This is a genomic window from Pseudonocardia sp. EC080619-01 (genome assembly GCF_001420995.1).
GTDB lineage: Bacteria > Actinomycetota > Actinomycetes > Mycobacteriales > Pseudonocardiaceae > Pseudonocardia.
Genome location: NZ_CP012185.1, coordinates 519,045 through 576,440, shown reverse-complemented (window position 1 = coordinate 576,440; position 57,396 = coordinate 519,045). Strand labels below are relative to the sequence as shown.

Below are 57,396 nucleotides of genomic sequence, written 5' to 3'. Positions count from 1 at the left end.
CCGCCTCGACCAGTGAATCAGCAGGTCACAGGTTGGATCACCAGCGTTTCGGGTGGTCGGTATTTTCCCAGCGGCAGTACATCTCCTACTGCAGCGCCCTCACCGGGCACGCAGAGCTCCGGAATGGTCGGCCGTGCCATCCCATCGATCTCCCGGTGGCTACTGCGTGGTCGCCGGCGGGCAGCAGTTCCGCTTCATCGGCCGCTGGTATGCGTCGAGGGGGTAGCCGATCCCCCGGCGTGGGGTTATAGCCGGGAGCGGAGCCGCGCAACAGACGAGCCCCCACCGCCCAAGACGGGTAGTGGGGGCTCGACTTGTATGCGCCCGTAGGTGCGTGACGACGTCGCGCAGGGTGCGCAGCCTGCCTGCGCCCGGGCCGCAGTGGGTCAGAGCCCGACCGAGTCCGCGCCGTGCTTGGCCTGCGCAGCCGTGAAGCCTTCGAACTCCAGTTGGTCGATGAGGCTTCCGCGGGAGAACGAGCTGTAGTCCATGTAGCTCTTCGCGGACTTCGCGGCTTGCTCGTTCCAGTCGACGGTCACGTGGTCAACGGCGTACGTTGCGTCGGCAGTGGAGAATTCCTCGTACTCGAGCTGGTCGATCAAGCCCTTGCGGGAGAACGCGCTGTAGTCGAGGTAGCTCTCGGCCGACTCGACCGCGTTCTGGCGGCTCACCGACAGGGCCGGTGTGGTCGGCTCCGGCGGGGCCGCAGAGAACGTTTCCGGGGCGGATGCCGTGTTGGGCACTGGCGCCGGGGGCGGTGCGGCGACTGAGGTGGGCGGGACGACGGCTGGCGCAAAGGTCGGAGTCGCTGCGGTCGGAGACTCTGTGCGTCCATCGTTGGTGCCCGCTGCTGCGGCGGCGACGATCAGCACGACTGCGCCGCCGACGATGAAGGGCCACTTCCGCCGTCGTTTCGGAGCCGGGGCTGCGGCGTCTGCTGCGCCCAGCTTGCGGGCGCAGAGGGGGCGGGGCGTCCGCGTGCTGGCGCGTGCCATACACCAACGAAACAAGAATTCCGTTGGTGTGTAGATCGCCCTGAACGTACAAGGAACCTAGTTTCGAGTTATGAAAACTGAACAGATAGCCTGTCGAGTGTGACCGACACCGCTGTACGCTGCGGATACAGCCGATGCCGCGCTGAGCTCCCGTCTCCCGGCCCCCAGGGCGGACGTCCCCGGTCGTTCTGCCGTGACACCCGCTGGGAGGGCAGGCGCTCGTGTGCGCAGATGGCCCGCGCCGAACGCGACGCGTTGGGCACCCTCGGGCTCGAGACCGGGTCGGGCGCGTTTGCGCTCGACGCCGACCGGCTGCGCGAGCACGTTGCCGCCGTCGCCGGCCCGGTCGCCGAGTTGGCCGGCGCGCTGGCCGGGGTGGGGGAGCGGCTCGACGAGGTCGAACGTGACGCCCTGGCCGCCACCGAGCAGGCCCGCACGAAGGCGGCCGAGGCCGACGCTGCCCGCCAGGACGCCGAGCGGGCCCGCGGCGCCGCGCTGGTCCGGGCCCGTGACGCCGACGCCTCCGCCGCCGAGGCCCGTCGCGAACGGACCGAGGCGGTCACCCGCGCCGAGGAGGCCGCGGCCGCGGCTCTCGAGGCCACCGAGGCACTCGGTGCCGCCCGTCAGCAGGCCGGCGACGCCACCGCCGCCCGCGACCGCGCCGTGGACGACGCCCGAGAGGCGGGGGAGCGGGCCGCGGCCGCCGACCGCGACCGGGAGGCAGCCGTCCTGGCCGCGCGCACCGCCGAACATGACCGCGACGCGGCACGGCGACAGATCGCCGGCGCCGAACGCGCTCGTGACCAGGCCACCGAAGGGCTCGCGGCACTGCGCACCGACCACGACGGGCTTCGGGCCGAGCGGGACCGGCTCGCCGACACCGCGGCCGAGCAGCGGACCCGGCTCGTCGCGCAGCAGGAGGTGCTCCACGAGGCCCGCACCACCGCCGAGCAGCTACGCGACCAGTACACCGCGACCGCGGCCGCCGCCGACCGCGCCCGCGACGAGACCCGCAGCCTGGCCGACCAGCTGGAGCAGGCCCGCCGGGAACGCGACGACGGGCTCGCCGAACTCCGGCACCTGCACGCCACAGCCGACAGCGGGCCGCGCCGGCGCCTGCATCCCGACGATCTCGCGGCGCTCACCGCAGCGCTGCGCACTGACCAGTGAAAGGTTCTCTCGGGCCCGATACATCCGAGCGCAGCTGGATCGGTTTCGGGCACGGGGTTCTCGCCACCCAGTCCGCACGCCGCGGCGGCATCAGTGGACACCAACGCCTCGGCGGGCTTGGATCATCGCTCGGAGCCGGTCCGGACCCGCCTTGGCGAGCTGGTCGCCGAAGCAGGCCCACCACCACATCGTTCACACTGTCCGATGCGGCCATCACGTCTCCTGCGCCGAGGGCCAGAGCACCCGACCGATCAGGTCGTGGCCGTGTCACATCCCGCCGATGCCACGGCGCTGAGCAGCTGCGTCACGTCTCCAGATGCCGCCCGGAATCCGCGGTGGCCGACCAGCTGAGTGTCGTCAAGTCTTCTGGCCCCGGTTGTCGTCTTCTGCGGTGGCCCCGGGCGGGTGTTCTGCGCGGATGATGTGGGGGCTGGCGAGGGCGATCCCGCCGCCGAGCGCGGCGAGTGCCGCGGTGAGTGCAAGCGCGGTGGCAGTGCTTGCGCTGGTTGGCTGCGCCCCGAGAACGAGGACGAGGCAGCCCAGAGCGACGGCGCTGGAGACGTACTGGGTGGTGGTCAGCAGGGCGCCGGCGCTGCTTCGGTGGTCGGCTGGGGTGTCGCGGGTGCCGATCACGAACATGGTGGTGAACACGGCGCCGTTGCCGAGCCCGGTCAGGACCAGCGCCGGCGTCATCACCGCGAGCGAGCTGGTCGTGGTGATGGCGAGCCCGACCAGGCCGACAGCTCCGAGAGCGAAACCTGCAGCCAGTACGGCGGTGTCTGATCTGAGCTTCATCGCTTGTTGAGCGAGTGGACCGCCGAACGCGACGCTGATGGTGAGCGGGAGGAACGCGAGCCCGGTGGCGATGGGGTCTCGGGCCGCGACCAACTGGAACAGCACGGTGAGCAGGTAGTAGGTCGAGCCCATGCTGGCCATGTAGAGCGCGGTGGCGAGAGCGCCGAGTCGCAGGCTCGGCGCCCGCCGTAGGCCCCGGTCGATGAGAACGTGCGCGGCGCGGCGCTCGTGAGTGAGGACCCCGAGGGCCAGCACCACCGCGAGCGCGAGCCCGAGGAGGGTCTCGGGGCTCGACCAGCCCCTGTCGGCGGCCGCGGTCAAGCCGATGGTCAGCGCAAGGACGGTGCCGGTTGCCAGACTCGCGGCGCGCAGCGGGATCGGTCTTTCAGGCTTCGGGTGCTCGGCGTGGCGGAGCCAGACGATCGCGCCGATCGCGCAGGCGACGACGAGCGGGATGTTGATGGCGAATGTCAGCCGCCAGGACAGCACTGTCAACAGCCCACCGATCAGGGCGCCCAGTGCCAGTCCGAGGGCTCCTGCAGCGCTCCAGATCCCGAACGCCCTTCTCCGGTCGACGGGAGCGATGAACCGTGCCTGCAGCAGACCCAGTGCTGCTGGTTGGAGCAGCGCCGCGGCGAGTCCTTGTCCTGCGCGTGCGGCGAGCAGGACCTCAGCGGTGGGAGCCGCGGCGGCGACGGCGCTGGTCAGACCGAACAGCGCCATCGCGTGGACGAACAACCGGGCCGCGCCGAATCGGTCTGCGAGCCGGCCGGCGACAATCAGCCAGCTCGCGAGCATCACCGCGTAGGCGCTGGCGACCCACTGCGCGAGGACCGTGCCCATCTGCAGGTCCCGGTCGATGCTCGGCAACGCGACGAAGACGATCGAGAACTCAAGGGCGGCGGTGAACTGAGCAACCGATAGCACGACCAGCGCCGCGCTGCTCCGACTCGGTGGCGGGGACTGGGTGGAAGCACCCTCCCCGCCGGACATCAGCTCGGACGGCCCGCAGAACTCACAGGACAAACCTATCAACGCTCTCGACCCGAGACCACCTCTCGGCCGGGCGATGACAACCTTCACGCGGATTGTCGACTCGCCCGGGCGTGGGCAAGCCGGTAGGACTGACTGCCGGTCTCGATGATGTTGCCGGCGAACGTCAAGGACGTGCCTGGTCACCCGCGGTCGGGGCCATCCCGTCGCTTCTCGATCTCGGCCAGCGCCCGCAGATCCTCAGCCTCCTCGAGCTCCGCGCGCCGCGCCTCGTCAGCCCGACGGCGGGAGTCAAAACGTGCGTAGCGATCGTCGGCCACCGCCTTCGCCTCGGCCGCCGACACCGATCCAGCATCGCGCAACAGTGGACGCTCGTCGAAGTCGATGAACCGGTCGGTCTGGCTCACCCACTCCGACATCAGAATCGACTGGCGCCGACGCGCCCGGTCCTCGGCGAAGTCCAGGAACCGGGTGGTCAGCAAGTTGAGATCAGATACCTCCTGCTCGCTGAGATAGTTCTTGGCCACCGTCACATCAGCCTTGCCGACCCGGCCCCCCGAGAACGAGGTCAGCCCCAGGTTCGGGGCGTCGGCATCGCAGCGCATCGTCACCAACTCTGCGGCGGTATGCTGAGTAATCGCATAGATGAGCTTGTTCTGGATGGTGGCGAAGAACGCTCGCGCAGTACCGGACTCCCTGTCGTAGTCGGCACTGCTGATCGCGAACAGCTCGCGGACCTTTTGATAGAAGCGTTGCTCCGAGGCTCGGATGTCCCGGATGCGCTCGAGCAGCTCATCGAAGTAGTCTAAGCCCGGCTGCCGCAGCCGGCGATCGTCGAGCGCGAAGCCCTTGATCAGGTACTCGCGCAGCGTGGTCGTGGCCCACTGGCGGAACTGCACCGCGCGCGGCGACGACACCCGATAGCCCACCGCGAGCACCATGTCGAGGTTGTAGACCTTGACGTCGCGTCGGACACGACGGACGCCCTCGGCACGAACTATTGACTGCGAGTCAATAGTTGCCTCCGTCACCTCGCCGTCATCGAGGATCCGCCGCATGATGTGGGCGATGTTCGACACTGAGGTGTCGTAGAGATCAGCGATCTCCGCCTGCGACATCCAGACCGTCCCCGCGACCGCCCGCAGCTGGACCTGTGAGGAGCCATCGGCACTGCGGTAGACGACGATCTCCTCGCCCGTCTCCTCAGCGCTCATGACCCCGCCCCTCTCGTAGACTCGGACCAGGCCGCGACAAGCACCGCGACCGCAACCGGTCCCCGTCCGACCCAGCGGACTCGTCTAGGGACGCCCCCACGACCGTCGCCCCGACTACACGGGTGCGGCGCCCGATCTGCAGGGCGCTACCTCCGACAGACCCTCGCCACTGCTCGGAGGCGCCCGTCGCCACGGAACCCGTCATAACATGAATTGTCCCGCAACCCGGATCGACGACACCGACGCCTCGCCGACCACACACGGATCTCCCTGCGATGAGTTCTGCGCCGAGCTGATCGCGGCACGACGGCGAACCGTCCCGGATAACGGCAGGCGCATCGTCGGTGAGACAGAAGGTGCTGCTGCGGGTGCGTCCCGGCGTCGAGGCCCGCACCCACCCGGGCCTGACGACCGCCACCGCGGACTCCTGGTTCGGCATCCCCATCGGGAGGTCCTCGCCGCGGTCGGCCGGATCCTCGCGCGTCCGCAGCTGCGCCTGATCGGCCTGCAGTGCCATCTCGGCTCCCAGGCCCGCTCCGTCAGCCGCCACGAGGCCGCCGCGACCCGGATGGTCGAGCTCCTCGCCGCCGTCCGGGCCGAGCACCGCCTCGCGCTGCCTCAGCTCGACCGCGGCGGCGGCCACGCCGCCGGCCACGCCGAGGGAGAGCGGTCATCGATCCGGTCTCGTTCGGCCGCGCCGTCCGACCCGCTGTGTCCGGTGCGTGCACCGCCCACGGATCGCCGAGCCACAGCTGCTCGTCGAACCCGGCCGGGCGACTGTCGCGCGCGCCGGCGTCGCGCTCTGCCGGGCCGCAGCGACGGCCGCAGCATCGTGCTGGTCGACGGCGGCATGAGCGACGACCCCCGACCGGCCTTTTACGGCGCCCGCCACCCGCTGCGGCTCGTGGGGCGCGCTACCCGGGCCGACCTCGAACCGATGCAGGTGGCGGGGTGGCACGGCGAGTCCGCCGACGTTCTCGCCGACGCTGTGCGGCTCCCCGCGGACCTCACCCGCGGTGACGTGCTGGCGATACCGGTCTCCGGGGCCTACCAGGCGTGAAGGCCTCGACCTGCAACCAGGTCCCCCGTGTCCGGTGGTCGCCGTCAGTGGCGGGGCGACGCTGCCGTTGCTGTGCCGCGACATCCCCGAGGACCTCCTGCGCCGCGACGTCGGATGACGTTTACGCTCCCGGGCGTCCGTCCTGGTTCCCGGGAGCCCGGATCTGCCCGGCAAGGGTGACCGCGACCAGCAGCTGTTCCGGGCCGGGCCGGCCGACGCGGGAGCTCGCGGTGAGCAGGACCGCCCGTCCTCCGCGATAGGGCGCCGCGACAGCGCGCGAACCACCCCGGTGGCGGGCAGTAGCTGCTGAGAAGCCCCCACCGCTCCGAGTCGCCCTGTGCCGCCGGGCCAGCGGCCGCGGGCTCAGAGCCCGTCTATCACGGCATAGGAGATCAGGCGCACCCCGCGATCAGCGAGCGCAGCCACGCCGGGCTCGGGCACGGGCATCCGGTCAGCCGAGAGCACGGGGCCAAGATCGAGACCAGTCAGCTCGGCGATACGCGCGACCGGCACCTGAAACATGCGGAACGGACCGAGCGGCGGCGGCCCCTCCCCGCTCTGTAGCTGGCCCAACTGCGGGCTCTGATCGAGTAGATAACCGGTCGTGCCCAGCCTGCCACCGGTGACGAACCCCCCGATCTTCCAGAAAGATCGAAGAATCTGCGTGCCCCGATAGTCGGGATCGTCGTCGGCGAGCACCGGCCCGGTGAACACGATCAACTTCCGGTCATAATCGCCGGCGTTTTCGAGCAGATAGTCCTCTAAGCCGAGCCACAACTTGCGATCCTGATTGAACGATGCCGCCTGCGGCGCGGCGTTCGTGTAGTGAAAGGTGTCGGAGTTCGCCTGCTCGGCCTCATCCACCTCGCCCCACACCGGGTCGGCCCGCCGGACCATATGCCCGCGGTCCAGGTCGTTGTCGGCGTAGATCTCCTCGCCGGCCTGCTGTGCGGCTGGAAGCCGGTCGTCGAGCCGCCAGTCGTCGGAGCGCTCCAGATCCCGCAGGCGTGCACCGTCGATCGCGACGGCGGTCGCCGCAGCAAGACGGCGATCCGGCCGGTGCAACGTCGTGAAATGGGTGTAGTCCAACTGCACCGTCTCAATGCCCGACAGCGACGGCATCGGCGCTGCCACGCCGAGGAAGTCCGGATCGTACCCGGCCCGCGCTGGAAAAGAAGTCACGAAACCGACCTTAGGGGACGGGTCCCCGCGCCGCCTTGCCGATGCGAGCTGTTCGGGAACCGGACAACTCGCTGACCGCCGAAGAACATGGATCTGCCCCGACCACCTCGGTCCGGAGCAATCACCGTGCGAGATTGCCGTGTCCGACGACGACGTCCTCAACCCCGACGAGCCCTGTTTGACTCCAGAGGGCCGCCCGGCCACCTCCGCGGCGCTCACCGTGATGCGGTGCGCTCATCTGACACGGGAGCGACCCTCCGGCCACGCCCGTGCCAGGGCGGTGAAGAACCCCGGACCAGCTGTGTCAGCCCCTCGTCGTGGCACCCGGTGCGTGGGTCGAGGTTGCCTCTCTGCCGTCGTGAAGAGGAACCCTCTCGGTGAGACGTCCCCCTCGCCGCCCCTGTGCCGGCCACTGCCGTTACCGTCACCACGCTTCGATCCACCGGATCGATCACCACGGGTCAGGAAGGAGGCCGCACGGTGGGAGAGCATCAGACCGAGCCGACGCCGCGGTCACTGGCCGACAAGCTCAACCATCTCGTCGACACGGTGCACCCCGGTGACCGGGGCCCCTACACACTCGAGGAGATGGTCGCCGGAATCCGAGCACTCGGCGGCTCGGTCTCGCGCGCCAACCTCAACGCACTGCGCCTCGGCCGGGGCACCAACCCGTCCAAAGCCACGATGGAAGACATCGCACGCTTCTTCGGCGTCTCCGTCGCCTACCTCCACGACGACCCCCACAGCGAGATCACCCCCGACGAGCACGAGCTGCTCCTCATCATCCGTCGAGCCGAGATCCACGAACTGATCCGCACGATCGGCCAACTACGTCCCGAAACCCGCCACGCCCTCAACCGCGTAGTCGCGGACCTCCACACGATGCACGTCTCTGAGCGGCACTGACCCACGTTCACGTTGTTTCGAGCCCGCCCGCCGGGCATCGGCATCCAGGAACGCGACCGCCCACACCGCCCGGGACCGGCGAGCCGAGGCGCGGTGTCGAGACGACGCACACGATGTCAGCGCCCGCCACCAGGGGGCTCTGCGCGGCGACGCTCCACATCGCAATCGCGCGCCCGAACCAGCCACGGACTCCAGTCCTCGGTGCGCAGCGGCTCGGATCGCTCGACCCGCTCCGAATGATGCCCAGCGGTGTCGCAGTACCCACCCGGCGCCGCGCCCCGGGCATCGATCGCCGAGTAGGCCTGGGCGACCCAACGCGTGTGCCACTCCGCAGCCTGCGCCGCCGACCCGTGTGCGCCGTAGGCCTGCACGTGCGTCTGATGCAACCACGACAACGTCTCCCGGCCCCAGACGTGCATCGGCCAACACGGCGGGATCTGGCGCGCCGTCGGGGCCAACGTGGGCACAGCAACCGTCTCGACCCAGCCGGAAAGTGCATTCCATGCTGTCCAGGCATCCTCGGCCGAGAGCAGCGCCCACACCACCGGCGCCGACTCCACCGCCTTCGAACCCAGACCATCGCCGGGGACCTCCACCGCTGCGGCAAGCTGATCAACGCGGGGGAGGAGTTCAGCCAACACCCCCGCTTGCTCGCTGCTGTATCCGTCCAACCGCCCGGCAGCCTGCTCCAGGCTCTCCAGACGCGACGCGTGACCGCGCACGGCGGCATCGAGCGCCGCGAGCGTCCGTCCCAGCGACTCCAACCGCAGCTCGATCGGCCCCGACGGCCCTTCGCTCATGAAACTCGGACCGTAGACATGGCCACAGGCTGCCAGACCTGCCCTCCCCGAGCACCAGCCAGGACCGGACCCGTAGACGAACCGACAACACAGCAGCTGGGTCCCGTGCCCCTGAGCTGATGGCGGGCCTGCCTGTGGCCGGCCGGCACCGATGCACCACGACCGGAACCGACAGGTGCCCACGCCCTCGCCAGACCATGACCGCATCGACGAGGACGCGACACGAGTGCATCGCGACGCCGGCGGCGCGCCTTTGAGCCCCGCGCTCTCCCGCGTACCGTGAAATCGGCCAGCATGCAGAGTTTGCGAGGCCAGCCATGACAGCCCGAGCAACCGCAAGATCAACAACTGCCGACGGGCCGGACGAGAACCAAGAGCCGCCGATCCCGACACCACGGGAACTGCCCGAACTACCCGGCGACGAGATCCCGGAACTGGACGAACAGAAACCGCTGCCCCTTCCTCGCGACGACCTCACGGAGCTACCGCAGCGGACCGTCTCCCCGCACGACCCAGACATCCCATGATCCTCCGCGCCGGCCAAGGCGACCGCATGATGAGATGTCGCCCGTTATCGCCGCGCACCGGACAGCGCCGAACCATCGGACACGGCGCGACTGGACCTACATCGATCGCTCGCGCTGCGCGGCCGACATCCGCCGAGATCGCCGAGGGGATCAACCGCTGAACTGCACCGAACGCGGCGTACCGGCCTGCGCCCCCGAAGCATCATTCCTCGAGGCCGACTTCCGCGGCCTCGAACGGGCAGCCGCCTTTGACTCCGGCTCGGCCGCGCGCGCCTCGTAGGCCGCCATGATCTCGGCCGAGAGCCGGCCGCGCGCGGAGACCTTAAAACCGCTGTCCCGCGCCCACGCACGCACCGCGCGGTTGTGCTCTCGGATCTGCACCCCGCCGGCGGAAGCGCGTGCACGCGAGCCGCCCGACTGCGCACGACGACCCGACCGCCGGCCGTCGGCCCTACGGGCCGCGACGACGAACGGTGCGAGAGCCTCGCGCAGTGCACTCGCGTTACCAGAACTGAGATCGATCTCGAGCACCGCGCCATCGAGACCGAAGACGACAGTTTCGTCGGCTTCATGTCGTCGACGAGCCGCACCGTCCGGATTTGTGCCACAGGAGCCCTCTCATTCACTATTGTGGGAGACAGGCCGTGACTCTACCGGAAACTGCTGGCGCGCAACTATCCCACTCGACAATCGCTGAATCTGGGTAAGACGGGAGCCGCAGGCCGATGAAGCGACCGGCCACACAACCCGGGCGGGCGCCCGGCCGACCCGTCGACAGTCTCATCGGGCGCGCTTCCCGGCGCACACGCGCCATCACGTGGTCGGCACCTCTTCGGCCGGCGCCGTCCTCGCGTCCGCGCACGCCACGAGACGATGCACCGGGGGCTGCGACGACACGACCCGCCCTCACCATGTCGAGAACCGGACCCACCGGCCGGGGCCGAGCTCACGCGCGCCCTCGACACCAAGCACACCCCGCCAAATAGTCGACGACAGCAACACTGCTCCCCAGCCGGAACTCCGACCGAACGGTCACCCGGGTCAAGGAGCCCGTGCTCGCCCCGCGGCGAATGCAGGACCGTCGTCGAATCGACGACCCATAACGCGACAGAACGGTGCAGCAGCGGCGTCTCGGCGATGACGAGCCGGACGTCCCCGGCGGGCGACGCCCTTCCGGGCGTCCGGGACCACGTGCGGTAAAATCGCGGTGGTGATCGTGCGCGCGACCGCGAAAATTCTGTCCCTCGCGGGCCTCGAGCCAAGGTCGCTGGCACATGTGCAACCATCGCCGAGCGACTGGTACGTCAACCAGATCTGGCTCGCCCGACGCAAGTGTCTACTCATCACCCATGCGGGCACGTTGTATTCGGTGTTCGTACCCGCCGTCCGAGCATCGCAGATACGTCCTCTCGGCCTGCTTCTCGTCTCCACCATCCGAGCATCGCTACGTGCCGAAGCGCTCGCGACCGATACACTCGGCGAGCTCGACCCCGACGCCGTCACGGTCACCACGACAGCGGACCGACGCGTACTCGGCGCAATGAACGACCACGCGCTACTGGTCCGACACGTGCTCGCCGACCGAGGCATCCGTGCCGAGACCATGGACAGCGACGACGTCGACGTCGTCCATCACGCCCTGCACCGCACCATCAACAGCGTCACCGAGTACACGCCACCGATCGAGATGCTCACCAATCCCCGAAGCTGACTGAGCGCCCCGAAGACCGACGGGCCAAGCCAGTAGGGGAGCGCGACCACCGACCCGAGTCCGAAAGATGGTGAGCCGCACGATCGGTGGCGTGGACCCCGCCGGCCGGACCTCCCAGCGGCGGCAACGACATCGAGCCCGGACGACGACCACCCGCTCCACCTACCGGAACCTGCGTTTCTACCGCTCACGAGGCCCTGCTGGCAGGCAGCGGAGCGAGAGCGCCCGCTCTGGACGACCCCGCTCCACACTCCTACGCTGACGCCCGCCCGTTCTGTGAGCGGCAGCCGCCGCTCCCAGAAGGGGTCCAACGAACAGCTGCCCAGCGAGCGGCTGCGACGGCCACCGTCAGCGAGCCTGCTCCACATCCTCCGCCCTGCCGTCGGCCTCAACGGCCGCCGCGAAATGCGGGCTCCCAGATGGCGCGACCTCGGATCCATACAGCGGACTCCGACCCTGTGCCCGAGACGACCCAGCCACGACCATCCCGCCACCGCCGGGGAGCCGGCGCCACCGGAGAGCGGGACTCCGGGCCCAGGCATCGCCCCGGACCCGCTGCCTCGGTCCCGCGCTGCGGAGGAACCGGCACCACCTCGCTGCGGCCACCGACACGACACCACGCACCGTCGCCGACACGGTCGTCAACCGCACGCTACGACTGGAGACAGTCTCGTCGAAGGCAGCCGCGGGCTGACGTGCCTGAGCACCTTCGGTTCGGGTGGCCAGGCGCGGTCCCGCGACAACACCCAGCCCAGATCGGCACCGCACTACCTCGACGACCTTCGCATCGTCCGTTCACACCAGGTAAGCAAGATCGCCGCGCGCTCACGCTCCGCGCGCTCAACGCCCTGTCTAGCTCAACATCAATAGATCATGATGCGCCGCTAGCGACGAAGGGATCGGTCTCGCGGCGAGCGGCGAAGCGTCCACGCTGCGCCGTGACCGGCCTGGATGAGCGCGCGCTGACAGCCTCCCCACGGCGGTCCGCGTCGGTGTGCACCTGCCGCGGGACTCCACGATTACCGGCCGCAGACCCCGAGCCTGGGCCGACGAGTCGGCAGCAACAGGAGCGACCCGCGCGGCCGACTGCGCGTCCAGAGGGGGACCGCAGCGCTACTTGGGCCGCGACTGTCGACTCCCGGCCACGACACTCGACGTGGGCTCCGAGCTGTCGGCAGGCGGAGACCGCGCTGCCCTGCGGCGCCGTTACCACTGCTCGACGGGCCCTGCCGCGAGGTCTCACCGAGGAACAGTGACGGTCGCACGGTCGGACACGCCGTTTCGCGCCGGTGACATCAACACGTTGTGAGGGGCAGGCGACGTCACGTTTCACTCACAACGCACAAATCGCTCGCCCGTACCGCCGGTTACGCCTGACACTGCGAGCAGGGCTGCACGCCGCTGGGGAGCGGGCGGACAGCTGCCGTCGGGGTCGGGGCCGTCATCGGGACACGACCCCGACCCGACATTCCACGCCGCCCGGCCGTCCGCGCCGCCTCAGCCATCACCGACCGCAAGCCACGCGCACCCGGGCGGCCCGGGCACTGGGGAACGGGCCGCAAACATGCTTAGCCCTTGCCCCGCCCCTTGTCAGCCACCACTGCCCAACCCGTGCGACGAACGTGCCCGGACAGACGGTGAACCCCAGGCCCCGCACCGGCGACCACGCACGGTGTCGACGAGCGCGCACCAGGTCGCGGCCAGCGGCAGACCAACGGCGCCCTGCTCCCGGCTCGCTGCCAGATACCGAGTCGCAGCCGGCGTCTGCACCGACAACGATTGCGTTCCGCCGCCATGTCCATCACGCCCGTACCGGGCCTGCCGAGCCGGCCACGAACCGGACGACCCGGCCCAGGCCACCGAGGCCGGGCACAAGCATCGCCCGCGGGGGGCCGATGCCGTAGGAAGAACACCATGGCGCTTCCCCACTTGGCCGCGAACGAACGCGCCGCGGCGCTGGACAAGGCCCTCGCCGCCCGCCGGGAACGAGCCGCCGTCAAAGCCCGCCTCCGGCGCTCCGAGACCAGTGTCGAGGACGTGTTGAACCAGGCCCAGACCAACGACGCCCTTCAACAGATTAAGGTCGTCGAGCTGCTGTTGGCGCTGCCCAACTTCGGGAACCACCGGGCGACCGCGCTCATGCAACGGCTGCGTATCGCGCCGAACCGCCGCATCCGCGGCCTGGGACGTCGCCAGCGCGAAGCGCTGCGCATCGAGTACCCGCGCCCCTGATGCGTTGCCACAGCTCGGCTGCTCGGGCGACCGAGCAGCGCCATTACAGCGCTCGATCCGGTCACGCCCGAGATAGACCGACCAGAACGGGGGTCCGTTGGAGCGGGTCGGGGCTTGCGCCGTGGTGGCCAGCTGCCTCGCCGCCCTCGAAGCCATAGCGCGACCACGCCTCCACCCCGCCCGCGCACCCGCGCACCCGCAGCGGCAGCAGCGGCAGCAGCGGCCATGATCCTCAATCCGGTCCGGCTGGCCGGATCCGCGACTCGGGCGCGACCCTGACGCCGCGGCCGCTGCCTCGCACAGTCGCCTCTTTCAATAGTGAGTACCACTTCCGCTACCTCAAGCGTCGCGCCGCGGCGAACCGTCGAGTTCCTCCACCTCGCACAGTCCCGGGTTCCGGGTGTGGGATCGTGCGCTACGGCCTCAGGAGCTGTGTGGCCCGGGGCTGACTGCGACCGCGCGGTAGCGAGTCATCAAGGGAACCGGTTCCATCTCCAACGCGTCTCGGTCGGTGGCCAGCGCGAGCCCGGGACAGCGGCGCAGCAGGACCTCCAGAGCGATGCGGGTTTCCAGCCTGGCCAGACTGGCGCCCAGGCAGAAATGGATCCCGTGACCGAACCCGAGATGGTGATTTGGGTGACGGCCGAGATCGAGCTGGTCCGGGGCCTCGAACGCTCGGGGGGCGCGGTTGGCCGAGGCCAGCAGGGGAAACACGGTCGCTCCAGCCGGCAAAGTCTGGCCGTACCAGTTGACCTCGGTCGCAGTGGTAAGCGGTTTGGTGCCGCCGATCGAGCCGGTGTAGCGGATGAGCTCGTCGACCGCGCTGCGCCAGAACGCCTCGTCATCGCTAGCGGCGCGCAGTCGCGCAAGCTGGTCGGGATGGTCGAGGAGCGTGACCACGGAGTTGGTGATCAGGGTGTAGGTGGTCTCGAAGCCGGCGGCGATGAGGGTCAGCACCATAGCGACCAGTTCGTCGTCGGCCAGCCGGTCGCCCTGCTCCTCGGCTTCGATGAGCCCGGTGAGAATGTCCTCGCCCGGGGTGGCGCGCTTGCGGTCGATGATGGTGCGGACCAGCTCGATGAGCCCTCGTACTGCTTCGTCCCAGCCCTGCCGCACATCTGTAGTGCCCGAGATCAGGGACTGCACCGCGGTGCGGAACTGTGCTCGTTCGGTATCGGCTACCCCGACCATCTCGGAGATGACGGTGGCGGGGATCGGCAGGGCGAACTGTTTGCGCAGCTCGAACATGTCCTCTGTGACGAGCTCGTCGAGCAGCTTCTCGGCAAGCACCGCGACACGATCCCCGAGCCGAGCGATCGCACGCGGGGTGAACGGTTGCGTGACAAGGGTGCGCAGCCGACGGTGCTCAGGGTCATCCTTCATGATCATCGTTGCGGATGACAGCAGACGCAGATGCTCAGGCATGCCTGCGGCGATCGCCGGCCCTTGTCCGCCGGGGGAGCGGGCGAACCGCTCATCGGAGAGCACATCGCGGCATTCATCATACCGCGAGATCAGCCACGCCGGCTGTTCACCGATCGCGGCATGACCGAACACGCCGTGATGCACCGGATCGTTGTCCCGCAGCCAGGCATAGTGCACATGCGGATCAGCTAGAAACGCAGGGTCGGCAAGATTGACCGGCGTTGTGATGGCCTTCGCGGTGAAGTCAGGGGTGATGGACACGGTAATCCTCCTAGGACTTGTGATCGTCGCTGATCGGCTAGAATGATTTGATGCTCATTCCAAAGCCATGCTTTGCGGGCATATCGCACAATCGACCGGTGAGCGCTGCAGTGTGTAACGCGCTGCACGGTCGAGCTCGCCGCCTCGGGCAGCCGGGCTCCGAGCACCGGCCGCGCCGGCCAGGCGGCGCCACGGGGCCTGGGGCTTCTATCCGCTCTGCTCGTATCATCGCATGGTGGTCTCTCATCATTGCCCACTAGGTGCTGGGCGGGATAGTTCCGCGATTGCGGCGGGGGACTGCCCAGGCTTCGGTTGACTCCAGACCTGTGAGGACGTGCTCCTCGCTGGAAGGATCGACACCGTGCCCAAGCCGTTCCCGACCGAGTTCCGCCGCGACGTGATCGCCGTGGCCCGCCAGGGCGACCAGTCCATCGCCTCGGTGGCCCGGAACTTCGGGATCTCGGAGTCCTGCCTGTCACGCTGGTTGAAGATCGCCGACCGCGAGGACGGCATCAGCGCCGACGCACCCGACTCGCCGGTCAAACCCGGCGAGAGCGATCTCGAGGCGGAGAACCGCGAGCTCCGGAAGCGAGCGAAGCAGCTCGAGCAGGAGAACGAGATCCTGCGCCGCGCCACCGCCTACTTCGCCCGCGACGTGCTCCCAAAATGATGTACCCGCTGGTCCTCGATCTCGCCGCCGACAAGATCCCCGTCGCGGTGACCTGCCGGGTCCTCGGATTCTCGAAACAGGCCTTCTACCAGTGGAAAGCCAAGCCGGTCTCTGATCGCGACTACGACGACGCCCACTTGATCAACGCCGCGTTCGACGTTCACCGCGATGATCCCGAGTTCGGCTACCGCTTCATCGCCGACGAACTCGCCTCACAAGGCCACACCGCGTCCCGGACCCCGAGTCGGTCGGCTGTGCACGTTGCAGCAGCTCTGGTCGGTCCTCGCCCGAAAACGCGGACGCACCCGCCGGCCCGGGCCGCCGGTGCACGACGACCTCGTGCGCCGAGAGTTCACCGCCGCGCGCCCGAACGAGCTCTGGCTGACCGACATCACCGAGCACCCCACCGCCGAGGGCAAGCTCTACCTCTGCGCGGTCAAAGACGCCTGCTCGAAACGGATCGTGGGCTACTCCATCGACGCCCGCATGACCTCCGCACTCGCGGTCCACGCACTGCGCAACGCCGTGCTCCAGCGCGGCGCACTGGCCCCGACGGTGGTCCATTCCGACCGCGGCAGCCAGTTCCGATCACACGCCTACCAGCGAGAACTCCGCGGATTCCGACTACGCGGTTCAATGGGGCAGGTCGGGACCTGCGCCGACAACGCCGCAATGGAGTCGTTCTTCAGCCTGCTGCAGAAAAACGTCCTCAACCGCCGACGCTGGACCAGCCGGACGGAACTGCGACTGGCGATCGTGACCTGGATCGAGACCACCTACCACCGCCGCCGCCGGCAACAGGGCCTCGGTCGACTGACCCCGGTCGAGTTCGAGACACTGCTCGACACCGCCCACGCGGCCTGACCCAGCTACCGAGATCGGGTCAAGCGAACTCTGGGCAGTCCCCGGCGACCGCCCTGGGGGCGGTGTGGGTGAGCAGGTGGCCGGTGCCGTCCACACGAATGGTTTCTGCATCTCGCATCCGCCGGGCGGGGACGACGAGCCGGCCCGCTGGGAAGAACCGATCACCGGGGCCGGCCAGCACCCGGCACGGCGTCGATCTCCAGCGGGTCAGCACCGAGGCGGGCAGCGGAACGGGTGCGAGGCTGGTTCGGGCGTGTCGCGCCACCAGCGTCATCCACTCGATCAGCCGCGCGCGGTCCGGGACGGTCGCGCCGCCGTCCATCGTGTGCAGCAACCGGTCCGACCATCGCTCCGTGCGCCGCAGTGTCCATCCAGTGGCCGCGGCGAGGACACCCGGGTCGACGCGTGCCGCGACCAGACCTGCGGGCACCACCAATACCAGGCCTGCGATCCGCGGGTCCGGGTCGGCACACAGCACCACCGCCGCACCGAGCGACTCACCGACCACGATCATCGGCTCCTCGGCGAGGTGGGCGTGCACCTCTGCGAACCAGCAGCGGTGCCGCCTCACGAGGTCGTCCCCACATCGCTCGGCCGAGCTCAGCCCGGGCTGGCCAGGCAGGTCGGCCACCGTCACCCGGTGGGTCCCCGCCAATGCGGTGACAAGTCCGATCGAGGACGCCGCGCTGAAATTGGTGCCCGGCACCAGAAGCACCCGGGGACCCTCGCCGACCGACGTGAGGTGGGTAGGCCCCAGCGAGGTGCCGACGATGCGCCGATCGGCCAAGGGCAGGTGCCGGTCCAGCACCCCACGACACCAGTCCTGAACGATGCGACGCCCCGCGGTCGAACGATAGATCTGCACGAGTGGCCCTCCCGACGAACGACGGTTCCGCTCGCCGACCAGACTTCCCGGCACACCAGAAGCGATCCTAGGACGTTCCGTCGCCGGGGGCCGTCAGGATTCCGTCAAGATTGGGGCCGCCGCAGCCGGCGGCAGCCCGTCCCCGAGGATGACGCCCGTCCCGTCTGCGACGACCCCACGAGGCGCGAGACGGGGCAGTGCTGGACGGGGCAACCGTCGACTTTGCCGATGCAGGCCCGCTTGGCGATCCGTGCCCAGCGGGAGGCAGCGTGGCCGGGTCGGGCGACGACTCGACCACGTTGTCGACGCTCTGCGCGCGACACATGTCCTCGTCTGCGCCCGACCCCTTCTGCCCGGCTGGGACGCTCCTATGTCGCGTCAAGTGTGATCGGCGGTCCGGTTTCGAGCTGTCGGAAGAGCTGGCGGGTGACGTAGCGACCGAGGCAGCGGCGGATCTCGCGGTCGGTCTTGCCCTGGGCCCGTCGACGCTCGGCGTAGGCGTGGGTTGCCTGGTCGCGCCGCAGTCGCGTGATGACGACGGTGTAGATAGCGCGGTTGAGCTGGCGGTCCCCGGAACGGTTGAGCCGGTGACGCACGGTCTTGCCCGACGACGCGGGGATCGGGGCGGTGCCGGCGAGCATGGCGAACGCGGCCTCGTCGCGGCAGCGCCCGGCGTGCGACCAGGCCGCGAGCACGGTCGCGGCGACGATGGGCCCGACCCCGGTGAGGGTCAGCAGATCCGGCCGCCAGGAGATCACGATCGCTCGGATCGCCTTCTCGTGCTCGGCGGCCTCATCCTCGAGGACACGGACTCGTCGGGCGATCGCCTTGAGCGCGGTCATCGCAGTGAACACCTGCACCTGGGAGGCGTAGTGCGCGGGCCGCAGCCCCAACGCGGCGCCCAACATCTTCCGGGTGGATAGGCCGCGGAACCGGGCCCGGACTTGTTCGGGGGCGGTTACGACCAGGGCGTGCAGCTGGCGCTGCCCGTCGGTGGCTGCCTGGACGGCGGCCTGCCGAGTGGTCAACAGGACCTGCAACGCCGCTCGTTCCGGGCCGGTGCGCGGCTGCGCAAGATGGGTGCGAGCCAGCGCATCACGAGCGGCGCGGACGGCGTCGATCGGATCGGACTTCGCCCCTGCCCGCCGGGCCGGTCGGGCCGGACGGTCGAGTTCGATCACGAGTTCCTGCTGCTCAGCCAGGTGCGCCGCCAACCCGGCGCCGTATCCTCCAGATCCTTCCATCGCCCACGCCCGTGCCCCGGCATGCCGGGCTGCGAGTCCGACCAGCTCGCCATACCCGTCGGGGTCGGCTGTGACCGTCGCTTGTGCGAGGACGGCGCCGGTGTTCGCGGCGACGACGGCAGCGGTGTGGGTGTGCTTGTGGGTGTCGACGCCGATGACGACTTCGACGAGCTCTGCGAGGATGGGCAACGCGTTCTCCTTCGACCGGGACGGACGCCAGTTCCGGTCCGGTTCGGGAGAATCGGCATGACTGTGACGGGACACGCCAGCTGCTACTGGCGGTCAAGCTCCTGATCAGGCCAGCTGCTCCCGGCCGGGCCGGCAGCGAGGCCAGCGGACGGACAAGTCCCTTTCGAAGGCACGAGGCCAGTCAGATTTTGGGTCACGCCCGCCGTCTCGCCGCCAGCCCACCACGGCCGCTCGGGACCGGCTTCAGCAGTCTCACAGTCAGTCTGGGCCCGTCGTCGACAAACGGGGACGCGCTCGTCGTCGACGACCAGCCAGCCTGCTCCGGAGAGGATCACGTAGAGGTCCTCCACACGATCGTCACGGTGATCGTGGCGGACCGTTTCTGCCTCTGGCGGGAGCTCGACCTGGTAGACCTCGAACGCGCTGATCCCGAGATGGTCAGAGACTCGTTTGTCGAACGGACTGGCCGCGGGATGCGGGCCGGGTTCTGCGGACAGCGACGAGGGATCGATGATTTGGTAGCCCACCGGTCGAGGCTAGGGCACGGCGAGCGGGCACTGTTTTCGTTGCCTGGCTGCCGCGGGTGGCTCGTCCCGTCTGGCCAGGTGCATCGGTGGTCATGCTCGACGGCGAAGGCGCATCCGGTTGCCCTGCCTGGTATGTCTGACTCCCGTGCAGCACATCATCCCGCCGGAGCTGGCGGAGTTCGAGCCGCGGTGGCACTTCACGCCGGTTGTCCGCTCGCGCGGCCTGCTGTTGCTGTCCGGTTTCACGGGGGTAGGACCTGACGGCGCCGCGCATGAGGACCCGGCTACGCAGTTCGAGGGGGCGTTCGATCAGGTGCGGGAGTGTCTGGCCGCGGCGGGGGCCGGGCTCGGTGACGTGGTGGAAATGACGACCTACCACGTCGGGCTGCGCGAGCACCTCGATGCGTTCGTGGCGGTGAAGGACCGGCACGTTGTGCGGCCGTTCCCCGCGTGGTCGGCGATCGGGGTGGATCAGCTGATCACAGACGGGGCGTTGGTCGAGATTCGAGTTGTCGCCGAGGACCCGTCGGCGTAGATCTCCGCCGGGCAGCTACGTGCTGGTGATCCGCGCCCGTTCCCAGGTGTGGCGTCCGTTCGGGGAACCTCTACCAACGCTGTTGACCTCGTATGCAGTTGAGGTTCTAGCGTGCTTGCCATGTCTGACACCGGGTTTCCCTCCGACGTGGAGGAGTTCTTGGCGGGTCCGCATGTCGCGCGGTTGGCGACGAACGGGCCCACGGTGCGCCCAGTGTGGTTTCTGTGGGAGGACGGGGCGTTCTGGTGGATCACCGGGGCGTACGCGAAGCTGCCAGAGCGCCTTGCCGCTGATCCCGAGGTGGCACTCGTGATCGACACGTGTGACCTCGCCACCGGATCGGTCTGGCAAGTCGTCGTGTCCGGCCGTGCGGAGGTCGTCGCGATGGACGCCGACCGGGCGGTACGCAAGCTGGTCCGCTACCTCGGTGATGATATTGACGCTTGGCCGGAGCGGTTTCGGGCGGTGTTGTCCGACCCGGATGCGCGGCTGGCGAGACTGACTCCGCGCCGGCCGCCGCGCATCATCGACCAGAGCTTCCGCTGAACCCGCCGTCGCGTAGCACCAAGCGTGTGCTCGGCGGCGTTGGTCCGGTCGGCGGTCAGGGGCGGCGCCCGAGCTGGTCCAAGAGCCGATCCTGCTTCGCCCGCGGTGGGATCCGGCTCGGGCCTGAGCCGAACATCTGCTCGACCGTCAGCGTGCTGACCCACGCGGCGTAGGGCTCCAGCACGTGCTCGACGAGCTCCTCAGGCAGCTGGTCATCGACGTCGATAGCGCGGGCAAGGTCCCAGGCGTGGACAGTGATGTCAGCGGCCCGGTATACGAGGAACTCGCTGACCGTGATCCGCCCGGCGGGGTGGTCCACGTCGGTGGCGGGGTGAGCACCGGCGAACGCGCGTCGCTGACGCTGTGCGCTGCGTCGGTCCTCCCGGAGGGAAGCCGAGGTGCTTTCGCTCGGGGATGCAGGGGGACCCTTCTCAAGCAGCTCGACGGCCATCCGATGGCCGGCCACGACATGTTCTACAAGGTCGAGCACGGTCCACCCCTTGCACGGAGTCGGACGTGTCCACTGCGCGCCGGTGACCGCCGAGACCCGGTCGTCGAAGAGCCCCACCGCCGCATCGAGCAGCGATAGCCTGTCCATGCCCGCCAGGCTAGGTGCTGCTCGACTCACGCGTCGCTGGCTGGAGGCGACAGCGCTTCGAGTACACGGATGGCTGCGGCGAGCTCGTCGTCGCTGCAGCCGTGGAGGGCCTCGGCGATCGACGAGCCGCTCGCCGGCACCTCGGTTAGCGTAATGAACACCTTGCGCCGGTCGACCTGGCACGGCGTGCGGGTGGTCCAGCCCGCGCGCTCGAGCCGGTCGATGGCGCCCGTGATCGTTCCGGACGAGCTGATCGCGGCTGCGCGGGCGAGCTCGCGGGGAGTCAGCAGGCCGTGCACCCGCGGAGCAGCGCGAGGACCACCGCATCGACACTGCACAACGACAGGGCGGCGCGCTTTCCGCGATCGTTCATCTCCAGCACCGCCGCCGCCGTCAGGCGCATGACGGCCTCCTCCGCTCGGCTGCGGAGCTCGGTACGGGACTCGATTGTCATCGCCTCGCCTCCCCTTTAGTGTGTCGTTCAAACGACACAGTCGTTGAAACGACTAAGACGTTGCAGCGATCAGTCTGGACGTGGGTCGCGATCCGGGGAGGTGGCGTTGATGGAGCCCACGACTCTGGTCGTCGGTGGGACGACCGGTCTCGGTCAGGCGGTCAGTATCGACCGGCTGCGTCGGGGACATCGGGTGATCGTGGTGGGCCGGGACCGGGCACGGCTGACCGACCTGGTCGCGAAGGCCGAGTAGCACGCGCTCGGCGCGAGACTCCACGTCCTGGCCGCTGACCTGACATTGGTCGCCGAGACACGTCGTGTCGTCGAGGATGTGCGGGCGTTGACCGACCGGCTCGACGCGGTCGTGCTGTGTGCCCGCCACTTCCGTTCCTCCCGCACCGTCACCGGTGAGGGTTTCGAGGCGACTTTCGCGTTGCTCTACCTGAGCCGATTCGTGCTCAGCTACGAACTGCTCGATCTCCTCGGTGCCGCGCCGCGTCCGGTCATTCTCAACGTGGCCGGGCCCGGCAGCGGGGTCGATGCCATCGGCTGGGATGACCTCGGCGGCGCCCACGGCTACGACGGCGGTCGCGCTCTCGCGCAGGGTGGCCAGCTCAACGACCTGCTCGGAGTCGAGTTCGCCCACCAACGAGCAGCCCCCGCTGTCGCGTACGTCCTGCTGCATCCCGGAATCGTCGACACCGCCCTGTCGGGTGACTACGACGACGCCGATGCTGCCGCCGTGGCCGAGCTCCGCACGCGGGCGCGCCCAGTCTCCGAGGCCGTCGGCCCGCTGCTGGCCGTCCTCGACAACCCGCCCCACGCCACCCTGAGCGCGATCCGTGACGATCAGTCGATCGACCTCACTCAGGCGACAGATCCCGAGCTCGCTCATCGCCTGTTCGGACTGACCACGGCCATGCTCGCCCAGTTCACCTCGGCCCGACCCGGCGTCGACCGGCAGCGGCTGCGCCGCCTGCTCGACTCGCCGGTCTTCGCCACCGTCGCCACCCTGGCTGCGGACGGCGCTCCTCACCAGAGCGTGGTGTGGGTCGATCGTGAGGGCGAGGACATTGTTTTCAGCGTCGCCGTCGGGAGCGTCAAGGAACGCAACCTTCGCCGCGATCCCCGGGTGAACATCCTGGTCAGTCCACCCAGCGAGCCCTACACCTACGCCGCCGTCAGCGGTACTGCCACGCTTGCGCCGGACGCGGCCGGTGCGACCCTCGACCGCCTCGCGCGCAAGTACACGGGCACCGACTACGCCGACCACCACGAACAAGCCGCTGCTCGGCGTGCTCCCATGGTCATCGCCCGCGTCCGCCCCGCCCGGATCGTCGGCCGGCTCTGAGCGTCACAGTTCTCGGAGCAAACCTCCTCGGTGTCCGTTGAGGGCCCCCCTACCGGACGCTCCCGATCGGGGCTGCCGGTCGACTTCCGTTGGACTGCGGCGGTGCTGGGTGAGGAGAACGCCGGTGCTGCTGGTGAGGATGAGGCCGATTCCGAGCAGCGTCGCTGTGGTGGCAGATGCCCCGGTGACTATCAGGAGTGTCGTGGACAGCAGGGGTGTCGCGTAGCCGAGCGGGCTGAGGGTTCGGACGCCGCCATGCGACATCGCAACCGTCCACAGCCCGTAGCCGGCGGCCATGGGGCCGAGCCCGATGTACGTGGCCGCGGCCATCCCCACCAGCGGCGGCGAGGGGGCGCCGCTGATCGCTACGAGCATCGCGGCGCCGATCACGCCGACGATTGTGGCGGGCAGCAGCAAGTCGGCGACCGGGACGCTCACGCGTCCGGAGCCGAGAGTGTAGGCGGTCATGCACACCGCCGAACCCAGCGCGGCCACGTACCCCCACGTCGGTGAGGTCCCGAATGCGGCAGCGTTGTCGCCGGCGTCGGCCGCACCGGGGGAGATGAAGATCAGGGCGACCCCGGCGAACCCGACCACGGCCAAGCCAGCACCGCGCACTGCCGACCGGTCGCGGCGCACGATCAGAACGGCGAGCGCGGCCAGCACCGGCCAGCCGTAGGCCAGCACGTTCGCCGCGACGATCGGGGCCAGCGCGAACGCCGTGTACTGCAGAAAGATCGTCCCCGTCAGCCCGACCACGCCGACCACCAGCGCCCACGGACCCGCACCGGACGCGCCTCGCCCTCCTGCGGTCTGACGAGGAGAGCCCCGGTGGGCAATGAGCCGAACGGCCAGGAACACGACGGCGGCGCTGCCGTACTGGACCAACAGCAGCCATTCCACCTGCATGTGAGCCTGTGCTACCCCGGCGGCGTAGGCATTGGTCGACCACAACACCACCGCGCCCAGCACCGCCAACACCCTCGGATCTCGAACCACCCGTCCATGCTAGTTAGCAAAGTAGCTATGCAGCAATATAGGGGCATGGACGTTGTTGTCGTGGCCAAGGCGCTGGCTTCTCCGGTCAGGGTGGCGATCTTGGAATGGCTCAAGGACCCCGAGTGCCACTTCGTGTCACGGCGGGCAGGGGATCTCGCCTCGGCGGGGGTGTGCGCGTCCCTGATCGCGGAGAAGGCCGGTATCGCCGCTCCTACCGCTTCTCGACACCTCGACGTGCTCCGACGTGCCGAGTTGATCGACACCGAGCGCATCACCGGCTGGAATTATCACCGCCGCAACCCCGACGGTCTGGCACGGGCGCGGAGACTGCTCGAACAGGTATAGCTGGCACCCGTTCGGTGTCGGTGAACGATCGTTCACGAGACACCTGCCGGTGCGGTCGGTTCCTGCAGGTCACCGTTGTAACGGAACCCGTGTCTGCGCCTACGTCACGCTGTCGGGGGTTCGCGATACGTTTCGGGTGTGCGCATCGGCTACGCCGGGTCTCGACCCGAGACCAGCATCCTGAGGCTCAGCACGATGCGCTGCGTGCGGCCGGTTGTGAGCAGGTGTTCGTCGACCGGGCCTCGGGCAAGCTCGCCCGCCGCCCGGAACTCGACCAGGCGTTGCTCGTCCTACGGGGAGGGGACCAGCTGGTGGTCGCCAAGCTGGATCGGCTGGGGCGCTCGCTGGAGCACCTGATCGAGCTGGCCCGCACCCTGCAGCAGCGCAACGTCGATCTTGTGGTGCTCGATCAGGGTGTGGACACCGCTACCGCGGTCGGGCGGATGTTCTTCCAGGTCCTCGGCGCGATCGCCGAGTTCGAGGCCAGTCTGCTCTCCGAGCGGACCAAGGACGGTCTGGAGGCCGCCCGTGCTCGTGGGCGTACCGGTGGGCAGAAACCGAAACTCGGGGCGCGCCAGGCGCACCTGGCCCGGCTGATGTACGAGGAGACGGGTGCGGACGGGCGGCGCCGGCACACCGTGGCTCAGATCGCTGCCGAGTTCGGGGTCAGCCGGCCCACGATCTACCGCTACCTGGGCACACCGCCCGGGGAAGCTGCGCAGCAGGCCGGTCGGGAGCAGCGGTGACGCGGGCGGGTCCGGCGTATCCGTGGGGCGCACCGATGCGTTGTTCGGAGTGCGGGCAGGCGCCGGGGAACCCGATCGAGCGCGCGGAGGTATCGATGACCTGGCTGTTCTTGGACGCCACGGAGTCGATGGGGAAAGAGCCGATGGGAACAGAGCCGATGGGGCTGGTCGAGCGGCGGTTCTGCCGTGCCTGCGCCCCGACCGGCCCGGTCGCTGACCTGCAGTGTGTGCGGTGCGGGGACGGCCCCCTGTTGGGCGGGGACCTGGCGGCCGCGGACACCGGTGACGGTCGGACGTCGACGATGCTGCCGGCCTGGATGAGTAGCACCGGGTGGCGGCTGTCGGGGCCGGTGTACCCGGACTGTGTCGGCGAGCTGGCAAGATGAGCCGGGTGGACCCGCAGGTCAAGGCGCTGCTGGTGGCGCGGCTGCGGGAACGCCGGAGGGCGGGTGAGCCGATCGGTGATGAGGTCCGTCGGGTCGCTGGGTAGTTCGAGGTGGGTGCGCGCACGGTGTGGCGCTGGGTCGCGGAGTTCACCGAGCCAGAGCTGGGTGCCCGGTCGGATCGCTACGAGCTGACCGACACGGATGTGGACGCGTTCACGCGGTGGCGGGGCAATGTTGCGGCGGTGCACCGGGAGCTGCACGCCGACCGCGCGGATGGGCTGTCGCTGCGTCGGCTGCAGTACGCGTTCACCGAGCAGCTGACGCCGGGGCAGCGGGCCGGGCTGGTCGACGCGCGGAGGGTCGACGCCTATAGCGGCATCGGTCCGAGACGACGGGGCGCTCGACGACTCAGGGAGTCTACTGTGGACTCATGGGGATGCCGTCCTCGTGGCTACGATGTGACACCACCGTGCTGCCGAGCGTTGCGCCGGTCGCTGCGGGCGTAAACGCCGTTTACGCCCGCACAGGGGGACTGCCGTCGCACCCACGAAGCGCATTGACCGACCTATTAGAGAGATATAATCGCAAACGGTGCGGGCAGAAGCGCAACGAGCGCTCCAGCGCCGGTCGAGGCAGCGGCCACGCACACCGCTCGCCGTCGGTCGCCTCGACCCAGATCGAGTAGTTAGCGGTGAGCGCTGCGGCTAGATTGCGCGATGTGACAACGAGCGAGGTCGTGGTGACCGAGCAGATGTTCGGTAGCCGCCTGCGGGAGCTGCGTGTTGCAGCCGGACTGACCCAGGTCGGTCTCGCGGAGCTGTTGACCGAAGCCGGCGGACCCGACCTCGGGCACTCCGCCCTCGCCGAAATCGAGCGGGGAGTGCGCGGTGTCGGACTCGGCGAGGCCGTTCTCCTGGCCGGAGTTCTCGGTGTCGCCCTCGCCGACGTTCTGGCTGACGACACCGAGATCACTCGGACGGCGGTGGAGCTGGCTCGCGCCGAGCGCGATCTGGCCGAGGCCACGGTGGCAGCCGGTGTTGCCCAGAAGCGGCGGGACGAGTTGGCGGCCCGGTTCGCGGCCGCAGACGCCGGCAAGGTGCGCGACGCCGCGACGATGGAGCGGCTTCGCGATGACTCCGGACCCGCAGGCTTCCTCGCCCGGGTACGCGGACACGACCCGTCCTGATCCCCGGCGCCCAACATTGCGGGTGAGAGGCGCAATCAGAGCCTCCGTGCAGGCCGTGTGATCGGTGCCCCGACAAGAGGCCGTGGGGATGACCGGGGCCGGCCACCGGTGTGCGGCGGGGCGCCCCGGCCATGCCGTCACGGCGGCGCACCGAGCTCCGGCACACGCTCTGCGTGTCGACCCGGACCCAGATCTCGTCTCTGTTGCCCACACCAGCGCCCAGCGGGCCACACCACATAACGCGCCGTTCGTCGCTCACGACTCCCCGAACCGCAGCAGACCCGCAGCGCCGCGCTGACCGCCCGTGCGAGGAAGGGAAGCAGGGATGGGCCTACCGGCACCGAGACCGGCTCGAGACGAACGGCCACGCTGACGGGCTGGCTGATGACCGTCACCTTCGCGACCTCGCCGGCCACCTGCTCTACGCACCGGATCGCACCGCCCCTGGCCTGATCACCGGGGCCAGCCCCGACCCCACCGCGAGCGTCGCCGCGGGTGCCGTACTTTGAACTCGCGCTGATCATCGCCAGCGTCGGCACCGCCGTCGCACCGTACGTGATCTTCAAGCGGTACCGCCCCGGCCTTGCGCTACGTCGCCGCACGGCTCGTCGAGTGCATTTTCATCGCTATCGGCATTGTCAGCCTGCTGACCTTCACCCTTCTCCGCCAGGAGGGTGCGGCCGCAGATCCCGCGCTTGGTGCGGCACCCGTCGCTGCCACCGCCCCGAAGAACACAAACGCGACCGCCCGCCGCGGCGTGACCGCGCTCAGCCCGACCCCGACCATCGTCCGCCGATCCAGCCGACGGCGGAACCACTCCGTGACGCCAGCCCGGCCGTCGCCACGACGACGAAACAGGGCCACCCGCCCGCGAGAACAGGCCCCGCGTTGTCACGGGCGCCACGACGCGGTGCACCCACGGGAACATCACGATCTGCGCCGCGATAATCGCCCCGGTGATCGCGAGCAGGTAAGTCCCCACCCGCAGACCGACCGGGACCCAGCCCTCGCCGCCGCGCAGACCGCCCTGTTGCGGCCACGATCCACCGACGTGCTCCTACCCAGCTCGCGTAGCCCGGCCCCCGCCCAACCTGCTGCCAGGCCCGGGCATGACCTCGCAGATCAGTCGGCGCCGCAACAAACAGCACGCCCGTATGACCGGCTCGGGGCCACCGACCGAGAGCCCGATCGGCGGCCCAGACTCTCACCTGGACGCGGTCAGCACAGCAGTGTCCCCGTTGCCCCGCCACCCAGCCGAAGCCCATCGCAGGCCCGCGTCACACCAGCAGCCGCCCGCATGGGCCCCCTACGGTGGGAAGCGCTTCTTGACGATGCAGACAGCGACGCTCAGCCGGCGACCTGCACCTGCTCGCCCCGCTCCGTCTCCTGACGCCACTGCTCGATCAACGACCTCTTGAACCTATTGTTCTGCGGCACATCCATGCCCTTCGCTTCGGCCCACTGGCGTACCTGGTCGCGCTCCTTCGCCGACAACCCCGAACGCGTCGGCCGTCGTCGTTTCCGCACCGGCTCGGAGCCGGTGCGCCGCGCAGGGGAGCGTACTTCCTCCGGCGCCGAGGCCTCGACCCGGCCCGCATCGAGATACGGACGCAGGGCAGCCAACAGCTTGCGATACTCCTCGCCCGCGAGATCGATCTCGATCCGCATCTGGTCGATGTGCAGCTCGTGCGATTCGACGTCATCCTCGACGCCGGTCAGGTCGCAGAACCGGATCTGCCGGACCCCCATGCGACAACCTCCCTCAATCTATGCAGTGCCGGTCACCTACGAAGCGTTGGTCGACCTCACCCGGCCTGCTTCGCGGAATCGCGGGACTTCGCCGCGTCTGCGGCGACCCGGGCGGCGCTCTTGCGCAACGCGGCCACGCTCTGGCCCGCCAGCGCCTTCGATGCAACCGAGTCACCGATCTGTCGCGGGGTCATGTGCCCACGACCGGTCGGCGCCAGATAGGTCTGCCCCTCGGCGCCGGTGCGGTACTCCAGATTCGACGCGACCCGCTGGAACCGGGTGCGCTGACCTCGACGCCGCACGCCCTCCCACTTCTCCACCCGCACCGCGAGGGTGCAGCAGGTACAGGTCAACCGTCGGAGCAGAAGCCCGTCATCGTCGACTCCCGTGAAGTGGATGCCGGCCTCACGGATGGTCGGGAACAGATGCCGGCCACGCTCGCGGCACGCCAGCACCTCGTCGGACACCCGGTCGACATACAGATCGACATCGGAGTCCGAGGCCCGGGTCCACCCGGCCTCGGCCTGCTGCTCGCCCTGAATCGATGTCGGCAACTTGGACACATTCTCCTCGGCCACCACAGGACCTCCTCCGCACCTAGATCAGTGGCTCGTCGGTACCGACGATATCGGGACCATCGCGGCAATCGAACGACGCCGCCGATGTAATTTACCCGGCAACAGTAGATTCAACCGCCTCCGCACCAGGCTCGCCCCACCCGAATGGGGTGGATCTCACTGACCCCCTGCGCAGCCACAGCCGACATCCGCGAGCCCATCACCCGGATCGAGGCCACCTGGCAGACCCGTAGACACCATGGCCGGAAGATTCGCCACGCCTCGACCACCGCGACCCCCGAGAGGACCGGTCGAAGCCCTCTGGGCAGACCACAGTCGACCCACGGGACGGCTGCCCGGGTCGTGCACCGTCCACCAACCTCGCTCGCCTCCTGTGCGCCCGGCGATCCTGATCAAGCCAGTGATAGTGACGCCTGTGGGTGGACGTCATTCGCTCAGCCTCGCTGAGTTCCACTCCAACGTGCCGGTAGTGACGACCGAATACACGCTGCTGCCCTGCGGCGCAGGGGTGCTTTCGCGCCCGGTGCTCGAAGCCATCGTCAGTAGGACCCCTGAATCCGCCGGGCCAGCTGGGCGCAGGGGAGGCGTCGACCGACTGATTTGACGCCACCGGCAGCGCCCTCCGGACCTGCTCACCTGACGATTGGACGACGTTTGGCCGAGGTGTGCTCGGCAGGAGCCCTCGATGGATCGGTAATGCTGCACCACCCGCTGGTGACCACCACCGGCGGTGGGGCGACCGCCCACAGGGCGAGCCCCAACGCGCGTCGGACACCTGCGCTGAGCCCGCCGACTGAGACTCCGGTGCCGTACCACCGTGGTCGAACGGCACGTTCGCGCAACACCATAGGCACGTGTCGATGCACTGCTGCTCGGCGAAGGGTGCCGAGCCAACGGTGCCGATCGACGGCGATCACTACCTAGCACTGCAACGGTGTCTTCTCTGGCTCGTGGTTCTGGCTGCACCGGCGCGATCAGTCGGAGGGGTTGACGGCCCAGTCGGGCATCTTGGGGAACGGTGCGAGCGAGTAGGCAGGGGGTTCGGTGCCGTGCAGGTGTCGTACGAGGTAGTCCCAGGTGCGCCGGGTGACGTAGTGGAAGCGGCCGGTGAAGTTGTGCTCGACACCGGGGATGACGAGCATGTCGACGTCGGCGTCGGCGTCGGCGTCGGCGTCGATGAGCGCGTCGACCAGGCGCATGCTGTGGTGCGGCAACACGTTGTCGTCGAGTTCGCCGTCGATCAGCAGGAGCTTGCCGCGCAGGTTGCCGGTGTGCGGGGTGTTGACCAGCTTCGGGCGGGTGCTCTCGGTGATCTCCCCGTGGTTCTGTTCGACCCAGAACGGCAGGTAGATCGAGAAGTCGTGCGGGCCTGCCTGGGCGACGCCCACGGAGAAGAACTCGGGATGGGTCAGCAGCGCCCTGGCAGTGAAGAACCCGCCTCCGGAGTGGCCGGTGATCCCGACCCGGTCGGTGTCGAGCCACGGGTGGCGACGCCCGAGTTCGCGGATGGCGGCGACGTGGTCGTCCAGAGCCGCGGCCATGCCGAGGTCGCCGTAGGAATGGTCGAGGAAGGCCTGGCTGCGCCCCGGGGTACCGCGGCCGTCGAGGGCGACGACCGCGAAGCCGAGTGCCGCCAGCGCCTCGGGCTCCCCGGTGAACAGGTCACCGAACGCCGGTGAGGCGCGGTGGATGTTGGGTCCGGGGTAGACGTGGTCCACGACGGGGTAGCGCCGTGCCGGGTCGAAGCCGTGCGGACGCCACAGCAGACCGTAGATCGGGGTGCGCCCGTCGGCGGCGGTCGTCCGGAACCGTTCCGGAGGGGCCCACCCGGCCGCCTCCAGCGCTGCGGTGTCCGGATCCTCCAGCTCGACCAGCACCTCCCCGTCCCCGCCGAGCACCCTCGCCCGGGGCGCCACGTCGACCGTGGATGCGCGGTCGAGGAGGTAGCCGCCGAGTGGTGGGGCGAGGGCGTCGTGGTCGAGATCGTCGTCGGTGATCCGCACGAACCCGCCGCCGTCGAGGTCGACCCGGCAGATCTGGCGGATGTAGGGATCGGCGTGCAGCCCGCAGGCCAGGAACCAGACCTGGCGACGGTCCTGGTCGACCCACAGGACCCGGCGGACCAGCCACTGCCCGCCGGTGACCCGGCCGAGCAGCTCACCGCCGGCGGCGTAGCGGTAGAGATGGCCCCAGCCGTCGCGCTGGGACCACCACAGGATCTCGCCCGAGTCCAGGACACGCAGCAGCGGCGGGACGTGCAGGTAGGGCGAGGGGTCCACCCGGGTACGGGCGGTCTCGGTGATCAGCGTCGTCATCGACCCGGTGCCGGGATCGAGCCGGCGCAGCTCCAGGGTGCGTCCGTCACGGGACTGGTGCAACACGTGCACCGCATCGCCGTTCTTCCCGGTCCACCACCGCCGGGAAAGGGCGTAGGGGGAGGTCAGGACCTCCGGCCCACCGGAGGCCGTCACGTTCCGGCGGGTGCCGACATCGAGGATGTGCCAGGTCATCGTCGCCTGCGCCTCGTCGCCGGGCACCGGATAGCGGACGCGATGAGCCACCGGCCGCTCGCCGCCCTTCGGCGCGGCCTCGACGAGGACCTGTTCCGGCAGCTCGCGCTGGTCGATCCGGTGAGTGATCAGCCGCGTGGAGTCCGGCGACCACCCCGCCAGCAGCAGCGATCCCATGCCCAGCAAGGGGAGCTTGACCTTCGTGGCCGCCTCGGGGAACCCGCCGTAGTCCCAGTGCGGTTCGGCGTCGTCGGTGAGCGCGAACTCCTGCCGGCCGTCCCGGCTGCGCACCCACACGTCACCGTCGCGGCGGAACGCCACCCACTCCCGGTCCGGTGACGCGATCTCCCCCGGCCCCACCGGGGGACCCTCGTCCTCGACCGGCGTGCAGGTCCCGGCCCGGTCCGACCACTCCCACCCGGTGTCGAACGCCGAGAACCGGACCACGTCCGGGTCCCGGCCGGGGGCCTCGAACTCCGGAGAGCCGAGCGGCAGATCGTCGGCCACCACCGCGTGCCCGGACGCCTCCGACAGTGCCGCGGCGAGCCGCTCGTGGTCGAACGCGTCTCGTCGGGAGCCCGTCGCCGGGTCGACCAGGACGTGCCGAGTCCCGGACCGGTACCGGAACGGGGAGCCGTCGGCGGACCACTGTGGGACCACCGCAGCGTCCGGGATCAGCCGGGCCCGGTACGGCGCGAGCATCTGCTCCGCGCGGGCGTAGTCGGCGTCGGTCAGTCGGACGGGCATGGCCTGGTCGGTCATGGTCGGAACCTCTCATCGGGGTGGAGCCGGCCCGATCACCGAACACCCTGACGCCACGTCGGAGTCCACACGGCTACGACCCAGATCACATGCCCGAGAGGTCAGGCTCCAGACCCTCCTATAGCGGCGGTTCGGCAGGTCGTGAGTCCCATCCGGTCCGGAGGTGATGATCGCCGGGTGCCGATCTTCCTGGTTGGGGTATCGGCGTTGGGCCAGGTCATCGGGTCGATCAGGCCGCGGTTCTTCCGTCGCGAGCCCGTGCCGGGCCTACGTGCGAGGAGTGCTCGCCGGGTTGGAGCCTGAGAACGGGTGGACACTCGCCGAGCATGCCGGGGCGACCTCGCCGAACCTGACGCAGCCGATGCCGACGCCCCGCGGACTGGGGACGTCGACGGGGCCCGTGACGACGTGCGCGGTCACGTCCTCGACGCCCTGGGACCCGGCGAGTGGGATGTTCGTGGTCCCGAGGGGCGCGATGAGACCGCGGACGGGCGTTGCTGACCGCCCACGGAGTTCCGCCGACGCTCCAGAACCTTGGGCGAGATCCCGCAATCAGGCCAGGGAACGCGCTACTGGGGATGCACCGCGACCAGGGCGACGCGCCACAGCCGTACCCACACTGGCCCGATGCGCACGGTCCATATAGAAATATCTGTTATGCGAAACTTGTCCGGCACTCGCGTGGCTCCGCCGTGACGGGATTGCTGTGGGTCGGAGCTCTCGGGTCGTGGCTGTTCGTCGTCGCGTTCGTCGTCGACGGGGCCACGCGGCCCGGATTCGCACCGGTACGCCATCCGGTCAGCGCGCTCGCTCTCGGGCCACGTGGGTGGATCCAGACGACGAACTTCGTCGTATGCGGCCTTGCGATCATCGCAGGCGCGTTCGTTCTGGCGGGGGCGCTGAGCTCCGTGCTCCTCGCCCTGGCCGTCGGCGTGTTCGGAGCGGCGCTCACCGCATCCGGGTTGTTTCCGATGGATCCAATGCGCGGCTACCCGCCCGGCACCCCCGACTCCACCCCGGCCATTACCTCCCGCCGCCACTATCTCCACGACCAGGCCGGCACCGTGGTATTCCTCTCGCTGCCGATCACGGCCGTCATCGGGGCGTTCACGGTTCCCGGTCTGTGGTGGGCGTCCTACTCCGCGATCACAGCGATGCTGCTGTTCGTCGGATTCGGAGCCTTCGGCTCGGCATGGGAGAACAACCACCCGCGGGCCGGTCTCGTGCAGCGTGCGACCCTCGGTGTCGGGCTGCTATGGCTCGGACTGCTGTTCGCCGGTGCTGCGTCCTGAACCGGCACCCGACCAGCGGCAAACCCACCCGCACTGGTTCGTCGGCAGACACCCTCCCGAGGGCCGTGGCAACAGTAGCGACGGGTTGCCCGGTAACGGCGATATGACCGGTGGCGCGGACTCGGTCTCGCCAGTCGAGGCGCCGCGGATGCCGGGCAGGGGAGTGGTCCCCGACGCGCCGGGAACCACATGGGGCCGCGGAGCCGTATGAGCGGTCGCCCTTGGGCAGATCTGCATCGGATGGAGGGTGTGCCTCCGGGGCGATGGCCCGCGAAATGGGTGAATCCAACTGTGTCAATGTTTCGTTGACGCGGACAGTTCGTCAATCAAACGACGACAACCCCTCCGCATCGAGACACAACCCGCCCGCCACGACCGCCGGAGCCACACTCTGGACACGCCTCGGATTACACCGGGGGCGGTAGGAACAAGACGCAGGACGTCCCGGTTTTAGCCCGCGTGCGGGGTCCACGCGCCGACGTCATGGCGGGGGAGAGCCCCACGGTGGTCAGTGACGCCGTCCGGGACGAACAACCTCGACGCGGTCACGACCAACGATGCACCCAGGACGCCACCCCCTCTGATGAGTGCCGATCGGCACCAGCGCGGTTTCTCGGTCGGGGGCGAGAAGCCAGCGGGCCGGTAGGTACACCAGGCACCGGGCAGTCGCCGGCCGGGTTTGGGTTGCCCCGGTGCGGGTGCTCATGGATCTGAGAAGGAACGAGCATGCTCCGGCGGCATTGCTGCGCCGGCTGCGGAATCGGCTGCGTGACCACGGTCCCGCGCAGGGCGTCGAGCCCGATCCGAATCTGACCAATAGCCGGGTGACCGGTGGCGTCGGCTCCGATATCGGCGACGCCGGCCCAACCACCGGAACCGGCCCGACCGGCGAGTACGTCGGCCGGATCGCCGGTCGAGACGAGGGCTTCGCCGGGGAGACCGGTGCCGAGGTACGTGCCGAGGGTGGCCCGGACGAATCTTCCCGAGGGGAGCGGAGCGGTTGAGCGTGCATCCGTGCGGCTGCGGCTGCGCCTGCGACGAGCGGTCTGCCGACCGGGGAGCCGCGGCACGGAAACGATCGTTACGCAGGGCGACCAGTTGCCGAGAAACGTCTGTGCAGGTGCCTGCCAGCGACACCACCGGGCGAGCAATCAGCCGGATATTATGACAGGGTAAATCGCCCGGCAACCTAGCTCGGCTCTGGACCGCGACGACCGGCGAAGCCCGCACATGGTGTAACGGCCGCGGCATCAAGCGACCGACCGACGATGCGCGAATCATGCATCAGATGATTGACCTCTGGTAACAGCGCACGTCGAGGTGCCGTTGAGGTCGTCAGTGCGGGCCGCTAGCGTCCGACGCGTCGCACCTACTCAGGCCTGGACCTGCAGTTCGGAGCAGGATCTCATCGCACAGAGACCAGTTCATGCATCCAACCGCAACTGGCCACCGTTCGCGAACCGATAATCAGACTTATGACAGTCGAGGGGCTGCGTATCGCATCAGATGAATCAACTGCCCGTCTCCCGTCCTGTCGGCCGAGGCAGGTCGCGACGAGGGGTCTGACCTGCGACAGGCCTGCTGTTCGCGTGGTCGTGTCGGCGTCGATCTGCGGGGTTGACCGTGCCGTACGTTGCTGATAGGCCTCCGTTCAGGTTTCGGGCTGACCTGCAGCGACACCCTTGACGTCTCACCGGATGCATCGTTGAATCATCAGATGCAACGGGTCGTCGGGAGGTGCGATGCAGCTTGATGGGTCCGGCCGGATCCGGCTGGTGCGGTCGATCCCGGTCCTGCGGCCGGCCGAGCAGGTGCAGCAGCTGATGCTCGAAGGCTGGCGCAACCAGCAACTGTCTCGCAATCTCCAGTTCTCCACCATCGAGCAGCGGTTGCGCTGTGTGCAGCGTTTCATCGCTCACGTGAATGAGGATCCGTGGAACTGGACGCCCGTGATGGTCGAGGAGTTCTCGGCTGACCTGCGCTCGGTCAAGCACGTGAGCCATTCGACATTGCGAGGTTATCACTCGGCGTTACGCGCGTTTTCCAGTTATATCAGTAACCCCGACTACGGGTGGGACCGCGTCTGCGAGCAGTACTTCGGTACTCATCCAGCGCAGGTCTTCTTTGAATGGAACACCGCTCCCCACGTTCAGGCCTACGATGGCCGGCCGACCAAGCGGCCGTACACGCGCGAAGAACTAGACGCGCTGTTTCTGCATGCTGATCAGCAGGTCGAGCGGATCGGTGCGTCCGGTCGTAAGGGCTGGAAGCCAGCCTTCCGCGACGCCGTCATGATGAAGACGGCCTACGCCTACGGCCTTCGGTTCAACGAGCTGCGCCACCTGCAGACCATTGATTTCGCACGTAACCCGCACGCGCGAGAGTTCGGGCGGTTCGGGGTCTGCAAGGTCCGTTACGGCAAGGCTCGGCGCGCCTCCCCGAACAAGGGCCGCAGCGTTCTCACCGTGTGGCGATGGACGCCCGAAATCCTCGACGATTGGCTGGTCAACGGCCGCGGCGAACCCGACACACTCGACCTGTTCCCCAGCGAACGCGGCGGTCTTGTCGTCGAGTCGACTCTGCTCAGACGGTTGCGTCGGTACTGCGAAGACCTCGGTTTCGCCGACGGCGTCGACATCCACTCGTTTCGTCGCTCGTATGCCACCCACCTGCTCGAGGCGGGCTGGGATCCGCGGTTCGTCCAGGACCAGATGGGGCATGAGTACGCTTCCACCACAGGGATCTACCAGTTCACGTCTGACGAGTTCCGTCGGTCCACACTCCGCGGGGCTCTGGACCGCACGGTCACTGACGCGCTCGCACGCAGAACCGAGGACCGAACACCATGAGACGCAAAGTCGACTACACGTGGCGCCTGGCCGAGCTCATGGCCGCGCGAGGTCTGCACAACACGACCGAGCTCATCCCGCTGCTCGCAGAACGCGACATCACGCTGTCGCGTCCGCAGGTCTATCGGCTGGTCAACCAGCGCCCCGAGCGAGTATCTCTGCAGCTCATCGCCGCGATCTGCGACATCTTCGATTGTCGCCCCGATGACCTACTCACGGTGACGGCCACCGACGCACGGGCACGCAAGACCGGCACGACCAACCCGGCCAATGTCGTCGACCTCAACCGCACGCTCCGCCCCCGCCGCGCGAACATCCTCGACGAGTAACACCGAGGACAGCGATGGATCCGGAGCCGAGTGGCCTGTCCCCTCGCTCGGCACAACGCGGACGGAAACGACTCGCAACCGGCGAGTACACCTGTGCACGCTGCCATCGGCAGACCACTCGACTGCAGGCCACATGGCCGGAGGGGCGGATCTGTTTCGTCTGCTGGTTCGACGCGATCCACACCCACGGAACCTGCCCCACCTGCGGCCAACAGCGCCTTCTTCCCGGCCCGCCGCCTGATCCGCCTGACTCGGGGCAACCGAGGTGCGCACCCTGCGCCGGCATCGACGACGACTTCCACTGCCAGCGCTGCGGCGACGAGGCCGGGCACTACCGCAGGACGCACTGCGCTCGCTGCGCCCTACGCGACGACCTCCACGACCTTCTCGGTGGGCAGCCCAGCCCTGATGAGCTCATCGCCCTCGTCGACGTGCTCTGCAGAGTCGAACGGCCCGAATCAATCATCGTGTGGAAGCGGTCCAAGAAGGTCGAAGCGCTCCTGCGAGCACTCGGTGACGGGTCGATTCCACTTTCCCACGAGGGCCTCGACACAATTCCCGGCCGGACCACCGATCATCTCCGGGCAGTCCTGGAGAACCGTGGCGTCTTGCCGTCCCGAGATATGCACCTGCATCGTTTCGAGCGCTGGATCGACACCAAACTCGACGGTTTGCCCGAGGACGTGCGCCAACCGGTCGAGCTGTTCGTCAACTGGCATCATCTTCGCCGCATCCGCGCTAAGGCGTCTACCGGTACGTCCACCCGCGGCCCAGTTCATTCAGCAAAGCAAGAAATCACAGAAACCATCAAATTCTTGACGTGGCTCCACGATACTTACCAGCGCACCGCCGCGACCTGCACCCAACCTGACATCGATGAGTGGCTCTCGTCGGGCCCGACCACAAGATCCTACATTCGAACCTTCTTCGTCGTGGCGAAGAACAGACGAATCAACACACGAGTTACCGTGCCACACCGATCACCACGAACGAGCCCATCGCTCAGTCAGGACCAACGACTGGCCTGGATCCACGAACTACTGACCGGCAGCAGCGAATCGCTCCCCTACCGCGTCGCCGGAATACTGCTACTACTCTATGCACAACCCCTGGTCAAGATCGCAGCCCTCCCCAGCAACCACATCAACGACGACCCGAATGGCATGAGCATCATTCTCGGGCAGCGGCCGACCGACGTTCCGGAACCCTTCGCCCAACTCCTACGCGACCACCTCGCCGACCGACCCAACTTACGAACCGGCGGCGGCCCAGACAGTCCGTGGCTGTTTCCCAGCACTCTCGCAGGCCAGCACCTACATCCGAACACAGTAATGAGCCATCTCCGCGACCTCGGCATCAACCTTCGAGGAGCACGCAACCGGGCCATCGGCGAACTCGTACTCGAATGCCCACCATCGCTCGTCGCGGAAGCGTTCGGCTACAGCTCCCACGTCGCCTTCCTCCACGCAGAGAAGGCCGCCGAACCATGGGCTCGCTACGCCGGCCGCCGCCTCGACGACCGCTAAGCCAGCAGCTCCGACGCCCTCAACACGGCCACACCGTGATCGAATACGACGAATCTTGATACGCAGGGTGTCGGGTAGTGTGGGTATTATTGCATCCGATGACCGAGGCGCTACCCCAGCAAGCCCAGCCATCAAGGATGGTCCGTACTCGCTCGGACGAGCATGTTCCGCCGGTGCGGAGGCTGACTCTCCGGAGGTTCGGCGTCACGTCGACTCGGAGCGGCTCACCCCGGCTGATCGTCTGAGCTGCGGCTCTGGCACGCTTCAGTCATTGGACAGCACCGCGTCCCGGAACGCGGGCAGCCAGCCCACGGGATCGACCTGTTCCCCACCGAGCGCGGCACCCTGGTCTCCGAAGGCGCCCTCGGGCCGCGAACTCGCGCTCGAGGCACAGGAGTTCGTCGGGCTCGACCCCGTCCCGAACATCGTGATCCTGGGCCGCGATGGGTGGCTCTTCCACCGCGTCAGGACGAGGCAGTTCCTCCCGCGTCCCAACGCCTCGAGGACGTCACCGACGACCTGGACCGTGCGCGTCTCATCGGCGGCGAGGTCTCGGTAGATCGCCGCCATCCCGCCCGGCTTCGACGGATCCGCGTCACCGAGGTACTCGTAGGAAGTCGGATGCACAGCCAGCTGCCGCTCAGGGGCTTCGGCGGCCCCAGCGTGCCCGCCGGCGGAGGTGTCACCGTGTGCCGGATCGGACCGACCTGGCGGTGGATGGGCTCATCAAGGCCGCGGCGGCGGGCAGGTGATGACACTCGTCCACGATAACGAGCCCGTAGCCCTCGGTCAGCCCTGCGACGTCCTGACGACGGGCCAGCGTCTGCAGAGTGACGACATCGACGACGCCCCGCAACGAGGACCGTCCGGCGCCCAGCTGGCCCGCCCGACCACCCAGGAGCTCCCTGATGCGGCTCCACCACTGATCCGCCACGCCTGCGAGCCACCAGGGTCAGCGTGACCACACCGTGCTCCGCGATCAGCGCGCATCCCATGACGGTCTTCCCCGCACCCGGCTCTGCGACGAGCACACCGAGGTCGTGAGCGGCGAGGCTGATCGTCTGAGCTGCGGTATCGGTCGCCGGACCGGCGGTGGTGTCGACCATGTCAGCGTGGGCTGCCTCGGCGCAGATGGCTGGGGCCGGGGTTGCGCGGGCTGGTGCGGGTGCGGGTCGCTGCGTGGTTGGCTAGCGCGGCGGCTGTGGCCAGAACCGGGCTGAGGGTGGCGGTGGCTGCGGCGCCGAGGGCGGTGTTGGTGGCCAGGATGAGCCGCACGGTCTTCATAGCTGCGGACAGGACGTCGCTGCCTCGTCGGCGTAGCTGCGTTTCGTAGCTTCCGACCGCGTCGGTGATGGTGTTGGTGCTCTCGGTGACGGTTCGCAGGTGGGTGAGCAGATCGGCTGCGTCCTGGATGGCGGCGCCGGCGCCCATGCCCGCGGTGGGTGGTGTGGCGTGCACGGCGTCGCCGAGGGCGGTGACCCGGCTCGCGGCCCAGGGTGCGAGCTCGGCGGCGTGGGTGGAGGCGGCGTTGAACCGGAATGCGGCCACGCTGGTCGGGTCGGCGCGGGCGATGATCTCCAGAGTGTGCGGAGCCCATCCGCGGCCGCGGAACCGGTCGATGAGGGCCTCCTGCAGAGCGGCGCCGTGAAGATGGCGCAGGACGTCGGTGTGGGTGGACTCGGGGAACATCGCCCCCCAGATGTAGGTCGGACCAGTGGTGATCGACATGCTCAGCTCAGGGGCATCGAGCGCGGCGTTGCCGACTGGGTCGAGGAACCCGATGTAGAGCGCGGCGCCGCGGGGACCGATTCCCATTGTCGATCGGGTCCCGAGGCGCTGTTGCTCGGCGAGGCCGAGGTCGGCGCGTCGGGTCCGGCCGGAGAACCCGATGATCCCGGCCGGACGGTTAGTCGGGCCCGACGCCAGGTGCCGGGCGATCACCGAGTGCGTCCCGTCGGCGCCGACCACGAGGTCCGCGGCTACCGCCGTGGCGTCTGTGAACCTCACCTGCGGCATTCCGTGGCCGGCGACGGCGACACCGGCCACAGCTCGCCCCAGGTTCAGGTCCTCGCCGACCGCTTCGGCCAGCAGCATCCGCAGGGTGATGCGGTCGACGTCGATGCTGCTGCTCGCCGACAGATCAGGACCGTGCCCGAGCAGGCGGCCGCGGCGGTCGAAGAACGCGTCGCGATCCCGCAGCCGCAGCGCCGACGCCGAGGCCCGCAGCCGCCGCATGATCGCTGGCTCCACCAGCTGGGCTAGCGCCTGCTGGGCTCGCCCGTCGAGGGTGATGTGGTAACCACCGGTCGCGGTGACGTCGGTGTCGCGGTCGAAGACCGCCACCTCATATCCCTCCCTGCGCAGCCCCGCTCCCAGAGCAAGGCCCCCGATCCCACCCCCCACCACGACGACACGCAAGGTCGATCACCTGTCCTCTCCTGCCACAACCGGAAGCCGGGAACTTGCCGAGACCGACCTTGCCGGCAGTAGTGGACACGGAATGGCCGCGACAGCTGACACGATGCTGTGATGGCCATGACGTCACATCGGACGCTGCGCTTGCTGTCGCTGCTGGGATCGGGCCGGACGTGGCCGATGCGCGATCTCGCCGACCGTCTCGTCGCCAGCGAACGCACCGTGCGGCGAGACGTGGACACCCTGCGGGAGCTGGGCTACCCGGTGCGGACAGTGCACGGACCCAACGGCGGTTACCGGCTCGACACCGGCTCCACGCTGCCGCCCCTGCTGCTCGACCATGACCAGGCCCTCGCGATCGCCATCGCGCTGCAGACCGCGCCGAGCTCGGTGTTCGGCCTGCACGACGACACCGCCAGGGCCCTGACCACCGTGCAAAACGCCATGCCCGACACGCTGCGCGCAACGATGGAATCGCTGCGATTGACCAGGTTGCGCAACTACTGGGAGTTTCCCGGACCCCCGATCGACCCTGCCGCTCTGACCACCGTCGGCACCGCGGTACGCCTGCGCCACGTTCTCGTCGTGGAGATCGTGCGCCCCGACGGGACCCGCGCAGCGCCCGAGGAACCGGATTTCGCAGCACCGCGCCAGTTTGAACCTCACCACCTCGTGGTGTGGGCAGGACGGTGGTACCTCATCGCCTACGATCTCAACGACCAGCGCTGGCGGGTGGATCGGGTGGACCGGCTGCGCCTCCGACCCACCAACAGCAGTTTCGCACCCCGCGAGCTCCCCGACGGCGATCTCGCGACGTTTGTCATGAGCAGCCACGACCGCGGCGACACCCCAGCGGCCTGGCAGTGCACCGGCAGCGCTCGCCTCGCCCTGCCCGCGTACACCGTGGCTCGCTGGGCACCCGGCGGCTCCGTGGTCGAACATCTCGGCCCCCACCACTGCCGCCTCACCCTCGGTGCCTGGTCCTGGGCAGGTATAGCCGGCATCCTCGCCACCTTCGACACCGACCTCACCGACGTGCACCCACCCCAACTCCTCAGCGCCTGCCACCACATCGCACACCGATACGCCCATGTGCAGGCGCCGCGCCCGCCCGAGGAGCCCTTATCGTGAGACGAGTCGACTTGAATGTCGGATAATGACGCAAGATCTGACAATCGGGTGGATCGTTCCCGCGAAGAGGCCTCGCGGTTAGGTCTCGGCGTTCCGGGTGTTGCGTCCCCGTCGCCGTATCTGCTGCGGGCCGGGCCTGGCAGGTGCGGACATCGGGATTCTGGAGCCGGACACCAGCTCGACGGCGGTGGCGACCTCGGGAACCGTGACCGGGTCATCGTCGCTCTCGGAACCGGCGCCGTCGTGTCCCTGACGCGGCGCCGGCCAGGCGGAGTCCGACTGCCCGAGCTCGGCAGCGGTGAGCGTGCGCGCGCGTCAGTTCCGCGGGCACTAACGAGCTGTCCACGGACAGACCGCTCGCGAACGCCCGGAGAAGCAGCCGATCGCGCCGCCGCGGCGACCCAAGCCCGATCAAGGGACACGCAGGACCAGCTTTCCCCGGGTGCGGCCCGAGTCGATGAGCCGATGCGCTCGGGCCACCTCGTCGAGTTCGAGCACGCGGGTGACCACCGGTCGAAGGTCACCATCGTCGATCAGTCCGGCGATCTCGGCGAGCCGGGGACCGTTCGAGTCGAGCACGAAGGTGTGCGCGGTGATCCCGAGCTCTGCCGCCTTCGCGTCGTCGGGCGCGCCGGCGATCGTCACCAGGATGCCGCCCGGGACCACGGAAGCATAGGAGCGCTCCAGGGTCTCGTTCCCGACGGTGTCGAGCACTACGTCGGCGAACCGCCCGCGTGCCGCGAGGTCGTCGGTGCGGTGGTCGATGACCTCATCGGCACCGAGTGATCGCGCCAGCGCGATGCCGTCCCCCGAGGCCGTGGCAACGACCTTCGCCCCGCGACGGCGCGCGAGCTGGATCGCCATCGTTCCGGCTCCCCCGGCACCGGCGTGGATTAGGACGGTCCCGGCGGGCCCGAGCTCGCCGAGGTCGAACAGGGCCTTCCACGCGGTCAGTGTCACCAGCGGGACGGCTGCGGCGGACTCCAGGGACAGGGTCCGCGGCGCCGCCGCGATTTCACCTGCGTCGACTGCCAGGTACTGGGCGTAACTGCCGTCCCGGGCGAGCGACGGGCGGCCATAGACGACGTCGCCTACGGACCAATCGGTGGTCGCGCCTCCTAGTGTCATGAGTCGCGAGTTCGCGACATATTTGTAAGGTGGTCTGGTGGCGCGGACCGGACGACCCAAGGCCGAGCTGATCCTGTCCGACGATGAGCGGTCAGCGTTGGAGGAATGGATTCGCCGCGGGTCGACTCCGCAGGCGTGGGCGCTGCGGTGTCGGATCATCCTGGCGTGCGCTTCGGGCGCGACGAACAAGGAAGTCGCGGCGCAGACGGGGTCGGCTGCGCACACGGTGGGCCGGTGGCGTGCCCGGTTCGTTGCTCACCGGATCGCCGGGCTGGGGGACCTGCCCCGTCCGGGCGGTCCGCGCACGGTCACCGACGCTCAGGTCGCCGAGGTGATCACCACGACGTTGGAGTCCAAACCGGCTGATGCGACGCACTGGTCGACCCGCGGGATGGCCGAGCATTCGGGGTTGTCCCAATCGACGATCTCGCGGATCTGGCGCACCTTCGGGTTGGCCCCGCACCGAGCCGAGACGTTCAAGCTGTCCACCGATCCGTACTTCATCGAGAAACTCCACGACGTCGTCGGTCTCTACCTTGACCCGCCCGAGCGGGCGCTGGTGTTCTGCGTGGACGAGAAATCCCAGATCCAGGCCTTGAACCGGTCCCAACCAGTGCTGCCGATGATGCCCGGCATCCCGCAGCGACTGACCCACGACTACGTGCGGGCAGGAACCACGACGTTGTTCGCCGCGCTCGAGGTCACGACCGGGAAGGTGATCGGGTCGCTGCATCGCCGCCATCGCGCGAGCGAGTTCCGCACGTTCTTGACCAGGCTCGACCGCGAGGTCCCCGCCGAGCTGGACGTGCACCTGGTGCTGGACAACTACGCCACCCACAAGACCCCGGCTATCAAGACCTGGCTGGTGGCTCACCCGAGGTTCCACCTGCATTTCACCCCGACCGGATCGTCGTGGCTCAACCTGGTCGAGCGTTGGTTCGCCGAGCTGACCACCAAGAAGATCCGCCGCGGCGTGCACACCTCGGTCCCCGCCCTCGAAGCCGACATCCGCGACTGGATCGCCGGCTGGAACAACAACCCCAAGCCCTTCGCGTGGACCAAGACCGCGGACGAGATTCTCGAACGACTCACCCGATATCTGAAGCGAATCCCTGACTCAGGACACTAGGGCAACGACCGTTCCTGCAAAGTCCCAACCAGGGATCCACGGCAGGGGGCGGTCCGAGACCGCGAACACGCCCTGACGAACGAGTGAGTCGACCGGATTGACCGCTGCTGCGTGGACCCGCACCAGAACATCCCCCGGCCCAGGTTCGGGGATCGGTGCGGTCTCCACCGCCAGCACCGACTCGTCGCCGAAGCCGTGGATCCGCACGGCCGTCATCTCATTGCCCGGCATCGCTGTGCTCCTCGTGATAGTTGGGGGTAGCCGTGGTGGGGGATGCAGAGTTCGGGTCCGATGCAGCGCTCAGCGCTGCCGCGACGGCCATCTCCCGGCAGGCTGCTGCCTTGACCGGCTCGTCCATGACGTCGTGGGCGACCGCGGAAAGGGCAGCGTGAAGGCCCTCGGCGAAGGCTTCGTAGGACGACGGAGTCATCGACGCTGTTCGATGCCCGCGGGTCTCGGCGAGACGCACCTGAAGGCGCTGCACCAACCAGAGCGACCAGTAGATGTCACCCAGTCCGTCAGGCCGTGCAGCGAGGCCGGACGAGACGAAGGCGGTCCTTTCGAAATACTCGACGACTGCGCGCGGGTCTCCCTCGTGCGACACCGTTGTGGAGTAGTGTAAAGCGAATCCCTCGGCGGCGCCTCCGTTCTCGGCGGCGCGACGCAGTTCGGCCTGCTCATGGTCCTGCATCAGCTTCTCTCCCTTCGCGCGATTCGTTCGATGCCGACCCGGCACCGACCTCCTCGAGACGGGGTGATGCGCACCGACCCGGTCGATCACTCCAGGACGCGCCCCTTGGTCTCGGGGCTGAGCAGGGTGGTGACCACGCCGATCAGCACGAGCACGACCGAGTAGAGGGAGAAGACCCAGACCAGGTCGTGGCTGCTCAGCCAGGTCAGGATGTACGGGGCGGTGCCGCCGAAGATCGCGACGATGAGCGAGTAGGGCACGCCGATCCCGGAAGCACGCACCTCGGTCGGGAACAACTCCGCGAAATAGGCGGGCATGATCCCGACGAACGCACCGAGGAAGAACAGGGCGATGACCATGATTCCGAACATCCGCCACGCGGAGTCGTTCAACGCAGCGATCAGCGGGAAGGACAGCACGACGAACGACACCCCGTAGGTGAGGAAGATCGGCTTGCGACCGAACCGATCGGAGAGCTTGCCCCACAGCGGCAGCGTGGCCATGAACACGAGGTTGGCGGCGACCGTGGCCCACAGCGCCCCTGACGCGGGTACCCCCTTGGTGGTGATGGCGAAACCGGACAGTCCGATGGCCCAGGTGTAGTACACGACCGTGCTGGCCAGGCTGAAGCCGACGATCCGTGCAAGGCTGCGCTTGTTCTGGGCGAGGCCGCGGAGCAGGTCGCGGATGGTGCGCTGGCGTGGGGTCGCAGCTGCCGCGTCTTCTGCCCTCTCACCCTTCTGGCCGGTGAAGGCCTCGGTCTCTGGCAGGGTCCGGCGCAGGTAGAGGCCGACCAGCCCGAGCAGCCCGCCGATCAGGAACGGGATACGCCACGCCCAGCTCTCCAGCGCTTCGGTGCCGAGAAGGCTGCTCGCGGCCGCCCCGATCAGTGAGGCCAGGACGATGCCCGCGGTCACGGAGACGTAGAGGCTGGTCGACCAGAGCCCGCGGCGGGAACGGGGGGCGATCTCGGCGATGTAGGTGTACGACGCGGCGATCTCCCCGCCGTGGGCCAGCCCCTGGGCCAGACGGGCGAAGACCAGGATCACCGCCGCCCAGATACCGATCTGCGCGTGGGTCGGTGCGACGCCGATCAGCAGGCTGCCGGCGGCCATGAGGATCATCGAGCTGGTCATCGAGAACCGCCTGCCGCGGCGGTCGGCGAGCCAGCCGAACAGGAACCCGCCGATCGGGCGCATGATGAAGCCCACCGCGAATACGGCCAGGGTGGACAACAGGGCTCCGGTGGCGCCGTCGTCGACGAAGAACTGTTGCGCGAAGAACGTGGCGAAGATTGCGTAGACGCTCCAGTCGTACCACTCGAGCGTGTTTCCGACCCCCGCTCCGAGCAGGGTGCGGAGGGTGCCTGGTGAGGTGCTGGTCCGGGTGGACTCGCTGGGTGCGGACATGGGCCCTCCTTTGGGCATGTCGGTCCGCCACGGCGGCGGGCTGCCGCGTGGTGGGGTGTTTCTCGGTCTGTCTGTGCCGCTAGCGCCCTGCCGCGCGCCGGACGGCGCGGACTGCGTTGGCGTATCCGGTGCAGCGGCAGAGGTTGCCGCTCAATGCGTCACGGATCTCCGCGTCCGTAGGCGAGGGGTTGGCGTCGAGCAACGAGACGGCGGAGAGGATCATGCCTGGCAGGCAGAATCCACATTGGAAGGCGTATTCGGCCATGAACGCCTCCTGCACGGGGTGGGGCTCCGCCTCAGTGCCCAGGCCGGCGAGGGTGTCGACGCGGGCACCGTCGGCCCGGCCAGCGAGCACCAGGCAGGTCTTGACGCACCGGCCGTCGACGATCGCGGTGCAAGTACCGCAATCGCCGTTGCGGCACCCGGCGCGCACCGCGGTGCTGCCCAGGTCCTGGCGCAGCACGTCGAGAAGGACGTCCTCGGAATAGGCGTCGACCTCCACAGCCACGCCGTCGACCTGCAGCCTCATCGGGTCTCCTTGACCTGCTCGACGGCGCGCACCGCGATCTCGGGCGCGACTCGTCTGCGGTAGTCCCACGGCGCACGCAGGTCGCTCCAGCGGTGCTCGGCGGGCAGCGCGGCGAGACGGCGGGTCACGGAGGCGCGAACGGTGGCGCCGGCTGTGACCCCGGCGGGGAGCCGAACGACCTGCGGGGTACCGGCCACTCCCCCGAGCACGACCCGGCCGGGGACGACGGCGGCGGTCACGACGGGCCAGGAGGACTCGGCGAACTTGTGCTTAACGTACCCGGATCCGTCGGGACACTTCGGGATCCGCACCCCGACGACGAGCTCGTCTGGCGCGAGGTCCGGCGCCATCGGGCCGGCGAGGAACCGCTCCGCCGGTACGGTGCGTGTTCGCGTCGCGCTCCGGACGAGCACCTCCGCCCTGAGCGCGACGACGGCGGCGGGCACATCGGACTGCGGCCGGGCGGCGCAGAGCGCTCCGACCAGCGTGCCCTGGTGTCGGATCTGGATCCCGCCGGTGATGCCCGACGCGAGCCGGTGCAGAAGCGGGAGCTCGCGCCGCACCACGGTCGAGGTGATGAGCTGCTGGTAGCTCACGAGTGCACCGATCTCGACCGACCGGCCGTCGACAATGGTGTCGAGACCTGCCCGGCCCAGGTCGACGACGTCCGTCGGCACGATCTCGCCCCGGGCCAGTGCGGGCACACAGAGGGTGCCGCCCCCCACGACCAGCGGCTTGGCACTCGTGGCGAGGATCGCGACCGCCTCCGTGACGGTCCGGGGAAGCATCATGCTCACGATGCCTCCTCCGGTAGCAAGGCCAGCACCGCCGGCGGGTCCAGAGGGGCCGTGATGACCTCCCGGCCGCCTTGGCGCGACAGGGCGTCGTCGACGGCGTTGGCGATGGCGGCCAGCGCCCCGCCAACTCCGGCCTCGCCCGCGCCCTTGGCGCCGAGCAGGGTGTGCGGTGCGGGGGTCTCGTGGTGGCCGATCAGGAAGTCCGGCAGGTCGTTCGCCCGGGGAGCGAGATACTCCTTGAACGAGGAGGCCTGCGGTACGCCCCGCTCGTCGAACCGGCTCTCCTCCGACAGTGCCAGCCCCGCGCCCATCGCCATCGCGCCCTGCAGCTGCCCCTCCACCAGCACGGGTTCGATCACCCGGCCGCAGTCGTGCACGGCCGTCAGCGAGCGAAGCCGGACGCGACCGGTGGCCCGGTCCACGTCGACCCGCGCGACGTAGGCACCCGAGGAGAAGTATGGATAGCTGTAGCGGTATGCGAGATCGGCCGGCGGGTCCGGCTGGTACTCCCGGACGTGCTCCAGCGGCCCGTGCCGCGTCCAGATCCCCGCGTCGATCTTCTCGACGCCGAGGGAGTCGAGCGTGGTGGCCAGGGCGCGGGCCGCGAGGACGACGGCCGGCCCGCCGACCGCGACGCCCCGGCTGCTGGCGTTGCCGGTTCCCGGCGGGCACAGGTCGGTGTCGCCCTGCACCACGTGGACCTGCGCCGGGGCGATCCCCAGTTCCCCGGCGGCGAGCCGGGCGAGCGCTGTGTCGTTGCCGCCGCCCGGGTTCGTGACACCGGTGCGCACCTCAACTGTGCCGTCGGGCCGGAGGCGGATCGCCGCGGCCTCCGGCGCCGCCACCGTCGGAGCGTCGCCGGGTTCCCTCCGTCCGGCGGCATGCCCGCCGCCCTCGGGGGTGACCTCCACGGCGAGGCCGACGCCGTCGGCCTCCATCCCGTCGTTCGCACCGACGTCCAGCTCGAGCACCTGATCCAGCACGGCCGGGAGGTTCCCGCTGTCGACCCGGTATCCCGACGCCATGCGGTGCGGGAGGTCGTCGGGCCGCAGCAGGTTGCACCGGCGCACCTCGGCGGGGGTGATCCCCGTTCGGCGGGCGACCATGTCCATGATCCGTTCCATGACGAACACCGGAGCCTCCTTTCCGAAGCCTCTGCAGGAGTGCCAGGGCGGCAGGTTGGTCGCGACGACCCGAGATCGGACGTCGAGATGGGGGACGCGATAGGCGGTGGGGAACGCCGCGACGCTGACGAACGCCTGTCGCCAGCCAGGCTGGACGGCTTCGGCACCGACCGGGATCACGATCCGGTCCCGCAACGCAAGGATCCGCCCGTTCGCGGTGTGGGCGACCTCGACGTCATGGAGCTGCTCGCGGCCCCCACCGAGGAAACACTCGGCACGTGTCTCGATCCACTTCACCGGCCGCCCGCACAGCATGGCCAGCAGGCAGACCAGCGGTTCCTCGACAGGCCCGGTCATCTTGAGACCGAAGGCTCCGCCGACGTTCGGCACCACCACCCGGATCGATCCGACCGGCAGGGCAAGCACCTCGGCCAGCTCGGCGCGCAGCTGGAAGGGCTGCTGGTGCGCCGCATGGACGGTCAACCTGGACCCGTCCCAGTCCGCGAGGTAGCCCCGCGGCTCGATCGGGGCGGTGCTGCTGCGCCCCAAAGAGAACTCGGTACGGATCACGTGCTCGGCCGCGCGCAGTACCTGGTCCGCATCGCCCGACACCGTCTCGTTCTCGGCGATGACGTGCCGCGGATCCGGGTCGGCGAGGAAGACGCGCGCGTCGAGCAGTGCGGGCAGGTCGTCGTAGTCCACGACTACCGCGGCGGCCGCCGCCCGGGCGGCTCGACGGCTCTCCGCCGCGACGACCGCGACCGGTTCCCCGACGTAGCGGATCTCCTCGATCGGCAGTGCCTCCAGCACCGCCCGCCGCCCGCCGATCAGCTCGGGCTCGCCGAACTGATAAGGCAGCGGGCGCAGGTGTAGCGAGGCCTCCCGGCCCTCCAGTACCCGGACCACGCCGGGTATCGCCTTGGCCGGGGCAGTGTCGACCCGCAGCACCCGGGCGTGCGCCCGGGTGCTGCGGACGACCGCCATGTGCAGCAGACCGTCCGGCCGGATGTCGTCGACGAAGAGCGCCGAGCCACCGGCGAACGCGAACGCGTCCCGCTTGAGCAACCGGACACTCGTCGCACTCATCGGATCAACCGCTCTTCATCCGTGCCATGCCCTCCAGGGCGAGGCCGTAGCCCAGAAGACCGTGCAGCCGCCGGCGCAGGTCCTCGGTCAGGACGGTCCGCGTGTAGCGACGGACCAGCCGCGGCTGCTGCAGGAGGACCCGGGCGAGCTCGCGGGCCCGGGGGCGCAGGTCCTCGCGTGGAAGCACCTCGTTGACCAGGCCGATCTCCCTGGCCTGCGCGGCGCTGACCTGTTGGCCGGTGTAGAGGAAGTACTTGCCGCGGGTCGGGCCCATGAGCAGCGGCATCACGATGTGCATGCCGTCCCCGGGCACCATCCCACCCGGGAAGTGCGCGGTGTCCTGGAAGTAGGTGTCCTCGGTGGCCAGCACGATGTCGCTGACGAGCGGGATCTCCGCGTGCCGTACGGCGGGACCGTTGATGGCCGCGATCACCGGGGCCTCGATGGACAGCAGGTTCGGCAGCAGGTGCTTGCCCTCCCACTGGATCGGGTCGTATATCTCGGGAGTCATGGTGCGGCGGTTCGGGTGCTTGCCGGGCTCGATGGCGGGGCCGCTGAAGGCCTCGCCTGTGCCGGTGAGGATGACGACGTCGTTCTCGCGGTCGCGGCCGATCTCGAGGAAGGCGTCCTCGAACTCGTTGTGCGCCAGCAGGCTCCACTGCAGCGGGCCGCCGTCGGTGTGGAAGGCGACCTCGAGGATCCCGTCCGTCCGCTCCATGCGAATCGTCTTGTAGCGGTCCTTATAGGAGTCGAAGGACGTCGGCTCCCGGTCGAGGTGCGACATTGCGCGGGCGTGGCTGTGGACGCTGTCGGTCGTCATCGGTCCTCCAGGATGGCGACGGCGCGGGTCCAGCCCGCGGACGCCGCATGGATCTTCACCGGGAAGCAGGACACGGTGAAGCCGTGGTCGGGCAACTGGTCGAGGTGGCGGAGCTTCTCGATCTGGCAGTACTCGGTGTGGCGGCCCGCCTTGTGCCCCTCCCAGATGATCGAGGCGTCCTTGTCGTGGGCGTAGCGCTCCACGACGTAGGGAAAGGGAGCGTCCCAGCTCCAGGCGTCCGTGCCGACGACGCGGACTCCCTTGTCGCACAACCAGAGCGTGGCCTCCCTGCCGAAGCCGCACCCGCTCTGCACGTACTCCTTCTCGCCAAAGCGCAAGCCAGCGGAGGTGTTGGCAAGGACGATGTCGTGAGGCTGCAGCTCGTAGTCGATGCGCTTGAACTCGGCCTCGAGGTCGGCCGCCGTGACCACGTAGCCGTCCTCGAGATGTCGGAAGTCGAGCTTGACGCCCGGGCGCAGGAACCAATCGAGGGGCATCTTGTCGATGGTGCGCGGGCGACTGCCGTCGTCCATGAGCGACGAGTAGTGCCACGGCGCGTCGACGTGGGTCCCGTTGTGGGTGGACAGGTGCACCGTCTCCAGCGCGAACGCCTCGGAGTTCGGTAACTCGTCGGGCTGCAGGCCCTCGTAGCGCCGCTGCAGCATCGGCAGTGTGTCCTGATGGCTCTTGTACTCGATCTCGAACTCGTAGCCCGGCGGGTCCGAGGGGACCCCGTTCTCGAGCGTCATCGAGATGTCGACGATGCGGGTCATCGGTGACTCTCCTCTGCGGTGACGCAGGAAAGCTACGAGCAGTTCACCGGGGGCGTCAATCGTTTGATATCAATGTCGTGGTCGACTCCCGGCGCACGAGGTGCGGTGGGTCGGGCACCACGACACGACGCGGTTCACCACCGTCGACCAGCGCGAGTGCCAGCTCGACGGCCTCCGCACCCAGACGTTCGGTCGGCAGCGCGACCGCCGTGAGCCGCGGAACCAGGTAGTCGGCGAGGTCGTCGTTATGCAGGGCGACGACCGACATCTGAGCTGGGACGGCAACGCCGGCGGCGTGGAGCCCAGCGAGCACACCGACGGCCATGGGGAACGTCGCGGCGACCACGGCAGTGGGCCGGGGATCGCGGTCCAGCGCCCGCCGAACCCCGTCGAACCCGGCCCGCTGGTCCCGCTCGGCCATGTCCACCGCGCCCGCCCGGACCCCCTGCTGCTCGGCCTCGGCGAAGAATCCCCGCCGGCGCCGGACCATCGTGTCCAGGCTGCCCGGGCCGAAGATGCCGCAGATTTCCCGATGCCCGAGCTCCGCCAGGTGTGCCACGGCCACCGCGGACGCGTCGGCGTCCCGCAACACGACGCTGGCCGCGACCCCGCGGACCTGCCGGTTTACCAGCACCACCGACTGCGGGAACTGATCGACCAACCGGCGCAGGGCCCGGTCCTCGATCCGACCGGACGAGACCAGCAGCCCGTCCACGCGTCCGTGCATGAGCATGTCCGTCATTGTCTCGTGCGGATCGCCAGCCGCGTGCGTGCCCAGCACCAGGCCGTAGCCGTGCCGCCCAGCCCGTTCCTCCACCCCATGCGCGATCGACGAGTAGACCGGGCTGGACAAGCCCGGCAGCAAGAGGCCCAACGTCATGGTCCGTGCGGACCGCAAGCCCCGCGCGGCGGCGTTGGCGCGGTAGCCGATCTCCTGCGCGGCGGCGTGGATCCGCTCGCGCGTCTTCGCGGAGGCGAAGCCACGCGGATCGTTGCGCAGGACCCGGGAGACCAGGCTTGCGTCCACACCCGCTGTCCGTGCCACGTCCGCCAGAGTGGGGCGACGCCGCAGATGCTCCGCCATGCGACCTCCTGTCCGCTGCCGACGATAGCCGGTGTGATTGGTGCAGTCGGCCGGCGCGCGGCGGAGTTCGTCGCGTCCGGTCAGCTCGGGTGGTGCGGGTCGGGCTGCGATGCGGTCGGTTCACCGAGCAGCCGCTCGCGCATGACCGCGACGTGCTCCGGGGACATGAACTCGGGCATGTTCACGCCACACCGCGCGCGTTCATCGAGGCGATCCAGCGTTCGACGTCGTCCGAGGAACGTGCCAGTGCTGCGGTCAGGTTCTCGTACCCGTCCTCGGTCACCACGACGTCGTCCTCGATCCGTACGCCGATCCCGCGAAGGTGTCCGGGTACGTGTGCGTCGTGGGGCGAGAGGTGCACACCGAGCTCGACGGCGATGACGTGACCGGGTTCGAGTGGGGCCGTCATCCACTCGGCGGCGACCGCCATGCAGTCGTGCAGGTCGACGCCGAGCATGTGGCCGATTCCGTGCGGCATCCACCGGACCGCCGCCCGCGCGTCCGACAGCTCGCCGGTGATCTCGTCGGTGAGCACACCTAGCCCGGGCGGTCGTTGGTTCTTCTGCGGTGTGAGGTGCGGCGAGGCCGGGAGGATCTTCGGACCGCGCTCACTCCGCCATCGGCGGACATCCGCTGGTGTCCAGGCTAGCCAACTCCCCTAGGCAGCAGCCTAGAGGGGGACGGTGGCCCGGTCGTGGGGGTGACCGAGCCACCGTCTACCCGAATTGAACGCCGCTCCCACCACGAAGCAGCAAGGTTAGCGTAACCTAACCCCGATGGTTGATCAAGATATCTTCGTTGAATCGAACCACTTCCTTACGTGCACCGGGGCGCTGGTCGCGCACCGGACCGACACGATCCTGGTCGCCGGGCCCGGCTGCGTCGAGCGCGCTGTGCAGGCCGAGGCGGACAAGGCACAGCGCGCCTTCGAACTGACCGGGGGCCGGGTCGCTGTGGTCGGCAGACACAATCTGGCCCGCCTGGTCAGCGGGTGGGCGTGCGCCGGATGTCGTTCGGGTATCCCAAACGATGCCTGGCTGCCTCCGCGATGCTCGCCACCGCCACCGCCACCGCCACCGCCACCGCCACCGCCGACCCGACTGGACCTCCGCGCGTCCTCGAAGCCCACGACGTCGCGACCGCAACAGCGGTGCCACTGGGACCCACGACGTCGCTGTCGCCGCTCGGACCGCCTCGCGACAAGGTCCTCGTCCGCGGAGCTCGCCGCCCGATCATCGGCGCCGACCGAAAATCGCCGAGGCCTCCACCCGGTCACGTGCCGAGGTGTCGACCCACAATCACGCGAAGCAGGCTTACATCCCCGGCGCAGGCGTCCCGACCGGCCCGCGCGTTGTCATCGCGTCCCAGCCCGGCCCAGGACAGCGGCCACCCACCAGCCATAGCAAGTAACTGCAGGTAGGCGCGCACCGCGCGCCCGTTTCCCTCCCGGAATGGATGCAGGAACAACAGGCCCGCCATCAGGGCGGTGAGCAGGTCCACGACCTCACCCCGCACGAGCCCTCGCAGCCGGGCCGGATCGGTTCGACCATCGAACACGACCGCGGCGTAGGCAGGGATCTCCTCCGGCGGGCAGAACACAGTGCCAGCCTTACCGAGACGTACCCGACGGATCTGACCGGCGAACGGGTACAAGTCCGCGAAGATCTTGTAGTGGATCGCCTGCAGGTGTGGAAGGTCGAAGCGCCCGCGGGGCGGATCGATCGCGAGCTCAGCGATCCGGATCGCCGTCACCTGCGCTTCGACCGCCTCGAGCTCGCAACGGTCGGTGATGCCCTGCAAGTTCGTTAGGACGCCGTGCTCGAGATCGAGGTCTGGGTCCCAGCTCACGCCGAGCGATAGGGAGAGAGGATCGCCGCAACGGCGTCCTCGACACAGGTCTCACCTGCACTGATCGCCCGCAGCGTCGCGACTGTGTCGGGGCCAGGCTCCAAGCCCTCGGCTCGCACCGACGCAACAGCTTCACGAGCCGCGCGCTCCCACGTCGGCGACGGCAACGGTTCACGACCGCCGGAGACACCGACCCGATGCTGCTGGTCCAGCATCATCGCTCACACCTCGTCCCGGACGTCGCCTACGGCCACCTGCCGCAGACAATCTACCTCACCCATTGGCTCCAGCGAACGACCGCGGGCGCCCCCACACGCCGCAATGTGGCCGCCGTCACCGTGGGTCGTGGACTTGCGGACCCGGGCAGGGCACGCGTCGGACGCCGCACCCAGTCTGCGCCCCGTTCCGGTCGCGGACGATCGGGGCGCCGCGCTCACCGCGACGCCGTCGCCGGCCCTCGTCCAACAGCCCAATCACCCCTGCCCTGCGTCTTCGCCTTCACAGGCCCAATGACGCATCGACCGACGCCTGTCCGAACTCGGGCTCGTCGCCATAGCCGATGCTCAGCCGCACAAGCAGATCGGCCAGAACCGCGCGGACCTGACCAGGCGCTACCGTCTCGGCCAGCGCCAGGTTCGCGAGGCCGTGCAGCGCCGCCCACAGCTGCGCCGTCGCCGGGGTGCCGACTCGGAAGCGTCCCTGCTCGATCCCGCTCAGCACCCGCAACTCCAGCCGCCGGAAAGTCAGCTCTCCCGGGTCGGGCTCGTTCCTGTGCTCGGGCCCCGGTGGGCGCTCCACCACCATGGCGCGGTACAGGTGCAGGTGCTCCACGGCGAAATCCACATAGGCACCCGCGATCGCGGCTAGTGTGGCACCCGGGTCGGCCGTGGCAACGCTGCGGTCGAGCCGCCGATCCAGGCGAGAGAACCCATCCGTCCGCACGGCCCTGCGCAGCTCGTCCATACTTCCGAGCTCGAGCCCGATTACCACGCCAGGCCCACCCCGGCGGCGCCAACGTCCCGGCCCCACAAGCAGCCGAAACCACCGGACCGCGTATTGCGTCGACGGGGGCCACTGACGCTCTCGGGCTCCTCTACGTGCGGGTAGAACCCCCGCACCACCAGCATGGCACCGACGCGCTCCGCGACGACCCGAGCGGCGACGAGCAACGGCTCCCCTGCCAGTCTGCGGTACTTCTCCGGGGCTCCTGCCCAGACACCGACGATCACGAGAGCAGGCCACGGCGTGGCGGCTGCGTCGTTGCCGGGGGTTTTGTTGTCGTCGTTTGTTTGACGGAATGTTGCTGTCAATGAATCATTGACGCTAGAATTGCTGCCGACGCACTACACCGACACAGACCCCGGCCGACTTCGGCGAGCAAGCAGCCGGCCCCCGCGGGAAAGCCCAACCGATAGCCCAGCCGTCCGAGTCGGAACTCCGCTCTGCCCCCCTCCCCCAGGCCACCGTCACGCTGCGGCCTTGCGGATACTGCCCGCCCGCGGACCCGATCCATCACACGAAGCGAGCCCTCACCGGTTCACGAAACCGACACCGTGCGCACGTGTCGACTGGCCCCGTGGTCGGCGGCGCCATTACACCCGGTCCTCAGGCCGCGGACAGCACCAGCCACTTCCCCTGGCTCGCGCGCTTCCGGACCCGAGCATCGCGGCGGTGACTGCCCTGCCGAGGCTCGGCAACCGGCGTGGAATCCGCGGCCCGCTCTGGTAGGCCTGCTGGCCAGGAACACCAGCACGAGGAGCGAGAGCCATGACGACGACCCGGATCTGACTGACCGAGCAGACCTACGTTCACCTGCGCGCCGAGCTCGGCGATCTGCTCGAGCAACGGTCGGCGACCGTCCCGACCGGCGAGGGCGACCGGGCCGACCTCGCCGAATCCGGTGCCGAGCACCGAGCTCGCGAGCAGCGCATCCGCCGGCTCCAGGAGTTGCTGTTCGACCCGGTCATCGGCCGTCGCCCCGCCGACGACGGGATCGCCGAACCCGGAATGGCCGTCACTGTGCGCTACGACGACGGCGGCCTCGAAACCGTGTTGTTGTCCCACGACGACGACCAGGGCGGCACGGTCACGGCGTGCTCGCCCGACTCACCACTGGGGCGCGCACTGCACGGCGCCCGCGAAGGCGAGTACGTCCGCTACCCGCTTCCCGGCGATGGGACCGGCGGGTGCCTGCTTCTGCGCGTGGCGCCCTACAACCGCTGACCACCGCGCCGTTCCTGCCGGGGCCCGGCAATGTAGGACAAGGAGACGCGTCCGGAACACCCCGTGCACTGCCGAGGGTGTTCCGGGCATCGTGGCGTTGCCGGCCGGGGTCGTGCTGCGGGCACGGGGCGGCGCGTGTGCCTTCCAACGACGTGTGAGCGGAGAAGTGGTGTATCAGCCAGTACGGCCCCAGGGCGGTGACGAGGCGGGCGAGCAGCGGTGCGGCACAGCGATCGATACCCGCCCCGGCACGACGGCATCACAGGCTTGGCTGCGCCGCGTCGCCCAGGACGCGGGTCACGGAGCCGGCGGCGTACCCGCGGAGCTCCTCGGCGACTTCCTAATTGTGTTGGTCGACGCCGCTACGTCGGGCCGGCTACCCGACCGATCCGAGCTCGACGCCGTCGGACACAACGGGCGACGCGCCGCCGAGCTCGGTGTCTCGGCCGGTAACGCGGTCCAGCTCTACCTGTCGGCGGGCTGGCGGCTCTGGCGAGAGCTTCCCGACACCGTCGGATTCCCTGACACCGTCGCCACCGCCCGCGCCGCCGAGGCAGTGCTACGCACCGTCGACCTCGCCGTGGCGGCGCTGGCCGACGGCTACACTGCCGCCCGCCGCGACATGGTCCGCAACGAGGAGACCCTGCGCCGCGAGGTCATCGAGGACCTGCTTCGCGGCGACGGCGACGCCGCCGGTCTCGTCCAGCGGGCCGAACCGTTCGGGCTGGACCTCGGCCGCCCCCACCAGGTCGCCCTCGCCGCACCCCATGGTGCGGCCCGCACCGACACCGTCCCCGCTGCGTTGGAACGGTCGGTCGTCGACGGTGTCGGCGACCGC

Annotated in this window: 54 protein-coding genes and 3 pseudogenes (1 of these 57 cut by a window edge); 25 read left to right on the top strand and 32 right to left on the bottom strand. The window is 69.1% G+C overall.

Annotation, left to right across the window (positions count from 1 at the left end; all coding sequences use genetic code 11):
• Positions 1-386 precede the first annotated feature (386 nt).
• Entirely contained in the window at positions 387-872 is a 486-nt protein-coding gene (locus tag AD017_RS30860) for an Ltp family lipoprotein (RefSeq protein ID WP_369821716.1), read from the bottom strand.
• Between the two features lie 354 nt (positions 873-1,226).
• Here AD017_RS30860 and AD017_RS30855 point away from each other — a divergent pair, with 354 nt between their 5' ends.
• The gene (locus tag AD017_RS30855) at positions 1,227-2,165 is read left to right on the top strand and encodes a hypothetical protein (protein ID WP_060577213.1); all 939 of its coding nucleotides are present in this window, start codon (positions 1,227-1,229) and stop codon (positions 2,163-2,165) included.
• 357 nt (positions 2,166-2,522) lie between these two features.
• On the opposite strand, the gene AD017_RS30850 is transcribed toward AD017_RS30855, so the two are convergent.
• Together AD017_RS30850 and rhuM are read right to left on the bottom strand one after the other, a co-directional pair.
• Positions 2,523-4,043, bottom strand: a complete 1,521-nt coding sequence (locus tag AD017_RS30850) for an MFS transporter (protein WP_145984182.1) — start codon at positions 4,041-4,043, stop codon at positions 2,523-2,525.
• A gap of 92 nt (positions 4,044-4,135) precedes the next feature.
• Positions 4,136-5,167 carry a RhuM family protein gene (rhuM, locus tag AD017_RS30845; protein WP_060577212.1) on the bottom strand — a complete coding sequence of 344 codons (1,032 nt, stop codon included), beginning with the start codon at positions 5,165-5,167 and terminating at the stop codon, positions 4,136-4,138.
• Positions 5,168-5,511: 344 nt separating this feature from the next.
• Between rhuM and AD017_RS35645 the strand changes: the two genes are divergently transcribed.
• The 3 genes and pseudogenes from AD017_RS35645 to AD017_RS37140 all read left to right on the top strand — a co-directional run bounded on the left by AD017_RS35645 (position 5,512) and on the right by AD017_RS37140 (position 6,227).
• Positions 5,512-5,667, top strand: coding sequence for a hypothetical protein (locus tag AD017_RS35645; RefSeq protein WP_168172848.1), 156 nt, complete (start codon positions 5,512-5,514; stop codon positions 5,665-5,667).
• Positions 5,595-5,774: pseudogene (locus AD017_RS37605) on the top strand (hypothetical protein); the annotation flags it as partial. The gene AD017_RS35645 and the pseudogene AD017_RS37605, both read left to right, overlap by 73 nt.
• 243 nt (positions 5,775-6,017) lie before the next feature.
• Positions 6,018-6,227, top strand: a complete 210-nt coding sequence (locus AD017_RS37140; RefSeq protein WP_168172847.1) for a hypothetical protein — start codon at positions 6,018-6,020, stop codon at positions 6,225-6,227.
• 363 nt (positions 6,228-6,590) lie between these two features.
• Here the strand turns inward: AD017_RS37140 and AD017_RS30830 are convergent, their stop codons facing one another.
• A complete protein-coding gene (locus tag AD017_RS30830; RefSeq protein WP_060577209.1) occupies positions 6,591-7,409 on the bottom strand; it encodes a DNA/RNA non-specific endonuclease in 819 nt (272 codons plus the stop codon).
• A gap of 480 nt (positions 7,410-7,889) precedes the next feature.
• Here AD017_RS30830 and AD017_RS30825 point away from each other — a divergent pair, with 480 nt between their 5' ends.
• On the top strand, positions 7,890-8,315 hold the full coding sequence (locus AD017_RS30825; RefSeq protein ID WP_060577208.1) for a transcriptional regulator: 426 nt from the start codon (positions 7,890-7,892) through the stop codon (positions 8,313-8,315).
• Between the two features lie 116 nt (positions 8,316-8,431).
• Here AD017_RS30825 and AD017_RS30820 read toward each other — a convergent pair whose 3' ends face one another.
• Positions 8,432-9,115, bottom strand: coding sequence for a hypothetical protein (locus tag AD017_RS30820; RefSeq protein ID WP_060577207.1), 684 nt, complete (start codon positions 9,113-9,115; stop codon positions 8,432-8,434).
• A 677-nt stretch (positions 9,116-9,792) separates the two neighbouring features.
• Positions 9,793-10,173 carry an Lsr2 family protein gene (locus AD017_RS33935; protein WP_369821717.1) on the bottom strand — a complete coding sequence of 127 codons (381 nt, stop codon included), beginning with the start codon at positions 10,171-10,173 and terminating at the stop codon, positions 9,793-9,795.
• A gap of 679 nt (positions 10,174-10,852) precedes the next feature.
• Between AD017_RS33935 and AD017_RS30815 the strand changes: the two genes are divergently transcribed.
• Together AD017_RS30815 and mihF are read left to right on the top strand one after the other, a co-directional pair.
• Complete coding sequence (locus AD017_RS30815) at positions 10,853-11,353, top strand: hypothetical protein (protein WP_060577476.1); 501 nt, start codon at positions 10,853-10,855, stop codon at positions 11,351-11,353.
• A gap of 1,914 nt (positions 11,354-13,267) precedes the next feature.
• Positions 13,268-13,585, top strand: a complete 318-nt coding sequence (gene mihF, locus AD017_RS30810) for an integration host factor, actinobacterial type (RefSeq protein ID WP_060577206.1) — start codon at positions 13,268-13,270, stop codon at positions 13,583-13,585.
• Positions 13,586-14,008: 423 nt separating this feature from the next.
• Here the strand turns inward: mihF and AD017_RS30805 are convergent, their stop codons facing one another.
• Positions 14,009-15,271, bottom strand: coding sequence for a cytochrome P450 (locus tag AD017_RS30805; RefSeq protein ID WP_060577205.1), 1,263 nt, complete (start codon positions 15,269-15,271; stop codon positions 14,009-14,011).
• A 361-nt stretch (positions 15,272-15,632) separates the two neighbouring features.
• On the opposite strand from AD017_RS30805, the pseudogene AD017_RS30795 reads away from it, so the two are divergent.
• Positions 15,633-16,805 (top strand): annotated as a pseudogene (locus AD017_RS30795) (IS3 family transposase).
• Positions 16,806-16,824: 19 nt separating this feature from the next.
• Here AD017_RS30795 and AD017_RS30790 read toward each other — a convergent pair.
• From AD017_RS30790 to AD017_RS34895, 3 genes are all read right to left on the bottom strand, one after another.
• Positions 16,825-17,520 (bottom strand): alpha/beta fold hydrolase, encoded by a 696-nt coding sequence (locus tag AD017_RS30790; RefSeq protein ID WP_369822012.1) that lies wholly within the window; start codon positions 17,518-17,520, stop codon positions 16,825-16,827.
• A gap of 518 nt (positions 17,521-18,038) precedes the next feature.
• Positions 18,039-19,103 carry an IS110 family transposase gene (locus AD017_RS30785; protein WP_060577202.1) on the bottom strand — a complete coding sequence of 355 codons (1,065 nt, stop codon included), beginning with the start codon at positions 19,101-19,103 and terminating at the stop codon, positions 18,039-18,041.
• Positions 19,104-19,186: 83 nt separating this feature from the next.
• Entirely contained in the window at positions 19,187-19,630 is a 444-nt protein-coding gene (locus AD017_RS34895) for a hypothetical protein (protein WP_145984183.1), read from the bottom strand.
• Between the two features lie 145 nt (positions 19,631-19,775).
• Between AD017_RS34895 and AD017_RS30780 the strand changes: the two genes are divergently transcribed.
• Complete coding sequence (locus AD017_RS30780; protein ID WP_060577201.1) at positions 19,776-20,165, top strand: RidA family protein; 390 nt, start codon at positions 19,776-19,778, stop codon at positions 20,163-20,165.
• Between the two features lie 120 nt (positions 20,166-20,285).
• Positions 20,286-20,711: a pyridoxamine 5'-phosphate oxidase family protein gene (locus AD017_RS30775; RefSeq protein WP_060577475.1), complete on the top strand. Its 426-nt coding sequence runs from the start codon at positions 20,286-20,288 to the stop codon at positions 20,709-20,711.
• Positions 20,712-20,766: 55 nt separating this feature from the next.
• On the opposite strand, the gene AD017_RS30770 is transcribed toward AD017_RS30775, so the two are convergent.
• Together AD017_RS30770 and AD017_RS35635 are read right to left on the bottom strand one after the other, a co-directional pair.
• The gene (locus tag AD017_RS30770; RefSeq protein WP_060577200.1) at positions 20,767-21,309 is read right to left on the bottom strand and encodes a TIGR03086 family metal-binding protein; all 543 of its coding nucleotides are present in this window, start codon (positions 21,307-21,309) and stop codon (positions 20,767-20,769) included.
• Between the two features lie 26 nt (positions 21,310-21,335).
• Positions 21,336-21,608 (bottom strand): MarR family winged helix-turn-helix transcriptional regulator, encoded by a 273-nt coding sequence (locus AD017_RS35635; protein ID WP_060577199.1) that lies wholly within the window; start codon positions 21,606-21,608, stop codon positions 21,336-21,338.
• Positions 21,609-21,872: 264 nt separating this feature from the next.
• On the opposite strand from AD017_RS35635, the gene AD017_RS35630 reads away from it, so the two are divergent.
• Together AD017_RS35630 and AD017_RS36765 are read left to right on the top strand one after the other, a co-directional pair.
• The gene (locus tag AD017_RS35630) at positions 21,873-22,016 is read left to right on the top strand and encodes a hypothetical protein (RefSeq protein ID WP_168172343.1); all 144 of its coding nucleotides are present in this window, start codon (positions 21,873-21,875) and stop codon (positions 22,014-22,016) included.
• Positions 22,017-22,103: 87 nt separating this feature from the next.
• Positions 22,104-23,114, top strand: a complete 1,011-nt coding sequence (locus tag AD017_RS36765) for a TIGR03618 family F420-dependent PPOX class oxidoreductase (protein ID WP_227012946.1) — start codon at positions 22,104-22,106, stop codon at positions 23,112-23,114.
• 3 nt (positions 23,115-23,117) lie between these two features.
• Here AD017_RS36765 and AD017_RS30755 read toward each other — a convergent pair whose 3' ends face one another.
• Positions 23,118-24,086 (bottom strand): DMT family transporter, encoded by a 969-nt coding sequence (locus AD017_RS30755; protein ID WP_145984184.1) that lies wholly within the window; start codon positions 24,084-24,086, stop codon positions 23,118-23,120.
• Between the two features lie 72 nt (positions 24,087-24,158).
• Between AD017_RS30755 and AD017_RS30750 the strand changes: the two genes are divergently transcribed.
• The 4 genes and pseudogenes from AD017_RS30750 (at position 24,159) to AD017_RS30730 (ending at position 26,776) form a co-directional block, all read left to right on the top strand.
• Positions 24,159-24,458: a helix-turn-helix transcriptional regulator gene (locus AD017_RS30750; RefSeq protein WP_227012947.1), complete on the top strand. Its 300-nt coding sequence runs from the start codon at positions 24,159-24,161 to the stop codon at positions 24,456-24,458.
• A 138-nt stretch (positions 24,459-24,596) separates the two neighbouring features.
• Positions 24,597-25,204, top strand: a pseudogene (locus AD017_RS30745) (recombinase family protein).
• A 95-nt stretch (positions 25,205-25,299) separates the two neighbouring features.
• Positions 25,300-25,590, top strand: coding sequence for a hypothetical protein (locus tag AD017_RS30740; RefSeq protein WP_060577197.1), 291 nt, complete (start codon positions 25,300-25,302; stop codon positions 25,588-25,590).
• 736 nt (positions 25,591-26,326) lie between these two features.
• A complete protein-coding gene (locus AD017_RS30730; protein ID WP_060577195.1) occupies positions 26,327-26,776 on the top strand; it encodes a helix-turn-helix domain-containing protein in 450 nt (149 codons plus the stop codon).
• A 1,347-nt stretch (positions 26,777-28,123) separates the two neighbouring features.
• Here AD017_RS30730 and AD017_RS30725 read toward each other — a convergent pair.
• The 3 genes from AD017_RS30725 to AD017_RS30715 all read right to left on the bottom strand — a co-directional run bounded on the left by AD017_RS30725 (position 28,124) and on the right by AD017_RS30715 (position 32,360).
• Entirely contained in the window at positions 28,124-28,525 is a 402-nt protein-coding gene (locus tag AD017_RS30725; RefSeq protein WP_060577194.1) for a histone-like nucleoid-structuring protein Lsr2, read from the bottom strand.
• Positions 28,526-28,581: 56 nt separating this feature from the next.
• Positions 28,582-29,103: a hypothetical protein gene (locus AD017_RS30720; RefSeq protein ID WP_145984185.1), complete on the bottom strand. Its 522-nt coding sequence runs from the start codon at positions 29,101-29,103 to the stop codon at positions 28,582-28,584.
• A 974-nt stretch (positions 29,104-30,077) separates the two neighbouring features.
• Positions 30,078-32,360, bottom strand: a complete 2,283-nt coding sequence (locus AD017_RS30715; RefSeq protein ID WP_060577472.1) for a DPP IV N-terminal domain-containing protein — start codon at positions 32,358-32,360, stop codon at positions 30,078-30,080.
• A gap of 707 nt (positions 32,361-33,067) precedes the next feature.
• Here AD017_RS30715 and AD017_RS30710 point away from each other — a divergent pair.
• The 5 genes from AD017_RS30710 (at position 33,068) to AD017_RS33920 (ending at position 38,371) form a co-directional block, all read left to right on the top strand.
• Positions 33,068-33,667, top strand: coding sequence for a DUF998 domain-containing protein (locus AD017_RS30710; protein WP_060577192.1), 600 nt, complete (start codon positions 33,068-33,070; stop codon positions 33,665-33,667).
• 692 nt (positions 33,668-34,359) lie between these two features.
• Positions 34,360-34,671 (top strand): hypothetical protein, encoded by a 312-nt coding sequence (locus AD017_RS30705; RefSeq protein WP_145984186.1) that lies wholly within the window; start codon positions 34,360-34,362, stop codon positions 34,669-34,671.
• Between the two features lie 738 nt (positions 34,672-35,409).
• A complete protein-coding gene (locus tag AD017_RS30700; protein WP_060575993.1) occupies positions 35,410-36,516 on the top strand; it encodes a tyrosine-type recombinase/integrase in 1,107 nt (368 codons plus the stop codon).
• The gene (locus tag AD017_RS30695; protein ID WP_060575992.1) at positions 36,513-36,845 is read left to right on the top strand and encodes a helix-turn-helix transcriptional regulator; all 333 of its coding nucleotides are present in this window, start codon (positions 36,513-36,515) and stop codon (positions 36,843-36,845) included. Before AD017_RS30700 ends, AD017_RS30695 begins: the two co-directional genes overlap by 4 nt.
• 14 nt (positions 36,846-36,859) lie before the next feature.
• Entirely contained in the window at positions 36,860-38,371 is a 1,512-nt protein-coding gene (locus tag AD017_RS33920; protein ID WP_193408772.1) for a recombinase XerD, read from the top strand.
• Positions 38,372-38,635: 264 nt separating this feature from the next.
• Here the strand turns inward: AD017_RS33920 and AD017_RS30685 are convergent, their stop codons facing one another.
• A complete protein-coding gene (locus AD017_RS30685) occupies positions 38,636-38,998 on the bottom strand; it encodes a hypothetical protein (protein WP_145986104.1) in 363 nt (120 codons plus the stop codon).
• Positions 38,999-39,478: 480 nt separating this feature from the next.
• Positions 39,479-40,774: an NAD(P)/FAD-dependent oxidoreductase gene (locus AD017_RS30675; RefSeq protein ID WP_227013402.1), complete on the bottom strand. Its 1,296-nt coding sequence runs from the start codon at positions 40,772-40,774 to the stop codon at positions 39,479-39,481.
• Positions 40,775-40,900: 126 nt separating this feature from the next.
• On the opposite strand from AD017_RS30675, the gene AD017_RS30670 reads away from it, so the two are divergent.
• On the top strand, positions 40,901-41,917 hold the full coding sequence (locus AD017_RS30670; RefSeq protein ID WP_060577188.1) for a YafY family protein: 1,017 nt from the start codon (positions 40,901-40,903) through the stop codon (positions 41,915-41,917).
• Between the two features lie 411 nt (positions 41,918-42,328).
• Here AD017_RS30670 and AD017_RS30665 read toward each other — a convergent pair whose 3' ends face one another.
• Positions 42,329-43,105, bottom strand: a complete 777-nt coding sequence (locus AD017_RS30665; protein WP_145986103.1) for an NADP-dependent oxidoreductase — start codon at positions 43,103-43,105, stop codon at positions 42,329-42,331.
• Between AD017_RS30665 and AD017_RS30660 the strand changes: the two genes are divergently transcribed.
• Positions 43,083-44,174, top strand: coding sequence for an IS630 family transposase (locus AD017_RS30660; RefSeq protein WP_060575005.1), 1,092 nt, complete (start codon positions 43,083-43,085; stop codon positions 44,172-44,174). The two genes, AD017_RS30665 and AD017_RS30660, sit on opposite strands and share 23 nt — an antisense overlap.
• Here the strand turns inward: AD017_RS30660 and AD017_RS30655 are convergent.
• The 13 genes from AD017_RS30655 to AD017_RS30600 form a co-directional block, all read right to left on the bottom strand.
• Entirely contained in the window at positions 44,163-44,405 is a 243-nt protein-coding gene (locus tag AD017_RS30655; RefSeq protein ID WP_145986102.1) for an alcohol dehydrogenase catalytic domain-containing protein, read from the bottom strand. The genes AD017_RS30660 and AD017_RS30655 overlap by 12 nt on opposite strands.
• The gene (locus AD017_RS30650; RefSeq protein WP_060577185.1) at positions 44,392-44,865 is read right to left on the bottom strand and encodes a hypothetical protein; all 474 of its coding nucleotides are present in this window, start codon (positions 44,863-44,865) and stop codon (positions 44,392-44,394) included. Before AD017_RS30650 ends, AD017_RS30655 begins: the two co-directional genes overlap by 14 nt.
• An 86-nt stretch (positions 44,866-44,951) precedes the next feature.
• Positions 44,952-46,274, bottom strand: coding sequence for an MFS transporter (locus AD017_RS30645; protein WP_060577184.1), 1,323 nt, complete (start codon positions 46,272-46,274; stop codon positions 44,952-44,954).
• 79 nt (positions 46,275-46,353) lie between these two features.
• Positions 46,354-46,803: a (2Fe-2S)-binding protein gene (locus AD017_RS30640; RefSeq protein ID WP_060577183.1), complete on the bottom strand. Its 450-nt coding sequence runs from the start codon at positions 46,801-46,803 to the stop codon at positions 46,354-46,356.
• Entirely contained in the window at positions 46,800-47,594 is a 795-nt protein-coding gene (locus AD017_RS30635) for a xanthine dehydrogenase family protein subunit M (protein ID WP_060577182.1), read from the bottom strand. Before AD017_RS30635 ends, AD017_RS30640 begins: the two co-directional genes overlap by 4 nt.
• A gap of 2 nt (positions 47,595-47,596) precedes the next feature.
• The gene (locus tag AD017_RS30630; RefSeq protein WP_060577181.1) at positions 47,597-49,810 is read right to left on the bottom strand and encodes a xanthine dehydrogenase family protein molybdopterin-binding subunit; all 2,214 of its coding nucleotides are present in this window, start codon (positions 49,808-49,810) and stop codon (positions 47,597-47,599) included.
• A 4-nt stretch (positions 49,811-49,814) separates the two neighbouring features.
• Positions 49,815-50,594 (bottom strand): enoyl-CoA hydratase/isomerase family protein, encoded by a 780-nt coding sequence (locus AD017_RS30625; RefSeq protein WP_193408795.1) that lies wholly within the window; start codon positions 50,592-50,594, stop codon positions 49,815-49,817.
• 32 nt (positions 50,595-50,626) lie between these two features.
• A complete protein-coding gene (locus tag AD017_RS30620) occupies positions 50,627-51,403 on the bottom strand; it encodes a cyclase family protein (protein WP_060577179.1) in 777 nt (258 codons plus the stop codon).
• A gap of 55 nt (positions 51,404-51,458) precedes the next feature.
• Positions 51,459-52,487, bottom strand: a complete 1,029-nt coding sequence (locus AD017_RS30615) for a LacI family DNA-binding transcriptional regulator (RefSeq protein WP_060577178.1) — start codon at positions 52,485-52,487, stop codon at positions 51,459-51,461.
• Positions 52,488-52,668: 181 nt separating this feature from the next.
• Positions 52,669-53,022: a M24 family metallopeptidase gene (locus tag AD017_RS30610; RefSeq protein ID WP_060577177.1), complete on the bottom strand. Its 354-nt coding sequence runs from the start codon at positions 53,020-53,022 to the stop codon at positions 52,669-52,671.
• Positions 53,023-53,759: 737 nt separating this feature from the next.
• Positions 53,760-54,335 carry a Fic family protein gene (locus tag AD017_RS30605; RefSeq protein ID WP_060577176.1) on the bottom strand — a complete coding sequence of 192 codons (576 nt, stop codon included), beginning with the start codon at positions 54,333-54,335 and terminating at the stop codon, positions 53,760-53,762.
• Positions 54,332-54,553: an antitoxin VbhA family protein gene (locus AD017_RS34890; RefSeq protein ID WP_145984187.1), complete on the bottom strand. Its 222-nt coding sequence runs from the start codon at positions 54,551-54,553 to the stop codon at positions 54,332-54,334. Before AD017_RS34890 ends, AD017_RS30605 begins: the two co-directional genes overlap by 4 nt.
• A 280-nt stretch (positions 54,554-54,833) precedes the next feature.
• Complete coding sequence (locus AD017_RS30600) at positions 54,834-55,298, bottom strand: TetR-like C-terminal domain-containing protein (RefSeq protein WP_082538490.1); 465 nt, start codon at positions 55,296-55,298, stop codon at positions 54,834-54,836.
• Positions 55,299-56,282: 984 nt separating this feature from the next.
• Between AD017_RS30600 and AD017_RS36755 the strand changes: the two genes are divergently transcribed.
• Together AD017_RS36755 and AD017_RS30585 are read left to right on the top strand one after the other, a co-directional pair.
• Positions 56,283-56,558 (top strand): GreA/GreB family elongation factor, encoded by a 276-nt coding sequence (locus AD017_RS36755; protein WP_060577173.1) that lies wholly within the window; start codon positions 56,283-56,285, stop codon positions 56,556-56,558.
• 346 nt (positions 56,559-56,904) lie between these two features.
• A protein-coding gene (locus AD017_RS30585) for a PucR family transcriptional regulator (protein ID WP_369822011.1) crosses the window boundary here: on the top strand, positions 56,905-57,396 show its start. The gene runs 585 nt beyond the window's last position; 492 of the gene's 1,077 nt are visible here — the first part of the coding sequence; its start codon is at positions 56,905-56,907; its stop codon lies beyond the right edge, outside the window.

Coding starts and splice junctions, on each gene's coding strand:
- AD017_RS30855 (WP_060577213.1), top strand. CDS start 1,227: ATGGCCCGCGCCGAACGCGACGCGTTGGGCACCCTCGGGCTCGAGACC.
- rhuM (WP_060577212.1), bottom strand. CDS start 5,167: ATGAGCGCTGAGGAGACGGGCGAGGAGATCGTCGTCTACCGCAGTGCC.
- AD017_RS37140 (WP_168172847.1), top strand. CDS start 6,018: ATGAGCGACGACCCCCGACCGGCCTTTTACGGCGCCCGCCACCCGCTG.
- AD017_RS30820 (WP_060577207.1), bottom strand. CDS start 9,115: ATGAGCGAAGGGCCGTCGGGGCCGATCGAGCTGCGGTTGGAGTCGCTG.
- mihF (WP_060577206.1), top strand. CDS start 13,268: ATGGCGCTTCCCCACTTGGCCGCGAACGAACGCGCCGCGGCGCTGGAC.
- AD017_RS30775 (WP_060577475.1), top strand. CDS start 20,286: ATGTCTGACACCGGGTTTCCCTCCGACGTGGAGGAGTTCTTGGCGGGT.
- AD017_RS30770 (WP_060577200.1), bottom strand. CDS start 21,309: ATGGACAGGCTATCGCTGCTCGATGCGGCGGTGGGGCTCTTCGACGAC.
- AD017_RS35630 (WP_168172343.1), top strand. CDS start 21,873: ATGGAGCCCACGACTCTGGTCGTCGGTGGGACGACCGGTCTCGGTCAG.
- AD017_RS30750 (WP_227012947.1), top strand. CDS start 24,159: ATGGACGTTGTTGTCGTGGCCAAGGCGCTGGCTTCTCCGGTCAGGGTG.
- AD017_RS30740 (WP_060577197.1), top strand. CDS start 25,300: ATGACCTGGCTGTTCTTGGACGCCACGGAGTCGATGGGGAAAGAGCCG.
- AD017_RS30725 (WP_060577194.1), bottom strand. CDS start 28,525: ATGGGGGTCCGGCAGATCCGGTTCTGCGACCTGACCGGCGTCGAGGAT.
- AD017_RS30715 (WP_060577472.1), bottom strand. CDS start 32,360: ATGCCCGTCCGACTGACCGACGCCGACTACGCCCGCGCGGAGCAGATG.
- AD017_RS30700 (WP_060575993.1), top strand. CDS start 35,410: ATGCAGCTTGATGGGTCCGGCCGGATCCGGCTGGTGCGGTCGATCCCG.
- AD017_RS30695 (WP_060575992.1), top strand. CDS start 36,513: ATGAGACGCAAAGTCGACTACACGTGGCGCCTGGCCGAGCTCATGGCC.
- AD017_RS33920 (WP_193408772.1), top strand. CDS start 36,860: ATGGATCCGGAGCCGAGTGGCCTGTCCCCTCGCTCGGCACAACGCGGA.
- AD017_RS30670 (WP_060577188.1), top strand. CDS start 40,901: ATGGCCATGACGTCACATCGGACGCTGCGCTTGCTGTCGCTGCTGGGA.
- AD017_RS30655 (WP_145986102.1), bottom strand. CDS start 44,405: ATGCCGGGCAATGAGATGACGGCCGTGCGGATCCACGGCTTCGGCGAC.
- AD017_RS30650 (WP_060577185.1), bottom strand. CDS start 44,865: ATGCAGGACCATGAGCAGGCCGAACTGCGTCGCGCCGCCGAGAACGGA.
- AD017_RS30645 (WP_060577184.1), bottom strand. CDS start 46,274: ATGTCCGCACCCAGCGAGTCCACCCGGACCAGCACCTCACCAGGCACC.
- AD017_RS30640 (WP_060577183.1), bottom strand. CDS start 46,803: ATGAGGCTGCAGGTCGACGGCGTGGCTGTGGAGGTCGACGCCTATTCC.
- AD017_RS30635 (WP_060577182.1), bottom strand. CDS start 47,594: ATGATGCTTCCCCGGACCGTCACGGAGGCGGTCGCGATCCTCGCCACG.
- AD017_RS30630 (WP_060577181.1), bottom strand. CDS start 49,810: ATGAGTGCGACGAGTGTCCGGTTGCTCAAGCGGGACGCGTTCGCGTTC.
- AD017_RS30625 (WP_193408795.1), bottom strand. CDS start 50,594: ATGTCGCACCTCGACCGGGAGCCGACGTCCTTCGACTCCTATAAGGAC.
- AD017_RS30620 (WP_060577179.1), bottom strand. CDS start 51,403: ATGACCCGCATCGTCGACATCTCGATGACGCTCGAGAACGGGGTCCCC.
- AD017_RS30615 (WP_060577178.1), bottom strand. CDS start 52,487: ATGGCGGAGCATCTGCGGCGTCGCCCCACTCTGGCGGACGTGGCACGG.
- AD017_RS34890 (WP_145984187.1), bottom strand. CDS start 54,553: ATGATGCTGGACCAGCAGCATCGGGTCGGTGTCTCCGGCGGTCGTGAA.
- AD017_RS30600 (WP_082538490.1), bottom strand. CDS start 55,298: ATGGACGAGCTGCGCAGGGCCGTGCGGACGGATGGGTTCTCTCGCCTG.